The 55,204-nt window shown below is 42.2% G+C and carries 66 protein-coding genes and 4 tRNA genes (1 of these 70 only partly in view); 46 read left to right on the forward strand and 24 right to left on the reverse strand.

All coding sequences use genetic code 11. From position 1 onward, the window contains the following. Positions 1 to 5: 5 nt before the first annotated feature. The 6 genes from FTU12_RS08680 to FTU12_RS08705 form a co-directional block, all read right to left on the reverse strand. A complete protein-coding gene (locus FTU12_RS08680; protein ID WP_180021608.1) occupies positions 6 to 950 on the reverse strand; it encodes a metal-dependent hydrolase in 945 nt (314 codons plus the stop codon). A 157-nt stretch (positions 951 to 1,107) separates the two neighbouring features. Beyond that, entirely contained in the window at positions 1,108 to 1,968 is an 861-nt protein-coding gene (gene yihA / locus FTU12_RS08685) for a ribosome biogenesis GTP-binding protein YihA/YsxC (RefSeq protein ID WP_180114186.1), read from the reverse strand. Positions 1,969 to 2,053: 85 nt separating this feature from the next. Further along, positions 2,054 to 2,497 (reverse strand): Rrf2 family transcriptional regulator, encoded by a 444-nt coding sequence (locus FTU12_RS08690; protein WP_078192461.1) that lies wholly within the window; start codon positions 2,495 to 2,497, stop codon positions 2,054 to 2,056. 86 nt (positions 2,498 to 2,583) lie between these two features. Beyond that, entirely contained in the window at positions 2,584 to 3,792 is a 1,209-nt protein-coding gene (hmpA, locus tag FTU12_RS08695; RefSeq protein ID WP_078192460.1) for an NO-inducible flavohemoprotein, read from the reverse strand. A gap of 150 nt (positions 3,793 to 3,942) precedes the next feature. Further along, on the reverse strand, positions 3,943 to 5,526 hold the full coding sequence (locus FTU12_RS08700; protein WP_180114187.1) for a helicase HerA-like domain-containing protein: 1,584 nt from the start codon (positions 5,524 to 5,526) through the stop codon (positions 3,943 to 3,945). Between the two features lie 14 nt (positions 5,527 to 5,540). Then, the gene (locus FTU12_RS08705) at positions 5,541 to 6,743 is read right to left on the reverse strand and encodes a PLP-dependent transferase (protein WP_180049263.1); all 1,203 of its coding nucleotides are present in this window, start codon (positions 6,741 to 6,743) and stop codon (positions 5,541 to 5,543) included. A gap of 158 nt (positions 6,744 to 6,901) precedes the next feature. Between FTU12_RS08705 and FTU12_RS08710 the strand changes: the two genes are divergently transcribed. The 31 genes from FTU12_RS08710 to FTU12_RS08860 all read left to right on the forward strand — a co-directional run bounded on the left by FTU12_RS08710 (position 6,902) and on the right by FTU12_RS08860 (position 24,098). Continuing rightward, positions 6,902 to 7,669: a type 1 glutamine amidotransferase gene (locus FTU12_RS08710; protein WP_180114188.1), complete on the forward strand. Its 768-nt coding sequence runs from the start codon at positions 6,902 to 6,904 to the stop codon at positions 7,667 to 7,669. A 238-nt stretch (positions 7,670 to 7,907) separates the two neighbouring features. Next, complete coding sequence (rpsJ, locus tag FTU12_RS08715; RefSeq protein ID WP_000070912.1) at positions 7,908 to 8,219, forward strand: 30S ribosomal protein S10; 312 nt, start codon at positions 7,908 to 7,910, stop codon at positions 8,217 to 8,219. 59 nt (positions 8,220 to 8,278) lie between these two features. Next, positions 8,279 to 8,917 carry a 50S ribosomal protein L3 gene (gene rplC, locus FTU12_RS08720; protein ID WP_078189280.1) on the forward strand — a complete coding sequence of 213 codons (639 nt, stop codon included), beginning with the start codon at positions 8,279 to 8,281 and terminating at the stop codon, positions 8,915 to 8,917. A gap of 11 nt (positions 8,918 to 8,928) precedes the next feature. Then, a complete protein-coding gene (gene rplD / locus FTU12_RS08725) occupies positions 8,929 to 9,531 on the forward strand; it encodes a 50S ribosomal protein L4 (protein WP_078189279.1) in 603 nt (200 codons plus the stop codon). Beyond that, positions 9,528 to 9,848, forward strand: a complete 321-nt coding sequence (gene rplW, locus FTU12_RS08730) for a 50S ribosomal protein L23 (protein WP_005012992.1) — start codon at positions 9,528 to 9,530, stop codon at positions 9,846 to 9,848. The genes rplD and rplW overlap by 4 nt, the downstream gene beginning before the upstream one ends. Positions 9,849 to 9,859: 11 nt before the next feature. Then, positions 9,860 to 10,684 carry a 50S ribosomal protein L2 gene (gene rplB / locus FTU12_RS08735; protein WP_078189278.1) on the forward strand — a complete coding sequence of 275 codons (825 nt, stop codon included), beginning with the start codon at positions 9,860 to 9,862 and terminating at the stop codon, positions 10,682 to 10,684. A 19-nt stretch (positions 10,685 to 10,703) separates the two neighbouring features. Continuing rightward, the gene (gene rpsS / locus FTU12_RS08740) at positions 10,704 to 10,979 is read left to right on the forward strand and encodes a 30S ribosomal protein S19 (RefSeq protein WP_004281508.1); all 276 of its coding nucleotides are present in this window, start codon (positions 10,704 to 10,706) and stop codon (positions 10,977 to 10,979) included. Positions 10,980 to 10,990: 11 nt separating this feature from the next. Further along, positions 10,991 to 11,320, forward strand: coding sequence for a 50S ribosomal protein L22 (gene rplV / locus FTU12_RS08745; protein WP_035265103.1), 330 nt, complete (start codon positions 10,991 to 10,993; stop codon positions 11,318 to 11,320). Between the two features lies 1 nt (position 11,321). Next, complete coding sequence (rpsC, locus tag FTU12_RS08750) at positions 11,322 to 12,074, forward strand: 30S ribosomal protein S3 (protein WP_078189277.1); 753 nt, start codon at positions 11,322 to 11,324, stop codon at positions 12,072 to 12,074. 3 nt (positions 12,075 to 12,077) lie between these two features. Further along, positions 12,078 to 12,491 (forward strand): 50S ribosomal protein L16, encoded by a 414-nt coding sequence (gene rplP / locus FTU12_RS08755; RefSeq protein ID WP_068909575.1) that lies wholly within the window; start codon positions 12,078 to 12,080, stop codon positions 12,489 to 12,491. Beyond that, positions 12,491 to 12,688 carry a 50S ribosomal protein L29 gene (gene rpmC / locus FTU12_RS08760; RefSeq protein ID WP_005012982.1) on the forward strand — a complete coding sequence of 66 codons (198 nt, stop codon included), beginning with the start codon at positions 12,491 to 12,493 and terminating at the stop codon, positions 12,686 to 12,688. The genes rplP and rpmC overlap by 1 nt, the downstream gene beginning before the upstream one ends. Beyond that, a complete protein-coding gene (gene rpsQ / locus FTU12_RS08765) occupies positions 12,685 to 12,942 on the forward strand; it encodes a 30S ribosomal protein S17 (protein ID WP_078189275.1) in 258 nt (85 codons plus the stop codon). The genes rpmC and rpsQ overlap by 4 nt, the downstream gene beginning before the upstream one ends. An 89-nt stretch (positions 12,943 to 13,031) precedes the next feature. After that, complete coding sequence (gene rplN / locus FTU12_RS08770; protein ID WP_005012978.1) at positions 13,032 to 13,400, forward strand: 50S ribosomal protein L14; 369 nt, start codon at positions 13,032 to 13,034, stop codon at positions 13,398 to 13,400. Positions 13,401 to 13,409: 9 nt separating this feature from the next. Next, positions 13,410 to 13,727 carry a 50S ribosomal protein L24 gene (rplX, locus tag FTU12_RS08775; protein ID WP_078189274.1) on the forward strand — a complete coding sequence of 106 codons (318 nt, stop codon included), beginning with the start codon at positions 13,410 to 13,412 and terminating at the stop codon, positions 13,725 to 13,727. 15 nt (positions 13,728 to 13,742) lie between these two features. Further along, on the forward strand, positions 13,743 to 14,279 hold the full coding sequence (rplE, locus tag FTU12_RS08780) for a 50S ribosomal protein L5 (protein WP_067762907.1): 537 nt from the start codon (positions 13,743 to 13,745) through the stop codon (positions 14,277 to 14,279). Between the two features lie 9 nt (positions 14,280 to 14,288). Further along, entirely contained in the window at positions 14,289 to 14,594 is a 306-nt protein-coding gene (gene rpsN / locus FTU12_RS08785; RefSeq protein ID WP_067762906.1) for a 30S ribosomal protein S14, read from the forward strand. Positions 14,595 to 14,606: 12 nt separating this feature from the next. Then, the gene (gene rpsH / locus FTU12_RS08790; protein WP_078189273.1) at positions 14,607 to 15,002 is read left to right on the forward strand and encodes a 30S ribosomal protein S8; all 396 of its coding nucleotides are present in this window, start codon (positions 14,607 to 14,609) and stop codon (positions 15,000 to 15,002) included. 13 nt (positions 15,003 to 15,015) lie between these two features. After that, complete coding sequence (rplF, locus tag FTU12_RS08795) at positions 15,016 to 15,549, forward strand: 50S ribosomal protein L6 (RefSeq protein WP_078189272.1); 534 nt, start codon at positions 15,016 to 15,018, stop codon at positions 15,547 to 15,549. A 14-nt stretch (positions 15,550 to 15,563) separates the two neighbouring features. Then, complete coding sequence (gene rplR, locus FTU12_RS08800; RefSeq protein ID WP_067762903.1) at positions 15,564 to 15,914, forward strand: 50S ribosomal protein L18; 351 nt, start codon at positions 15,564 to 15,566, stop codon at positions 15,912 to 15,914. Positions 15,915 to 15,916: 2 nt separating this feature from the next. Beyond that, the gene (rpsE, locus tag FTU12_RS08805; RefSeq protein WP_067762902.1) at positions 15,917 to 16,414 is read left to right on the forward strand and encodes a 30S ribosomal protein S5; all 498 of its coding nucleotides are present in this window, start codon (positions 15,917 to 15,919) and stop codon (positions 16,412 to 16,414) included. A gap of 6 nt (positions 16,415 to 16,420) precedes the next feature. Then, positions 16,421 to 16,597 carry a 50S ribosomal protein L30 gene (gene rpmD / locus FTU12_RS08810; protein ID WP_005012961.1) on the forward strand — a complete coding sequence of 59 codons (177 nt, stop codon included), beginning with the start codon at positions 16,421 to 16,423 and terminating at the stop codon, positions 16,595 to 16,597. Between the two features lie 3 nt (positions 16,598 to 16,600). Beyond that, the gene (rplO, locus tag FTU12_RS08815) at positions 16,601 to 17,041 is read left to right on the forward strand and encodes a 50S ribosomal protein L15 (protein WP_078189271.1); all 441 of its coding nucleotides are present in this window, start codon (positions 16,601 to 16,603) and stop codon (positions 17,039 to 17,041) included. Positions 17,042 to 17,086: 45 nt separating this feature from the next. Then, positions 17,087 to 18,406 carry a preprotein translocase subunit SecY gene (secY, locus tag FTU12_RS08820; protein WP_171263746.1) on the forward strand — a complete coding sequence of 440 codons (1,320 nt, stop codon included), beginning with the start codon at positions 17,087 to 17,089 and terminating at the stop codon, positions 18,404 to 18,406. Between the two features lie 20 nt (positions 18,407 to 18,426). Then, positions 18,427 to 18,543 (forward strand): 50S ribosomal protein L36, encoded by a 117-nt coding sequence (gene rpmJ, locus FTU12_RS08825; RefSeq protein WP_000867907.1) that lies wholly within the window; start codon positions 18,427 to 18,429, stop codon positions 18,541 to 18,543. Positions 18,544 to 18,650: 107 nt separating this feature from the next. Then, the gene (rpsM, locus tag FTU12_RS08830) at positions 18,651 to 19,007 is read left to right on the forward strand and encodes a 30S ribosomal protein S13 (protein ID WP_078189269.1); all 357 of its coding nucleotides are present in this window, start codon (positions 18,651 to 18,653) and stop codon (positions 19,005 to 19,007) included. 19 nt (positions 19,008 to 19,026) lie between these two features. Continuing rightward, complete coding sequence (gene rpsK, locus FTU12_RS08835; protein ID WP_001040166.1) at positions 19,027 to 19,413, forward strand: 30S ribosomal protein S11; 387 nt, start codon at positions 19,027 to 19,029, stop codon at positions 19,411 to 19,413. Between the two features lie 12 nt (positions 19,414 to 19,425). Beyond that, positions 19,426 to 20,052: a 30S ribosomal protein S4 gene (gene rpsD / locus FTU12_RS08840; protein ID WP_078192454.1), complete on the forward strand. Its 627-nt coding sequence runs from the start codon at positions 19,426 to 19,428 to the stop codon at positions 20,050 to 20,052. A 17-nt stretch (positions 20,053 to 20,069) separates the two neighbouring features. After that, the gene (locus FTU12_RS08845; protein WP_004650465.1) at positions 20,070 to 21,077 is read left to right on the forward strand and encodes a DNA-directed RNA polymerase subunit alpha; all 1,008 of its coding nucleotides are present in this window, start codon (positions 20,070 to 20,072) and stop codon (positions 21,075 to 21,077) included. An 18-nt stretch (positions 21,078 to 21,095) separates the two neighbouring features. Continuing rightward, the gene (gene rplQ / locus FTU12_RS08850) at positions 21,096 to 21,461 is read left to right on the forward strand and encodes a 50S ribosomal protein L17 (RefSeq protein ID WP_005012953.1); all 366 of its coding nucleotides are present in this window, start codon (positions 21,096 to 21,098) and stop codon (positions 21,459 to 21,461) included. A 216-nt stretch (positions 21,462 to 21,677) separates the two neighbouring features. Then, positions 21,678 to 23,168: an NAD(P)/FAD-dependent oxidoreductase gene (locus FTU12_RS08855; protein WP_180114189.1), complete on the forward strand. Its 1,491-nt coding sequence runs from the start codon at positions 21,678 to 21,680 to the stop codon at positions 23,166 to 23,168. A 132-nt stretch (positions 23,169 to 23,300) separates the two neighbouring features. Next, complete coding sequence (locus tag FTU12_RS08860) at positions 23,301 to 24,098, forward strand: alpha/beta fold hydrolase (protein ID WP_373683914.1); 798 nt, start codon at positions 23,301 to 23,303, stop codon at positions 24,096 to 24,098. 43 nt (positions 24,099 to 24,141) lie between these two features. Here the strand turns inward: FTU12_RS08860 and FTU12_RS08865 are convergent, their stop codons facing one another. After that, positions 24,142 to 25,314, reverse strand: a complete 1,173-nt coding sequence (locus FTU12_RS08865) for an acyl-CoA dehydrogenase family protein (RefSeq protein WP_180089578.1) — start codon at positions 25,312 to 25,314, stop codon at positions 24,142 to 24,144. 182 nt (positions 25,315 to 25,496) lie between these two features. On the opposite strand from FTU12_RS08865, the gene FTU12_RS08870 reads away from it, so the two are divergent. From FTU12_RS08870 to FTU12_RS08890, 5 genes are all read left to right on the forward strand, one after another. After that, positions 25,497 to 25,754, forward strand: a complete 258-nt coding sequence (locus tag FTU12_RS08870) for a succinate dehydrogenase assembly factor 2 (protein ID WP_078189264.1) — start codon at positions 25,497 to 25,499, stop codon at positions 25,752 to 25,754. Further along, positions 25,747 to 26,133: a hypothetical protein gene (locus tag FTU12_RS08875; protein WP_078189263.1), complete on the forward strand. Its 387-nt coding sequence runs from the start codon at positions 25,747 to 25,749 to the stop codon at positions 26,131 to 26,133. Before FTU12_RS08870 ends, FTU12_RS08875 begins: the two co-directional genes overlap by 8 nt. Before the next feature lie 520 nt (positions 26,134 to 26,653). After that, positions 26,654 to 27,718: a hypothetical protein gene (locus FTU12_RS08880; RefSeq protein WP_180021620.1), complete on the forward strand. Its 1,065-nt coding sequence runs from the start codon at positions 26,654 to 26,656 to the stop codon at positions 27,716 to 27,718. Positions 27,719 to 27,761: 43 nt separating this feature from the next. Next, on the forward strand, positions 27,762 to 28,334 hold the full coding sequence (gene rrtA / locus FTU12_RS08885) for a rhombosortase (RefSeq protein ID WP_180114190.1): 573 nt from the start codon (positions 27,762 to 27,764) through the stop codon (positions 28,332 to 28,334). A 190-nt stretch (positions 28,335 to 28,524) separates the two neighbouring features. Then, positions 28,525 to 30,810, forward strand: a complete 2,286-nt coding sequence (locus FTU12_RS08890) for a TRAP transporter large permease subunit (protein ID WP_180114191.1) — start codon at positions 28,525 to 28,527, stop codon at positions 30,808 to 30,810. Between the two features lie 87 nt (positions 30,811 to 30,897). On the opposite strand, the gene FTU12_RS08895 is transcribed toward FTU12_RS08890, so the two are convergent. From FTU12_RS08895 to rnr, 5 genes are all read right to left on the reverse strand, one after another. Continuing rightward, complete coding sequence (locus tag FTU12_RS08895; RefSeq protein ID WP_180114192.1) at positions 30,898 to 31,773, reverse strand: DMT family transporter; 876 nt, start codon at positions 31,771 to 31,773, stop codon at positions 30,898 to 30,900. Positions 31,774 to 31,839: 66 nt separating this feature from the next. Continuing rightward, positions 31,840 to 32,277 (reverse strand): hypothetical protein, encoded by a 438-nt coding sequence (locus FTU12_RS08900; RefSeq protein WP_180010531.1) that lies wholly within the window; start codon positions 32,275 to 32,277, stop codon positions 31,840 to 31,842. Between the two features lie 16 nt (positions 32,278 to 32,293). After that, positions 32,294 to 32,503, reverse strand: coding sequence for a YheV family putative zinc ribbon protein (locus FTU12_RS08905; RefSeq protein WP_171256675.1), 210 nt, complete (start codon positions 32,501 to 32,503; stop codon positions 32,294 to 32,296). 40 nt (positions 32,504 to 32,543) lie between these two features. Then, on the reverse strand, positions 32,544 to 34,583 hold the full coding sequence (locus FTU12_RS08910; RefSeq protein WP_180114193.1) for a M3 family metallopeptidase: 2,040 nt from the start codon (positions 34,581 to 34,583) through the stop codon (positions 32,544 to 32,546). Positions 34,584 to 34,744: 161 nt separating this feature from the next. Beyond that, the gene (rnr, locus tag FTU12_RS08915) at positions 34,745 to 37,162 is read right to left on the reverse strand and encodes a ribonuclease R (RefSeq protein WP_180114194.1); all 2,418 of its coding nucleotides are present in this window, start codon (positions 37,160 to 37,162) and stop codon (positions 34,745 to 34,747) included. A 268-nt stretch (positions 37,163 to 37,430) separates the two neighbouring features. Here rnr and FTU12_RS08920 point away from each other — a divergent pair. The 4 genes from FTU12_RS08920 (at position 37,431) to FTU12_RS08935 (ending at position 38,300) form a co-directional block, all read left to right on the forward strand. After that, positions 37,431 to 37,520, forward strand: a tRNA-Ser gene (locus FTU12_RS08920). A 15-nt stretch (positions 37,521 to 37,535) separates the two neighbouring features. Continuing rightward, positions 37,536 to 37,612 (forward strand) — tRNA-Arg (locus FTU12_RS08925). 45 nt (positions 37,613 to 37,657) lie between these two features. Further along, positions 37,658 to 37,734, forward strand: a tRNA-Arg gene (locus FTU12_RS08930). A 489-nt stretch (positions 37,735 to 38,223) separates the two neighbouring features. Then, positions 38,224 to 38,300 (forward strand) — tRNA-Arg (locus tag FTU12_RS08935). A 93-nt stretch (positions 38,301 to 38,393) separates the two neighbouring features. On the opposite strand, the gene FTU12_RS08940 is transcribed toward FTU12_RS08935, so the two are convergent. Then, positions 38,394 to 39,677 carry an SRPBCC family protein gene (locus FTU12_RS08940; protein WP_373684145.1) on the reverse strand — a complete coding sequence of 428 codons (1,284 nt, stop codon included), beginning with the start codon at positions 39,675 to 39,677 and terminating at the stop codon, positions 38,394 to 38,396. 184 nt (positions 39,678 to 39,861) lie between these two features. Between FTU12_RS08940 and FTU12_RS08945 the strand changes: the two genes are divergently transcribed. Continuing rightward, on the forward strand, positions 39,862 to 40,359 hold the full coding sequence (locus FTU12_RS08945) for a YcxB family protein (protein ID WP_180003471.1): 498 nt from the start codon (positions 39,862 to 39,864) through the stop codon (positions 40,357 to 40,359). 8 nt (positions 40,360 to 40,367) lie between these two features. Beyond that, entirely contained in the window at positions 40,368 to 41,033 is a 666-nt protein-coding gene (locus FTU12_RS08950) for a fumarylacetoacetate hydrolase family protein (RefSeq protein WP_313044169.1), read from the forward strand. Positions 41,034 to 41,085: 52 nt separating this feature from the next. On the opposite strand, the gene FTU12_RS08955 is transcribed toward FTU12_RS08950, so the two are convergent. Both FTU12_RS08955 and FTU12_RS08960 read right to left on the reverse strand, forming a co-directional pair. Then, a complete protein-coding gene (locus FTU12_RS08955; protein WP_180114196.1) occupies positions 41,086 to 41,859 on the reverse strand; it encodes a tetratricopeptide repeat protein in 774 nt (257 codons plus the stop codon). A gap of 96 nt (positions 41,860 to 41,955) precedes the next feature. Next, positions 41,956 to 42,771, reverse strand: coding sequence for a helix-turn-helix domain-containing protein (locus tag FTU12_RS08960; protein WP_180114197.1), 816 nt, complete (start codon positions 42,769 to 42,771; stop codon positions 41,956 to 41,958). 103 nt (positions 42,772 to 42,874) lie between these two features. On the opposite strand from FTU12_RS08960, the gene FTU12_RS08965 reads away from it, so the two are divergent. Then, positions 42,875 to 43,804 carry a DMT family transporter gene (locus FTU12_RS08965; protein WP_313044141.1) on the forward strand — a complete coding sequence of 310 codons (930 nt, stop codon included), beginning with the start codon at positions 42,875 to 42,877 and terminating at the stop codon, positions 43,802 to 43,804. Between the two features lie 400 nt (positions 43,805 to 44,204). Here the strand turns inward: FTU12_RS08965 and FTU12_RS08970 are convergent, their stop codons facing one another. Next, positions 44,205 to 45,452 (reverse strand): YihY family inner membrane protein, encoded by a 1,248-nt coding sequence (locus FTU12_RS08970; protein WP_168379130.1) that lies wholly within the window; start codon positions 45,450 to 45,452, stop codon positions 44,205 to 44,207. Positions 45,453 to 45,564: 112 nt separating this feature from the next. Here FTU12_RS08970 and wrbA point away from each other — a divergent pair, with 112 nt between their 5' ends. Beyond that, positions 45,565 to 46,158: an NAD(P)H:quinone oxidoreductase gene (gene wrbA, locus FTU12_RS08975; RefSeq protein ID WP_078192437.1), complete on the forward strand. Its 594-nt coding sequence runs from the start codon at positions 45,565 to 45,567 to the stop codon at positions 46,156 to 46,158. A 624-nt stretch (positions 46,159 to 46,782) separates the two neighbouring features. Here the strand turns inward: wrbA and FTU12_RS08980 are convergent. The 4 genes from FTU12_RS08980 to FTU12_RS08995 form a co-directional block, all read right to left on the reverse strand. Further along, the gene (locus FTU12_RS08980; RefSeq protein ID WP_180021684.1) at positions 46,783 to 47,181 is read right to left on the reverse strand and encodes a hypothetical protein; all 399 of its coding nucleotides are present in this window, start codon (positions 47,179 to 47,181) and stop codon (positions 46,783 to 46,785) included. Positions 47,182 to 47,451: 270 nt separating this feature from the next. Continuing rightward, complete coding sequence (locus FTU12_RS08985; RefSeq protein ID WP_078189246.1) at positions 47,452 to 48,027, reverse strand: xanthine phosphoribosyltransferase; 576 nt, start codon at positions 48,025 to 48,027, stop codon at positions 47,452 to 47,454. 90 nt (positions 48,028 to 48,117) lie between these two features. Further along, positions 48,118 to 48,831 (reverse strand): DUF3108 domain-containing protein, encoded by a 714-nt coding sequence (locus tag FTU12_RS08990; protein ID WP_180008408.1) that lies wholly within the window; start codon positions 48,829 to 48,831, stop codon positions 48,118 to 48,120. Positions 48,832 to 48,989: 158 nt separating this feature from the next. Beyond that, entirely contained in the window at positions 48,990 to 49,673 is a 684-nt protein-coding gene (locus FTU12_RS08995) for a hypothetical protein (RefSeq protein WP_111885941.1), read from the reverse strand. A gap of 258 nt (positions 49,674 to 49,931) precedes the next feature. On the opposite strand from FTU12_RS08995, the gene FTU12_RS09000 reads away from it, so the two are divergent. Next, positions 49,932 to 50,789 (forward strand): energy transducer TonB, encoded by an 858-nt coding sequence (locus FTU12_RS09000; protein WP_218954614.1) that lies wholly within the window; start codon positions 49,932 to 49,934, stop codon positions 50,787 to 50,789. On the opposite strand, the gene FTU12_RS09005 is transcribed toward FTU12_RS09000, so the two are convergent. The 4 genes from FTU12_RS09005 to miaB all read right to left on the reverse strand — a co-directional run bounded on the left by FTU12_RS09005 (position 50,790) and on the right by miaB (position 54,222). Continuing rightward, positions 50,790 to 51,080, reverse strand: coding sequence for an antibiotic biosynthesis monooxygenase (locus FTU12_RS09005; RefSeq protein WP_078189242.1), 291 nt, complete (start codon positions 51,078 to 51,080; stop codon positions 50,790 to 50,792). Positions 51,081 to 51,142: 62 nt separating this feature from the next. Continuing rightward, positions 51,143 to 51,625: an rRNA maturation RNase YbeY gene (ybeY, locus tag FTU12_RS09010; RefSeq protein ID WP_078192431.1), complete on the reverse strand. Its 483-nt coding sequence runs from the start codon at positions 51,623 to 51,625 to the stop codon at positions 51,143 to 51,145. Between the two features lie 9 nt (positions 51,626 to 51,634). Beyond that, positions 51,635 to 52,726: a PhoH family protein gene (locus FTU12_RS09015; RefSeq protein WP_111885944.1), complete on the reverse strand. Its 1,092-nt coding sequence runs from the start codon at positions 52,724 to 52,726 to the stop codon at positions 51,635 to 51,637. A gap of 38 nt (positions 52,727 to 52,764) precedes the next feature. Then, positions 52,765 to 54,222 (reverse strand): tRNA (N6-isopentenyl adenosine(37)-C2)-methylthiotransferase MiaB, encoded by a 1,458-nt coding sequence (gene miaB / locus FTU12_RS09020; RefSeq protein ID WP_180026040.1) that lies wholly within the window; start codon positions 54,220 to 54,222, stop codon positions 52,765 to 52,767. Between the two features lie 308 nt (positions 54,223 to 54,530). On the opposite strand from miaB, the gene FTU12_RS09025 reads away from it, so the two are divergent. Beyond that, positions 54,531 to 55,204, forward strand: the 5' end (the start) of a protein-coding gene (locus FTU12_RS09025) for a lytic transglycosylase domain-containing protein (protein WP_180008400.1). The gene runs 1,303 nt beyond the window's last position; only the first 674 of its 1,977 coding nucleotides appear in the window; the start codon lies at positions 54,531 to 54,533; the stop codon falls past the right edge of the window.

The following is a 55,204-nucleotide window of genomic DNA, read 5'->3' on the forward strand; positions in this document are numbered from 1 at the left end:
GGTGTTTAAGCAACTTTCAGTGCGGCACGTTTTGCAGCAGGAGAGTTGTCGAGATAGGCAATCGCATCTTCAGTTTTTGCTTCATGCACAGGATCGTACCAAGGCATTAAATACCCCAATTGCTGCGACACCAACCAAAGCGGATGTGGCAATAAGCGATTGTCTTTTTGCGCGATACGCGCCCATTCACGCCAAATCCACGGTTTATATACGGCAGGTTTAATCGATGCATAGCGCGAGTCTTGCTGCATGATATGTGCTGCACCATCGACCCATAGACCAAGTACGGCTGCAATTACGATCACACTTTGATAATAGCGAGAAATATAGCCCCCACCGAGATGACGATACAAATCAAAAGCCACGGTACGATGTTCTATTTCCTCTGCACCATGCCATTTTACTAGATCGAGCATATTCGGATCAGCACCTAGTCGTTCCCACTCTTTGTTGTATAAAGCATATTTGCCTAGTACACAGGTCATGTGCTCAACTGTTGCAATCACCCCTAAACGAAAGAGATCCCATTGATGATCTAAAGCTTTGGGTACGTTGAGCCCTAAAGGTTGGTCCGCAAGCAGTTTGCCAAAGAGAAAGTCCATGATTTCAAGGTTGCGTTGAATACTGATATTGCGCTGAGATAGATATTCTTTATTGGCAGAGTTATGCGCCTGAGCATGCATGGCTTCTTGGCGGATAAATGCTTTAACGTCCTCTGCTAGTTTTTCATCTCTAATTTGTGGCAATACTTTGTTATACAGACGGCAAAACCAAAACTCACCAGCCGGTAAGATCATGTTAATTTCATTAATAAAATAGCTGACAAAAGGTTGGTTGGGCACCCAGTCAACTTGGGTATCTTGCCACTCAAATTTCACTTTACGTGGTTTAATTTTATATTCGATTGATGATCCAAGTTTTGTGTTTTTCAAGCGGGAGAGTAATTTCATGACCTATCCTTGTTTTTATGTGATCGAGTGCACATCTGATGTATTCAGTATCCAAAAAAAATCCTGCATTGTGATTAGCAATACAGGACATTTCATTATCTTCAGAAGATACTTTTTGTCAGACAATCATTCTTGCGCTGACTTTAAAAATACTGGATTAGTGGTCTGAATTTTTGCCTTCAGCTTGGGGTAAATCTTCAGATGTTGTATCGACGTCATCGAATGCTTCAGTGTCTGCATCGATTTCAATATCATCTTCGGATGCTTCAGGGATGCTATCAAGATCAAACTCTGTTGATTGTTCTAAGGTGAAGTTAAGACGACCCGCCATGACACTCGCTAACTCTTCTAAACCTTGTTTATTCAATGATGAGAACAATTGGATAGAGAAGTTCAGCTTCATTTTTTTCAATGCTGCTTTCACTTCTTGTAGTGCTTTAGAGGCTGGGCCACGGTTTAATTTATCTGATTTGGTGAGCAGTACATGCACGAACAATTTACGTGAATGTGCCCATTCCAACATCATGACATCAAAGTGTTGTAGTGGATGACGGATATCCATCAATAGCACAAGACCTTGTAAACTTTCACGGTGTATCAGATAGTTTTCTAACTCTTTTTGCCACACGATTTTCATTGCTTCAGGTACAGCTGCATAGCCATAACCCGGTAAGTCGACCAAACGCTGATCAGGATTTCCTAAACTGAAAAAGTTGATCATTTGGGTACGACCCGGTTTTTTCGACGCACGAGCCAATTGCTTTTGGTTGGTGAGCGCATTAATGGCACTCGACTTACCCGCATTTGAGCGGCCAGCAAAGGCAATTTCATAGCCGGTATCTTCAACGCAGAGGTTGAGTTTAGGCGCACTCATTAAGAACTCAGCTTTGCGTAGCCAGTTGAGCGAGCGCACAGCATATTCAGTAATCGCAGAGTCTACTTTTTTCTCATAAGTAATCTTTTGCTTCGGCGCATTGGCCGCCTTACTGTTTCGTGATTTTCCTCTGTGCTGATGCATAACCCAACTTCAATAACTGATTTAACAACACGCATTATAAAGGAAGTCGGGCAGGCAAGCGAATTTTGTCGCAGGCAAAGTGAAATTAGAGATTGATCATTTGAATTGGAGATTGTGTTGTAAATTTAGATGCGCTGCTTGGTTGCAAGACATCGGCAAGTTTGTACTGATCGAGACTTTGATAAAACTGTTCTAAAGCTTGGTCTAAGATGCTTTTTAAACCACACTGACTGCGCAGTACGCAGGGTGGGTCATTGCATTCAACAATCTGGTGATTACCTTGCAAAATCCGTACGATTTGACCGAGCTGAGCCTCAAGTGCTTCAGGGTTAAGGCGGATGCCGCCACCTTTGCCGCGGCTGGTGATTAACCAGTTTTGCTTTGCCATAAAATGCACAATTTTCACCAAGTGATTACGCGAAACGTGCAGGTCTTCTGCAATTTCAGCAATGTTATAAGGCACATCACGAGGACGTGCGATATAGAGCAAAATGCGTAATGCATAATCGGTGAATTTATTGAGTTGCATGATAATACTGTGAGTCTGAGAGAAATAAATAAGGGCTAGTCTAGCATAACTAAACTAACCCTTTGTATTTCAGGTGAATAGCTTAGTTAGTGTTTTACACCACCAGTGCCGAAAGCTTCGCTGTGAATATTGCTAGCAGGAATACCACGAGCAATTAAAGCTTTCTGTTGTTCAGCCATAAATGGCATTGGACCGCAAAGGTAATAATCCGCATTGATCGGTAACAGTGCAGTATCCATGCTGCCTAAGTCTAGACGACCAGCAGCATCATAATCTTCACCTAATTTATCATTAGCATGAGGGAACTCATACGCTGTAAAAGTGCTAAGACGTGGGTATTTTGCTTCCAAATCCTGAATGTGTTTATGCATTGCATGCACTTGTTTGCTACGGCAGGCATGGATAAAGGTTACAGGTTGTGGCATGTCTAAAGTCACCAACTGATTCAGCATCGCAATCATTGGTGTTAGACCTACACCACCACTGATAAAGACATTGCGTTTTTGTGAATCAATCAGGAAGAAATTACCTGTTGGTGCAGACACTTCGATTTCTGAACCGATCTCCAAGCCATGCAGTGTATTCGATACCCAACCTGGAACCAAGTCACCTTTCTGATCTTCACGTTTTACAGAGATACGTAAGTAGTTGTCTTGTGGGCTGGTAGACAGTGTATATTGACGTGGTTGTTTTAGACCCAGCTCATCGACCAATACACGTACAGAGATGTACTGACCTGCTTCATATTTTGGTAAATCACCACCATCAGAAGGCTCAAGGTAGAATGAGGTGATTTCATCACTTTCAGCCACTTTTTTCGCGATTTTGAAATTACGCCAACCTAACCAACTGCCTTTAGTTTGCTGATGTTGCTCATAAATCGCTTTTTCAGTGCTGATAAACAAGTCTGCCAATTGTCCATATGCTGCTGCCCAAGCTGCAATCAGTGGATCTTCCATTGAAATGCTTAATACTTCACTGATCGAGTGCAGCAAATTTTCGCCGACAATATTATAGTCTGGCGCTTGAATGTTAAGACTCACATGTTTATGCGCAATTAATTCTACAACTGGTAAAAGTACAGATGGGTCCTCAATATTTTCAGCATAAGCCAATACAGCACCCGCCAAGGCTTGTGCCTGAGCACCGCTGCGCTGATGTCCCATGTTAAAGGTTTCTTTGAGGTCAGGGTTATTGCCCAACATACGATTATAGAAGTAACCAGTCAGCGCGACACCATTTTCACGTAGAACAGGAACAGTAGCTTTTACTAGGTCAATTTGCTGCGGAGTCATAGCTGATCTCTCATGGCTGTTATTTATAAGATGTATTTAAAATACATTTTTAAATACATCCGCGCAATACATGTTTTAGTAAAAACCATAAAAAAATTATGGAATATAAAAAGATTCCATAAATTTGTACTTTTTAATTGGGCTTTTAGATTATTTCTTGCCGAAGAGAGAACCTAAGAGGCCACGGATAATTTTCTGACCTGTCGACCCACCCAAGCTGCGTGCTGCACTTTTTGCAAAAGTTCCTACAGTGTCTTGAATCAGTTTTTCACGTTGTTTGGCTGAGCGCTCAGCGTCTTTTTGTTGTTCGCGTGCAAGGCGTTCTTGTTCACGCGCTTGCTGTTTAGCGAGTGCATCCGCTTCCTTGGCTTTTTGTTTGGCCAAGGCTTCTTGCTCTTTGGCTTCTATTTTATCTTGTTCCGCTTGGACGGCTTGTTGTTGGCGCTCCGCCACTTTATTTTGTAAAAGTTCATAGGCACTTTCACGATCTGCTTCGGTGTCATACACACCTGCGACAACGCTATTTGCCATCAGAGCTTTGCGTTCTTCTACAGCAATTGGGCTAAATGAAGAGTAGGGTGGCATCACCCAAGCACGTTCAACAATTTGAGGTGTGCCTTGTTCATCTAGACAGCTGATCAGTGCTTCACCTACAGCCAGTTCCGTAATCACTTGATCGACTTTAAACGCAGGATTGGCTCGGAAAGTATCTGCTGCCGTCTTAACAGCTTTCTGATCTTTGGGGGTAAATGCACGTAGCGCATGTTGAACACGGTTACCCAGTTGTCCTAAAACACTCTCGGGTAGGTCAAGTGGATTTTGCGTTACAAAGTAAATGCCGACCCCTTTAGAGCGAATCAGACGAACCACTTGTTCAATCTTTTCTTGTAAAGCAGGGCTGGCATTATCAAACAATAAATGCGCTTCATCAAAGAAGAACACCAGTTTGGGTTTATCCATATCTCCAACTTCGGGCAATTGTTCAAACAGTTCTGACAGCATCCAAAGTAAAAAAGTCGCATAGAGCTTAGGGGTATTCATTAACTTGTCGGCGGCGAGCAGGTTGATGTTGCCACGACCTTGTGCATCCGTTTGAATGAAATCCATGATATTGAGCGCAGGCTCACCAAAGAACTTGTCACCACCTTGATCGGCCAATGCGAGCAAATTACGTTGAATTGCACCTAAGCTTGCAGGTGATAAATTGCCATATTCATTTTTAAATTCAGCTGCATGTTCACTGACGTAGCTAATCATGGCTTTTAAGTCTTTAAAGTCGATGAGCAATAAGCCCTGATCATCGGCAATACGAAAGACCGCAGATAACACGCCTTCTTGCGTGTCGTTTAAATTCAGAATTCGGGCAAGGAGAAGTGGACCAATTTCAGAAATGGTGGTGCGAATGGGATGTCCTTGTTCACCAAACAAATCCCAAAACACCACAGGGGAGGCAGCAAAAGGAATGCTCTCGATATTTAAACTTTTAATTCGTTCGTCAAACTTAGGATTGCTTTCACCTGCTTTGGCAAGGCTGGAAACATCGCCTTTGGCATCGGCTAAAAATACGGGTACACCCAGCCGAGAAAAACTTTCTGCCAACACCTTCAACGTCACCGTCTTACCAGTACCTGTAGCCCCAGCAATCAAACCATGGCGGTTTGCAAATTGTGAATGAAGCACCACATCTTGTGTGGTGTCTTGTGTCTTTTTGCCAATAATAATTGGTGTACCCATAGATGTTCCTGTATTTATTCGAGTTGTTGTTTATTTAAATGTTGTAGTGCGTTTTCTATATCTTGTATTAAATCTGCAGGATGTTCTAGTCCTATACAAAAGCGAACCAGTAAGCCGGTTTGAATATGTGAATGTTCGAGTACACGCATATCTTTTAAGTTATATAGCATGACTAAACTGACTGGGCCACCCCAGCTAAAACCGAGCTTAAAGAGTTTCAGCGCATCGCAAAAGCGGCGTACATCTTGCAAACTATATTTTTCATTAAATATCACGCTGACCAAACCGGCACTGTGTTGTTCTGTACAAATTTCTTTCCAATACTGATGTCCTGCGGAAGCTTCATCAGCAGGATGTAAAACCTGTACAAAGGCTGGCTGTTGTTTTAGCCAATTTAATAAAGTTAAAGCACTTTGTGACTGGTGTTCATAACGCAGGCGCATAGAAGCCAGACTGCGTTGTATTTGCGCGGCATCATCACCAGAGATGCTAATGCCTTGAATGGCGTGCGCACGAAACAGTTTGTGATGAAGCTTTTTATCTCGTGTAATTACCGAACCCATCAAAATATCCCCGCCGCCACTTGGGTATTTGGTCAAGGCATGCACACTGATATCGACACCCAGGTGCTCAGCACTAAAATCAAAAGCATTAAAGGCAAGTCCTGCGCCCCACGTATTGTCTAGTGCAGTGAGAATGTTCTGCGCTTGAGCTTTTTTGACCAAGCCGACTAAATCTGGAAACTCTAAAGTGACAGAACCCGCCGCTTCTAACCAGATAAGCTTGGCTTGCGCTGAAGGGCTAAATGAATCGACATCAATAGGGTTATAAACCTTGACCACGATGCTATAGCGGGTTTCTAAATTGCGTAAATGGTCCATATTTGGGCCATAGATATTATCTGCGACCCACACTTCATCCCCTTGACTTAAAAAACATGAATTGACCAAATTAATTGCAGATAAACCGCTTGGTGCGAGTAAGTGATACAAGCCACCTTCAATCTGAGCAATCTGATCGCCTAGGGTAAATGTAGTGGGTGTGCCATGTGTTCCATAGCTATAGTCATAATCATCAGTCCAATGGCGATTAAATAGCGCATCTGTATTTTCGAAAATTATAGTGGATGCACGAAACAGGGGAGGTTGAACACTATTGATGTATTGCGGTGCCTTTCTTGGTGCATGAATGAGTTCGGTTTGAGGATTCTTTTTCACGTGGCGCTCTGAAATGATCAAAATAATAATGAATGTTCAAAAGAATACGACTAAAACGCATGGATTTACGATGCTTTTGTATAGAAAATTAAGTGAAAAGCAAAGTTGGCTTCATTCTTGCAAAACCGATAACAGAGCAACAACAATAGGTTTAGCGCATGAAGTCGCATTTAAAAGTACATTATTTTCAGCATATTGCTGGTGAAGGGTTCGGCAGTTGTTATGAATTTTTAAAACAGCATCAGGCCAAAATTACGGCCACAGAATTCTTTGCATTACCTGTCGATCAAGCCTTAGATCTCGAGGCTTTGCCGCATGTTGAAGATGTCGATTTACTTATCATTATGGGTGGAACCATGAGCGTAAATGATGAGGCAAATTTCCCATGGTTAAAAATAGAAAAGCGTTGGCTGCGACGCTATTTAGCCCTCGGTAAACCCGCAATCGGGCTTTGTTTAGGTGGGCAATTGATTGCCAATGCTTTGGGGGCGGCGGTCAGGCGTAATGAACAGCAGGAGTTGGGTTTGACCGAGGTACGCAAGGTGAAGCATGTACCTGAACAGTGCTTTGAATTGCCAGAACAATTTAAGGTGATGCAATGGCATAGTGAAACCTTTGAAATCCCGAAAGGCGCTATTCATCTGGCTGAAAATGATGTCTGTCGCAATCAAATGTATCAAATTGGAAAAAATGTCTTGGGATTTCAATTTCATCCTGAAATAACCCCCGAAGTGCTACAACTATTTTTAGAAAATGATGAAGAGTTAGAGCATTTTTCCGGTCAATATGTACAAACTGAACGTCAATTAAAAAGTATGCCTAAAAGTGACTTTATTAAAGGAAATCAAATACTAAACCAAGCTATAGAGTACGTTTTGCAAAAAACTCATGCTGACTTATTTTTAAACAAGAGACTCAATAGATAAACGTAAAAAAAGAGGAAAAAGTTAAAAAGAGATTTGCTTAAGCGTTAAACAATCGCTATAATGGGCGACCCTTTGATGAAAGGGGGTTGGCTACGAATAAAGTAGTTAACATCGTGACAGTCGTGGCATCGATCATGACCTTAGTGATATTTCACTGCTCTTGACACTTGCCCTCATTAAAGTGGGGTGAGATGCGTCAAGAGTGATTCTTTATATATTTGGCTTGGAGTTAACTGGTATGTCTAACCAGAGAATTCGTATCCGTCTTAAGTCTTTTGATCACCGTTTAATTGATCAGTCGGCTCAAGAGATCGTAGAAACAGCAAAACGTACTGGCGCACAAGTTTGTGGTCCAATCCCGATGCCTACTCGCATTGAACGTTTCAACGTTTTAACATCACCACACGTTAACAAAGATGCGCGTGACCAATACGAGATCCGCACTTACAAACGTTTGATCGACATCGTTCAACCTACAGATAAAACTGTTGATGCATTGATGAAGTTAGATCTTGCAGCTGGTGTTGATGTTCAGATCGCTTTGGGTTAAGGCTTTCGGTTAATTAACGCTCTAAGTTAATTAGGCCGCTTTTTTAGAGGTTTATGCACATGGCTATTGGTTTAGTCGGTCGCAAGTGCGGTATGACACGTATCTTTACAGATGCTGGTGTTTCTGTACCTGTAACAGTGATTGAGGTTGATCCTAACCGCATCACACAAATCAAAACGCTTGAAACTGATGGTTATCAAGCGATTCAAATCACTACTGGTGAACGTCGCGAATCTCGCGTAACTAACGCTCAGAAAGGTCACTTTGCGAAAGCTGGTGTAGCTGCTGGTCGTCTAGTTCAAGAATTCCGCGCTACAGAAGCTGATCTTGAAGGTCGTGAAGTTGGCGGAACTATCGGTGTAGATGTGTTCACAGTGGGTCAAATTGTTGACGTTACTGGTACATCTAAAGGTAAAGGTTTCCAAGGTGGTGTTAAGCGTTGGAACTTCCGTACTCAAGACGCTACACATGGTAACTCTGTATCTCACCGTGTTATCGGTTCTACAGGTCAAAACCAGACTCCTGGTCGCGTGTTCAAAGGCAAAAAAATGCCTGGTCACTTAGGTGCTGAACGTGTAACTACACAGGGTCTTGAAATCGTTGCTATCGACGCAGAACGTTCAGTTCTAGTTGTTAAAGGTGCGGTTCCTGGTGCTACTGGTGGCGACGTTACTGTTCGTCCTACTATCAAGGCCTGAGGGGAAATAACGTGAATTTAAATACTGTTTCCGGCTCTGCTGTTGAGTTATCTGAAGTTGCGTTTGGTCGTGATTTTAACGAAGCTCTTGTACACCAAGTTGTTACAGCTTACTTAGCTGGTGGTCGTCAAGGTTCTAAAGCGCAAAAATCACGTGCTGACGTTTCTGGCGGTGGTAAAAAACCTTTCCGTCAAAAAGGTACTGGCCGCGCTCGTGCTGGTTCTATTCGTAGCCCAATCTGGGTTGGCGGTGGTAAAACTTTTGCTGCTCGTCCACAAGACTGGTCTCAAAAAGTAAACCGTAAAATGTATCGCGGTGCTATGCAATGCATCCTGGCTGAGCTTGTTCGTCAAGATCGCCTTGTTTTAGTTGAAGAGATTGCTGTTGCAGCTCCAAAAACTAAAGAATTGCTTGCAAAACTTAACGACTTGAATGCACCTCGTGCATTAATCGTTACAGATGCTGTTGATGAGAACTTGTATCTTGCTGCTCGCAACATTCCACACGTTGATGTGGTTGATGCTGCTGCAATCGATCCTGTTAGCTTGATCGCGTTCGATAAAGTTGTTATGTCTGTTGCTGCTGCTAAGAAAATTGAGGTAGAACTCGGATGAACAACGAACGTATCTATCAAGTCCTACAAGGACCTGTATTCTCAGAAAAAGCACAAGTTTTAGGCGAAACTGCTGGTGTTCAAGTGTTCAAAGTTGCACTAGATGCAAACAAACTTGAAATCAAAAAAGCTGTTGAGCAACTATTTGGTGTTCAAGTTGTTAAAGTTAACACAACGATCACTAAAGGTAAGACTAAACGCTTTGGTAAAACATTAGGACGTCGTTCTGATGTTAAAAAAGCATACGTCACCCTGAAAGCTGGCCAAGATGTTGAAATGGCTGACTTGGGCGATACCGCTGAAAACGCAGCGGAATAAGGACGAAAATTATGCCGATTCAAAAATGTAAGCCAACGTCTCCAGGACGTCGCTTTGTAGAGAAAGTGGTTCATAACCACCTTCACAAAGGCGCGCCATATGCTCCGTTGGTTGAAGCTAAAAAACGTACTGGCGGTCGTAATAACAACGGTCACATTACAACTCGTCACGTTGGTGGTGGTCATAAACAGCACTACCGTATCGTAGACTTCAAACGTAACAAAGACAGCATCCCTGCTGTAGTTGAGCGTATTGAATACGATCCAAACCGTACAGCTCATATTGCTTTATTGAAATATGCTGACGGTGAACGTCGCTATATTATTGCACCTAAAGGCCTTCGCGCTGGTGATCAAGTTCAATCTGGTAACGATGCTCCAATCCGTCCAGGTAACTGCTTGCCACTTCGCAACATGCCTATCGGTTCTACTCTTCACAACATCGAGCTTAAAATCGGTAAAGGCGCACAATTAGTACGTTCTGCTGGTACATCTGCTCAATTGTTGGGTCGTGACGGTTCTTACGCTATCATTCGTCTTCGTTCAGGCGAAATGCGTAAAGTACACGTTGAATGCCGTGCTGTGTTAGGTGAAGTTTCTAACTCAGAAAGCAACCTTCGTTCACTTGGTAAAGCAGGTGCATCACGCTGGCGTGGCGTTCGTCCTACCGTACGTGGTATGGCGATGAACCCAGTAGACCATCCACATGGTGGTGGTGAAGGACGTAACAAAGGTATTCAACCTGTAAGTCCATGGGGTCAAAAAGCTAAAGGGTACAAAACACGTACCAACAAGCGTACGACTAAGATGATCATTCGCGACCGTCGCGTTAAGTAACAAGTAAAGGAATCTGACAATGCCTCGTTCTCTGAAAAAAGGCCCATTCGTCGATGCGCACTTGTTCGCTAAGGTTGAAGCGGCTATCGCGGCTAATAACCGTAAGCCGATCAAAACTTGGTCGCGTCGTTCGATGATCTTACCGGATTTTGTTGGTCTAACAATTTCTGTACACAATGGCCGTAACCATGTTCCAGTGATCGTATCTGAGCATATGGTTGGTCATAAATTAGGTGAATTCGCGCCAACTCGTACCTATCGTGGTCACGGTGTTGACAAGAAGTCTAAACGTTAATAGGTGCTATGATGGAAGTAACTGCTAAATTACGCGGTGCCGCTATCTCGGCACAAAAAGCACGTTTGGTTGCAGACCTAATTCGCGGCAAATCTGTTGCGCATGCTTTAAATATCTTAAACTTCAGCAACAAAAAAGCTGCAGTTTTAGTTAAAAAAGCATTGGAATCTGCGATTGCAAACGCTGAACACAATAACAGTTTAGATGTAGACGACCTTAAAGTTTCTACGATCTACGTTGATGAAGGCATGAGCCTGAAACGTATTTTGCCACGTGCTAAAGGCCGTGCAGATCGTATTACTAAGCGTACTTGTCACATTACCGTTAAGGTAGGGGTTTGATATGGGTCAGAAGGTTCATCCAATCGGTATCCGCCTAGGTGTTGTGAAACGTCATAACGCTAACTGGTATGCGAATCCGAAACAATATGCTGAATATTTGCTAAAAGATCTTCAAGTTCGTGAGTTTTTAACTAAAAAACTTAAGAATGCGATGGTAAGCAATATTCTTATCGAACGCCCTACAGGCGCAGCTAAAGTAACTATTAGCACTGCACGTCCTGGTATCGTGATCGGTAAAAAAGGCGAAGACATTGAGAAATTACAACGCGAATTAACAGCCATTATGGGTGTTCCTGCGCAAGTAAGTATCAACGAAATCGATCGCCCAGATTTAGACGCTCGTTTAGTTGCTGAAGCAATCGCTTCTCAATTAGAAAAACGTGTAATGTTCCGTCGTGCTATGAAGCGTGCGGTTCAAAACTCTATGCGTGCTGGTGCTAAAGGTATCAAAGTAGAAGTTTCAGGCCGTCTAGGTGGTGCTGAGATTGCTCGTACTGAATGGTATCGTGAAGGTCGTGTACCTCTTCATACTCTTCGTGCTGACATCGACTATGCTACTATGCGTGCTGAGACTACTTACGGTACGATCGGCGTTAAAGTATGGATCTTCCGTGGTGAGATCTTGGGCGGCATGAAACAAGTCATGAACCCAGCTCCAGCTGAAGAACGTCCAGCTAAACGTGGCCGTGGTCGTGGTGAAGGTCAAGAGCGTCGTGGTCGTCGCAATGATCGTTCTGCTGAAAAAGGAGAATAATCCATGTTACAACCTAAACGTACTAAATTCCGTAAAGTGCAAAAAGGCCGTAACACTGGTCTAGCACATCGCGGTAGCTCAGTATCTTTTGGTACTATTGCACTTAAATCAGTTGAACGTGGTCAAATGACCGCACGTCAAATTGAAGCAGCGCGTCGTACAATCAGCCGTCGTATTAAACGTGGTGGTAAGATCTTTATCCGTGTTTTCCCAGACAAACCAATTACTGAAAAACCATTAGAAGTTCGTATGGGTAAAGGTAAAGGTTCTGTGGAATACTGGGTTTGCCAAATCAAACCAGGTAAAGTCTTGTACGAAATTGATGGTGTTAACGAAGAACTTGCTCGCGAAGCGTTTACGCTTGCTGCTGCAAAACTTCCGTTTAAAACCACTATCGTGACTCGGACGGTAATGTAATGAAAACTAATGATCTACGTGAAAAGTCGGTAGAAGAGTTGACAGCTTTGCTTGATGAGCAACAGCTTAACCAATTCCGTCTTCGTATGGCGAAAGCAACTGGTCAATTGGGTAAATCGCACGAAGTTGCGCTTACTCGTAAGACAATTGCTCGTATTAAGACCCTCCTTACCGAAAAACAGGGGAACGGACAATGAGTGAACAAACAGTTCGCACGTTAACCGGTAAAGTAGTTAGCGACAAGATGGACAAGTCTATCGTTGTTCTTATCGAACGCCGCGTTCAACACCCGTTGTATGGCAAATCAATCCGCCGTTCAACTAAATTACACGCTCATGATGAAAACAATGTTGCTAAAGTTGGTGACGTAGTAAGCATCAAAGAAAGCCGCCCAATTTCTAAAACTAAGTCTTGGACTTTAGTTGAAGTTGTTGAAGCTGCTGCTGAGTAATTAAACGTTCTTGCATCATCGGTCAATTTCGAGTACTCTTTGAGCCTTTCGAAATTGCGACCGGTGATGCTCGGTTTTGGAGTAGGGCAATGATTCAAACCGAAAGTATGCTAGACGTAGCAGACAACAGTGGTGCTCGCCGCGTACAATGTATTAAAGTACTTGGTGGTTCACATCGTCGTTATGCTTCTGTTGGCGACATTATTAAAGTTACTGTAAAAGAAGCTATTCCACGCGCACGTGTTAAAAAAGGTGACGTGATGAATGCTGTAGTTGTACGTACAAAATTCGGCATCCGTCGTGCAGATGGTTCAGTTATTCGTTTCGACGATAACGCAGCTGTTATTTTGAACAACAACAAAGCGCCGATTGCAACTCGTATTTTCGGACCAGTGACTCGTGAACTTCGTACTGAACAGTTCATGAAAATTATTTCATTGGCTCCTGAAGTTCTATAAGAGGCACTCATGGCTAAGATTAAAAAGGGCGATCAAGTAATTGTGATCGCAGGTAAAGAAAAAGGCAAACAAGGTACTGTTTTGTCTGTTTCAAATGACCGTGTTAAGGTTGAAGGCCTTAACTTGGTAACGAAGCATCAAAAGCCTAACCGAGCTACTGGCGCTGAAGGCGGCATCGTAACTCAAGAAGCTGAGCTTCATATCTCTAACGTGGCAATTTTTAATGCTACAACCCAAAAGGCTGACCGTGTTGGTTACCAAGTGATTGAAGGCGTGAAAACTCGCGTATTCAAATCTAATGGTGAATCAGTGGCGGTAGCGAAGTAATAGGTTGACTAGGCAATGGCCAGACTTAAAACGCGTTACAACGACGAACTTAAGGCTCAATTAAAAGAAACATTGGGCGTTAAGAATGTGATGGATATTCCTCGCATTACAAAAATCACCATCAACATGGGTGTTGGTGCTGCATCAGCTGACAAGAAATTGTTAGATGGCGCTCTTTCTGATATGCAAGCAATTGCTGGTCAAAAACCAGTACTTACTTTAGCTCGTAAATCTATCGCTGGTTTCAAAATCCGTGATGGTTGGCCGATCGGCTGTAAAGTTACTTTACGCGGCGAACGTATGTACGAATTCTTAGACCGTTTGATCTCTATCGCGATCCCTCGTATCCGTGACTTCCGTGGTTTCTCTGCGAAATCATTCGATGGTCGTGGTAACTACTCAATGGGTCTTAAGGAACAAATCATGTTCCCTGAAATCGATTTTGATAAGATTGATCGTATTCGTGGTATGGACATTACCATCACTACGACTGCTCGCACCGATGACGAAGGCCGTGCGCTTATGCGTGCATTCGGCTTCCCGTTCAAATAAGAGGTCGATATGGCTAAGAAAGGTATGATTAATCGCGAATTGAAACGCGAAGCTACTGTTGCTAAATACGCTGCGAAACGTGCTGAATTAAAAGCAATTATCGCAAACGTTAATGCATCAGACGAAGAACGTTTCGAAGCGATGATGAAATTTCAAGCATTACCACGTAATGCGTCTCCAGTACGTCTACGTAACCGTTGTGGTTTAACTGGTCGTCCTCATGGTTACTTCCGTAAGTTCGGCTTAAGCCGTAACAAATTACGTGAAACAGTAATGCAAGGTGATGTACCGGGCGTTGTTAAGGCAAGCTGGTAAGGAGCACTATAAATGAGTATGCAAGATACCGTTGCCGACATGCTAACACGTGTTCGTAACGCACAAATGGCAAAGAAACAAACTGTTTCTATGCCAAACTCAAAGTTGAAAGTTGCGATTGCTAACGTACTTCAACAAGAAGGTTATATCGCTGATGTAGCTGTTGCTGACAATGAAGGCAAAGCGACTTTAACGATTACTTTAAAATATTTCGAAGGCAAACCAGTTATCGATACTGTGAAACGCGTAAGCCGTCCTGGTCTACGTCAATATCGCGGTAAAGATGCACTTCCTAGCGTTAAGCAAGGTTTAGGTATTGCAATTGTTTCTACAAGCAAAGGCATCATGACTGATCGCGCTGCACGTGCTGCAGGTATCGGTGGTGAAGTTATTGCTTTTGTTTCTTAATAGGTGATTCCTCATGTCTCGTGTGGCTAAAGCCCCAGTAACTGTACCTAACGGTGTTACAGTTACTCAGAACGGCCGGCAGGTCGAAGTGAAAGGCAGCAAAGGTACATTGTCTTTCAACCTGCATGCGCTGGTCGAGCTAAAACAGGAAGACGGTACTCTAGTTATTGCTCCTAAAGCTGAATCTAAAGATGCTTGGATGCAAGCTGGTACTGCTCGCGCTGTGCTTAACAACCTTGTAAAAGGTGTTAACGAAGGTTTCGAACGTAAGTTACAGCTTATCGGTGTTGGTTATAAAGCTGCGGTTAAAGGTAACATTGTTAACCTTAACCTTGGTTTCTCTCACCCGATCGACTACAACCTTCCTGAAGGTGTAACTGCAGAAACTCCTACTGCAACTGAAATTGTACTTAAATCTGCTGATAAAGCTAAATTAGGTCAAGTTGCTGCAGAAATCCGTGGTTACCGTCCGCCAGAGCCTTATAAAGGTAAAGGTGTTCGTTATTCTGACGAAGTTGTACTTCGTAAAGAAGCTAAGAAGAAATAAGGCGCGAGGTTCTTATGAACGAAAAGAAACAATCCCGTTTGCGTCGTGCGAAAAGCACACGCTTGCACATCCGTGCATTGGGTGCGACTCGTTTGTGTGTAAACCGCACTCCGCGTCACATCTATGCTCAAGTTATCTCTGCAGATGGTGGCAAAGTATTAGCGCAAGCTTCTACTTTAGACGCTACTCTACGTGCTGGTACTACTGGTAACGTTGAATCGGCTCAGAAAGTTGGTGCTTTAATTGCAGAACGTGCTAAAGCGGCTGGTGTAACTAAAGTTGCATTTGACCGTTCTGGTTTCAAATATCATGGTCGTATCAAAGCCTTGGCTGATGCTGCTCGTGAAAACGGCTTGGAGTTCTAATCATGGCTAAAGTTGAACAAAACGAAGGTCTTGTTGAAAAGCTGGTTGCCGTTGATCGTGTAGCCAAAGTTGTTAAGGGTGGTCGTATCTTCTCTTTCACAGCATTAACTGTTGTGGGTGATGGTAATGGTCGCGTAGGTTTTGGTCGTGGTAAAGCACGTGAAGTTCCAGCTGCTATTTCTAAAGCACTTGAAGCTGCTCGTCGCAACATGATTACTGTTGACCTTGTTGACGGTACTGTTCAGCACCCTATCAATGCTCGTCACGGTGCAAGCCGCGTTTACATGCAACCTGCTTCTGAAGGTACTGGTGTAATTGCTGGTGGCGCTATGCGTGCAGTTTTAGAAGCTGTAGGTGTACGTAACGTATTAACTAAGTGTTATGGTTCTACTAACGCTGCTAACGTAGTAAACGCAACTTTTAACGGTTTGCGTGATATGACTTCTCCTGAGAAAGTTGCTGCGAAACGTGGTTTATCAGTAGCACAAATTCAAGGGTAATCAATCATGAAAACGATTAAAGTTACCCAGACTAAATCTTCATCGCACCGCTTGAAAAATCACAAGCTTAGCCTTAAAGGTTTAGGTCTGCGTCGTATTGGTCATACAGTTGAAGTGCAAGATACGCCTTCTAACCGTGGTATGATCAACCAAGTTTACTATATGGTTAGTGTAGAGGAATAAGCCATGACTCTGCGTTTAAATACAATTGCACCTGCAGAAGGTGCTAAGCGTGACAACCTTCGTTTAGGCCGTGGTATCGGTTCTGGCGTTGGTAAGACTGGTGGCCGTGGTGTCAAAGGTCAAAACTCACGTAAGAGCGGTGGTACACGTCCTGGTTTCGAAGGTGGTCAAACTGCGTTATACCGTCGTTTACCTAAATTCGGTTTCACTAGCCAAATGGCTTTGAAAACTGCTGAAGTACGTTTATCAGAACTTGCTAAAGTTGAAGGCGACATCGTGTCTCTTGAAACTTTAAAAGCTGCTAACGTTGTACGTAAAGATATGTTGCGTGCACGCATCGTACTTTCTGGTGAAATTACTCGTGCATTCACTGTTCAAGGTGTTGCATTGACTAAAGGCGCTAAAGCTGCTGTTGAAGCTGCTGGCGGTAAAGTCGAGGAGTAATCCCCAGTGTCTATGACTCCTAGTTCGACAGGTCATGTTAACATGATGAAAGGCCAACCTTTTCATGTGAAATATCGTGAAATTATTCGCCGTATGATGTTCCTCATCGGGGCGTTGTTGGTTTTTCGACTGGGAGCACATATTCCAGTACCGGGCATTAACAATGCCGCACTAGAGAATCTGTTTAATGCAAACCAAGGTACGATCCTTGGTTTGTTTAACATGTTCTCAGGTGGTGCATTAGAGCGTATGTCAATTCTTGCTCTTGGGATTATGCCGTATATCTCTGCATCGATTATCGTGCAGTTAATGTCTACGGTTGTTCCTTCGCTGGAAGCTTTAAAGAAAGAAGGCGAACAAGGTAAGCGTAAGATCAATCAATATACGCGACAAGGCACATTGTTTCTTGCACTTGTGCAAGCTGTTGGGATGTGTGCAGGTCTGATTAGTCAAAATATTACTTTGACTAGTGGACTTGCTTTTTACGTTCCTGCTGTAACTTCTTTGGTTGCAGGTACAATGTTCCTGATGTGGTTAGGTGAGCAAATTACTGAGCGTGGAGTAGGGAATGGTATTTCCATGATCATCTTCGCAGGTATCGTTGCTGGTTTGCCGAACTTGGTTCTGCAATCTTTAACCTCAGTAGATAATGGCCAATCTAGTTTAATTGGTCTTGCAATCTTTGCATTGCTATCTGTTGCAGTGTTAGCAGCAATTGTGTTTATTGAGAAGGCGCAGCGTCGTATTCCGGTAAACTATGCTCAAAAACAACAAGGTCGTCGTGTATTTACCGCTCAGCAAACACATTTGCCATTAAAAATTAATATGGCGGGTGTGATTCCTGCAATTTTTGCGAGTTCATTGCTATTGTTCCCAGCGAGCTTAGGGCAATGGGTAGGCAGTGCAGATCCAAATGCTGGCGTGATTAAACGTGGCCTACAAGATTTGGCACTCGTATTGTCGCCGGGTCAACCGATGTATTTGGTGCTATTTGGTGCATTAATTATCTTCTTCTGTTACTTCTATACTGCGCTAGTATTTAGCCCTAAAGAAGTGTCAGAGAATTTAAAACGTAGTGGTGCTTATGTACCGGGTATTCGTCCTGGTGAGCAAACTGCACGCTATTTAGATCATATTTTGAATCGTTTGACTTTTATTGGCGCGGTTTATATCACAATCATCTGTTTAATGCCGATGATTCTACAAAGCTCATTTGGTATTCCATTTAGCTTAGGTGGTACGTCTTTACTGATCGTAGTGGTGGTGGTGATGGACTTTATGGCTCAGCTCCAAGCTCATCTCACATCGCATCAATATGACAATCAATCGTTAATGCGTAAAACGACTGCTCATCCGAAAGGATAAGCGCACTTAGAGGTTTCATTATGAAAGTTCAAGCTTCTGTAAAGAAAATTTGTGGTAGCTGTAAAGTTATCCGTCGTAATGGGGTTATTCGCGTAATTTGCAGCGCAGAACCTCGTCATAAGCAGCGTCAAGGTTAATCTGATCAAGACCTGTTGATTTCAGTAGGCTAATTAGGTTATTATCCGCCCCTCAAAGATTTTGTCGGGCGGTTGATTATCTTAACTGCCTTTTTGGAGAAAATTGAATGGCTCGTATTGCCGGTGTAAACATTCCGGATAACAAGCATGCTGTTATCTCTCTAACGTACATTTTTGGTATTGGTCGCCACACTGCAAAAGCTATCTTAGCTGCTGCTGGTATTGCACCAACAACTAAAATTCGTGAATTAGATGACGCTCAGCTTGATGCGATTCGTGCAGAAGTTACTAAGGTTCCTACCGAAGGTGATTTACGTCGCGAAATTTCCATGAACATTAAACGTTTAATGGATTTAGGCTGCTACCGCGGTCTTCGTCATCGTCGCAGCTTGCCTGTCCGTGGTCAACGCACCAAAACTAACGCACGTACCCGTAAAGGTCCGCGCAAACCTATTAAGAAATAAGATTTCTGGAAGCTAAAAGATGGCTAAAGATACTCGCACACGCAAGAAGGTCACTCGTACCGTCTCTGAAGGTGTTGCACACATTCACGCTTCTTTTAATAACACCATTGTGACTATTACCGATCGTCAAGGTAATGCACTGGCTTGGGCTACCTCTGGTGGACAAGGCTTCCGTGGATCACGTAAATCAACTCCGTTTGCTGCTCAGGTAGCTGCTGAAGTTGCTGGTAAAGCTGCTTTAGATTACGGTTTGAAAAACTTGGACGTCCTTGTAAAAGGTCCTGGTCCAGGTCGTGAATCTGCGGTTCGTGCTTTAGGTGCAGTGGGTTATAAAATTAACAGCATTACCGATGTGACGCCAATCCCGCACAACGGTTGCCGTCCACCTAAAAAACGTCGCGTGTAAGGAGAAACATTCATGGCTCGTTATATTGGTCCAAAATGCAAACTCTCTCGCCGCGAAGGGACAGACCTGCAATTAAAATCTGGCGTTAAACCATTTGACGTCAAAACAAAAAAAGCTGCTAAAGCACCTGGCCAACATGGTGGCGCTCGTGGCGGCAAACAATCTGAGTACTCACTACAATTACGTGAAAAACAAAAAGTACGTCGTATGTACGGTGTTTTAGAGCGTCAATTTAGTAACTACTACAAAGAAGCTGCTCGTGTTAAAGGCGCAACAGGTGAAAACTTGTTGAAACTTCTTGAAAGCCGTCTAGATAACGTTGTTTATCGCATGGGTTTTGGTTCTACACGTGCAGAAGCTCGTCAGCTTGTATCTCACCGTTCAATCACTTTAAATGGTCGTCGTGTTAATATCGCGTCTATCCAAGTTAAAGCTGGTGACGTTGTTGCAGTTCACGAAGGTGCTAAACAACAATTGCGTATCAAAAACGCAGTTGAGTTAGCGACTCAACGTGGCATTCCATCTTGGATTGAAATTGATCATTCTAAATTGGAAGGTACGTTCAAAGCTGCACCAGATCGCTCTGATTTACCTGCTGAAATCAACGAAAGCTTGATTGTAGAATTGTATTCTAAATAATCCTTGAGGTAGCAATAATGACGCGTACTGCAAATGAGTTTCTAACTCCGCAAGCGATCAAGGTCGAAGCGGCAAGCGGGACCTCGGCAAAAGTTATTCTAGAACCATTAGAGCGTGGCTTTGGTCATACTCTTGGTAATGCTTTACGTCGTATCCTTTTGTCTTCTTTACCTGGCGCAGCCGTGGTTGAAGTAGAGATTGAAGGTGTCGAGCACGAGTACAGTACTTTGGAAGGCTTGCAGCAGGACATCGTCGAGCTCTTGCTGAACCTAAAAGGATTGTCTATTAAGCTGTTCGATCAAAATGAAGCTTATCTGACATTGGAAAAACAAGGTCCTGGCGACGTTACAGCCGCTGACCTTCGTTTACCACACAATGTTGAAGTGGTTAACCCTGAACACTTGATCGGTACTTTAAGTGCTTCTGGCTCATTAAAAATGCGCCTGAAAGTTTCTCAAGGTCGTGGTTATGAGACTTCTGATTCACGCTTCCCTGAAGGCGAAACTCGCCCAGTGGGTCGTTTACAATTAGATGCTTCTTATAGCCCAATCAAACGTGTGTCTTACACAGTGGAAAACGCTCGTGTAGAACAACGTACTGACCTTGATAAATTGATCATTGATCTTGAAACCAACGGTACTGTTGATCCTGAAGAAGCAATCCGCAAAGCGGCAACAATCTTGCAACAACAAATTGCAATTTTTGTTGATCTTCAGAAAGATCAAGCACCAGTTGCTCAAGAACCTCGTGAAGAAGTTGATCCGATTTTGCTTCGTCCAGTAGATGATCTAGAGCTTACTGTTCGTTCTGCTAACTGTTTGAAAGCAGAAAATATTTACTACATTGGCGATCTTGTTCAACGTACTGAAGTTGAGTTGCTTAAAACTCCTAACTTAGGTAAAAAATCGTTGACTGAGATTAAAGATGTTCTGGCATCGAAAGGCTTGCAATTGGGCATGCGTTTAGAGAACTGGCCACCGGCTAGCCTCCGCATGGACGATCGCTTTGCTTATCGTAGCCGTTAATTAAGTAGGACTATCACCATGCGTCATCGTAATAGTGGTGTGAAATTAGGCCGTACAAGCAGTCATCGTAAAGCGATGTTCCAAAACATGGCTAATTCTTTGTTCGAACACGAGTTAATTAAAACTACTGTTCCTAAAGCAAAAGAATTACGTCGTGTTGCTGAGCCTTTAATCACTTTAGCTAAAGTCGATTCTGTAGCAAACCGTCGTTTAGCGTTTGCTCGTACTCGTTCAGCTGCAACTGTTGGTAAATTATTTACCGTTCTTGGCCCTCGTTACAAAGAACGTAACGGCGGTTATCTACGTGTTCTTAAAGCGGGCTTCCGTGCAGGTGATGCTGCACCGATGGCTTACGTTGAGCTAGTAGATCGCGAAGTTAACTAATTTCGTGAAGAGCAGCGTACGTTGTTCTAAAAAAGGTCGGTTTTTAACCGACCTTTTTTAATGCCTGCAGTTTTGTATTGGCTGTATATTGTTAGACAATAATTCAATTTGTCCTTAAAAGATAAAAATAAATCGCCTTTTGCTTAAACTTGACATTGTGCATTGTCAAAAATGTGATTTAATAAATATAAATCTAAGATAGGTTAAAAGAACAACATGGAAAAACAAGTTGATATTCTCATTGTAGGTGCAGGGATCTCTGGTGTAGGTTTGGCTGCTCATCTTTCAAAAAATTGTCCAAATCGTTCATTTGAAATTATTGAACGACGTGAAAGTTTCGGTGGAACATGGGATCTTTTTAAATATCCGGGTATTCGTTCTGATTCGGATATGTCAACTTTTGGCTTCAATTTTAAGCCGTGGAAAAAATCTAGTGTGCTTGCTGATGGGTCTTCGATTAAAGGCTATCTTTCTGAAGTGATTGATGAATATAAGATCAAAGAAAAAATTCATTTTCAGCACCGTGTTGTGAGTGCGAACTACGATTCACAAACTCGTAAATGGTCTGTTGTTATTGAAGATGCGAAGAAGAAACAACAAACCTGGGTTGCAAATTTCGTCTTTGGCTGTACGGGTTATTATAATTATGACCAAGGTTTCCAACCTGAGTTTAAAGGGCAGGAAAACTTTAAAGGTACCTTCATTCATCCACAACATTGGCCTGAAAATTTTAATTATGCAGGCAAAAAAGTTGTGATTATTGGTAGTGGCGCAACAGCAATTACCCTTGTGCCAGCAATGGCAAAAGGCGGTGCAGGGCATGTAACTATGCTACAGCGCTCTCCGACCTATATTGCCTCAGTACCTTCTATTGACATCATTTACGACAAAATGCGTAAAGTATTACCTGAAGATGTTGCTTATAAACTTACCCGTGCACGAAATATCGGTGTCCAACGGGCTGTTTATGCTATTGCACAAAAGCAACCTAAATTACTCCGTAAATTTTTATTAAAATCAATTGAGTTGCAGTTGAAAGGTAAAGTGGATATGAAGCACTTTACCCCAGATTACAATCCTTGGGATCAGCGCCTTTGTGTGGTGCCAGATGGTGATTTGTTTAAAATTTTACGCGAAGGCCGTGCATCTGTTGAAACCGATCAAATTGAAAGTTTTACTGAAAATGGCATTCAATTAAAATCAGGTAAACATCTTGATGCAGATGTAGTAATTTCTGCTACAGGACTCAACATTCAAATTCTAGGCGGGATCAGTGCCACAATCGATGGACAGCCATTAAATACCTCTAAGCATATGTTGTACCGTGGCGTGATGGTCAGTGATGTACCAAATATGGCGATGATTATTGGCTATATTAATGCTTCATGGACATTAAAAGTCGATATTGCTTCTGAATACATCTGTAAATTGATTAACTATATGGATCAAAATGGTTATAACCAAGTGATTCCACAAGGCGATGCGACCGAGTTGTTAGAAGATACCGTAATGGGAAGTTTGACTTCAGGCTATATTGCACGTGCAGCAGATGTGATGCCAAAACAGGGTAAACATGCACCGTGGAAAGTCAGTAACAACTATTTGGCAGATCGTAAAGAATTAAAGCATGCTTCATTTGAAGATGGAGTGCTGAAATTTGAAAAAAAGTCAGATCAAGTGGCGGCTAAACCCAGATTAGTTTCTTAAGTCAGTTATAGAAAAAGGAGCATCATGCTCCTTTTTTTTGCTTTAGATGAGTGACTTTAGGGTTTTATTTGATGCGCTTTATTTGTTGAAAAATATATCATGTTGAAATAAGGAAAAGCACACAGGGTTAATGTGAATATTCAAGAACATTCAGAATTTATAAAATTAAATGCTTATGAGCTATATACCAAAGCTTGGCAGCCTGAAACTACAGATAAAGATGCAACTTTGGCTCCGATTATATTGATGCATGATTCACTAGGCAGTGTTGATTTGTGGCGTGATTTTCCTGCGCAATTGGCTGCTGAGTCTTGCAGAACGGTGATTGCCTATGATCGGTTGGGCTTCGGGAAATCATCAGCGAACCCTGATCCATTAAGTACTGATTTTGTCTATGCCGAAGCACAGCGGAGCTTTAGGGCGCTTCTTCAACATTATTCCATTCAACAGTTTATTGTTATGGGGCATAGTGTCGGCGGGGGAATGGCAGTCGTCATTGCCACTACATACCCTGAACAATGTCGAGCTCTGATCTCCATAGCTGCGCAGTATGAAGTGGAAGAACTGACATTATCGGGTATACGTGAAGCCAAAACAGGTTTTGCGCAGCCGGGACAGCTTGAACGCTTGGCTAAATACCATGGGGATAAAGCCCAATGGGTTTTGGATGCTTGGACTGAAACTTGGCTCTCACCGAGTTTTCGTCAATGGAACCTCGAGCAATATGTTGGAAAAGTACAGTGTCCAAGCTTGATCATCCATGGAGAACTGGATGAATACGGGACGACAGCACAAGCTCAGAAACTTTTTTCGGGTATACAAGGTGATGCTGAGCTAGAGATTTTGGAAGGGCTTCATCACATGCCGCACAAAGAGCAACCCGCATTGGTCGCTGCACTCATCTGTGATTTTGTGAATGATTTAAGTTGATATCGAAAGAATATAAAAGCCCATCCGATGATGGGCTTTGTTGTTATAAAGAGCGGGAAATCAGCTCTTTCATAATTTCATTGGTACCGGCATAGATACGGTTGGCACGGTTGTCGATATAAGCCCGTGCAATTGGATATTCAAGCATATAGCCATAGCCGCCATGCAACTGCAGACATTCATCCACGACTTTGGAGAACATTTCTGAAATTTTGTATTTAGCAGCTGCGGCTGCGTCAATACCGAGCTGTTCCTCAAGTTGCAGCTCCATACATCGGTCTAGATAAGTTCGACAAAAATCGATTTCAGTGCGTAGCTCTGCCAATTTAAAACGGGTGTTTTGGAAACTAGATACGGTCTTGCCAAATGCCTTACGCTCTTTGGTGTATTGAACAGTGTGCGCAAAGGCTGCTTCTGCACCGGCTTGGCAAATAATCGCGACCAACATACGTTCCCAAGCCAATTCCTTCATCAGCATCATAAAGCCCATACCTTGCATGCCAAGTAAGTTGCTTTTAGGGACGCGGACATTGTCAAAGAACAGTTCACAGGTATCCTGACCTTTCATGCCAATTTTATTTAAAGGTTTGCCTTTGCTAAAACCGACGCGATCTGCCTCGACGATAATTAGCGATAAATTAGCTGAACCTTTTTCACTATTACCTGTCTTGCAGACCACAATTGCCATGTCACATAAATAGCCATTGGTGATAAAGATTTTTGACCCATTAATAATATAGTCATCGCCATCTTCTGTAGCGGTTGTGCGTACCGCTTGTAGGTCTGAACCTGTGCCCGGTTCGGTCATTGCAATGGCAGTCACGGTTTCGCCAGAAGCCATTTTCGGCAGCCAATGCAGCTTTTGTTCTTCATTGCCAAAGTTATGAATATAATTGGCCACAATGTCGGAATGCAGTGAAAAGCCAGTAGAGGAGTCCATAGCATAGGCCTGCTCTTCAATCAGAATCATGCTATAGAGTCGGTCTACACCATAGCCACCGTAAGCTTCGGGCATGGTCGGGCAAAGTAAGCCCATGGCACCGGCTTTATTCCATAAGTCACGGTCAACGTGTTGCTGATTTTCGTATTTTTCGATATTAGGTATGACTTCTTTTTCATAAAATTTTCGTACTGTTTCACGAAATGCATCATGTTCTGCATTAAATAATTGACGTGGCAGCATGTTGTTGAGTGGGCGAATCGCTCCAGATTGCATTTTGAATATCCTATTCATTTTTATGGCTTTGTCTTCAACTTATAAGATGCAGCGTGTGACTGCAATGTGCAGAACATTCAAAAGCAAGAATTGCGATGAAGCATTCGATCAATCTTTGAAAACACTCCACTTCAATGGGGTGGATGAGTTACACTAGACGGGTTCAACGATTGGGGAAGACAATGACTGATGAAATCAGCTTAGAAGAGCGTAAAGTGATCTACCGCGCACGTCGTGGTTTAAAAGAGATTGATGTTTATTTTGATCCCTACGTCAAAAATTACTATTTACAAGCCGATGCAGCTGAAAAAGACATGTTTGCAGAACTCGTTGCTGCAGAAGATCCAGATTTGTTGGATTGGTTTATGGAAGTTAGTGAACCGCCACGTCCTGAATTAAAAACGTTTATTCAAAAATTAAAACATTACGTTCATGGATAATCGGCAATTCAAACTGAAACGCAGTTTTTTATCGCATGCGTTTCAGTTTTTTATTTTTGCGGTATTGATGACGCTGCTTTATCAGTTACTAACACCCATGCTTTGGGGGATATTTTTCCTCATCGGGCTAGTGGTTTATGTTCTGTTTTTCCGTAAGCATTTACACGTCACCAGTCTAGATTATTTGGATGGAACTGATTGGTCTTTGCAACGACTGAACCGCCCGGTGCAACGCGTTCAAATTAGCCATATTTTGGATCATCAAATGTATATCGTGGTGTATTTTATGCATGCGCGTGCAAAACCGGTGATTATTTGGCGCGATCAATTGTCATTGAAACAGTGGAAATCACTCAAAGTATTGGCCAAAATGATCTAATTGTTAGACAGCCTGTATTTTTAAAATTCTATAAAATGAAAATATTTCATTATCTTATATTGCAGGTAAAATAATCTTGTCTGACAGGATTGAATTTTATTGGCAAAATATTTAAATTGTCTGACAATTTTAAGCTGTGCGGTGATTCTCTGCCTATATATTAGCCTTACCAACAGCCGTTAAAGGAAATCATCATGATGATGCCAACTTGGATGTTTCTGGTAATAGCGATTGTGTTAGCAATTGTTATAGGACGACTAGGAACAGTGCTGAAGGAACAGTTAACTCAAAAATAAGCAGTCAAACGCTTTCACAGTTAATAAGTAGCATGTGCCGAACCGTCGCTATGCTACTTTTTTTTTGCCTAAAATTTAGTCTTTCTAAAAAATCAGTCAATTGCATTCAGCGTGATTCATGGCACAGTGTGTCGTTCAAATTAGAGCAAATACTCTTTTATTCATTTTTTGCTTCTGATATGTTTGTCGTGATGGACATAAACACAATTATAGAGGACAGGAAAATGTCGAGCGTCCAAAAAATATGCCAGGGTGTGGCAGTTGTAGCAATAACAAGTACATTATTCGCGGGTTGTTCACAGGTTGTAAAAACCGGTGCTAATGTTGCACTCGGATTTACCGAAAAACATATTGTGCCACCAATTTTAGCCATGGAAGATGCTGAAATGGTGTGTAATTCAGGTAATTCATTAACCCCAGCCATTATGGCCACCAAAGATATGGGCGCAGACCCAACACGTGTGGCTGTGTTGATGTATTCAGCAGCAGGGATTTGTGCAGAACAAAAAGCCTTGGATGCAGAGTTACGCTATTTACGTGCATCTAAAGCTAACCAAGTATCCGAAGCACAGGATGCTCGTGTTGAGCAAAAGCGTTGGGCGGCACTTGCTGCACAGCGTCAATATACCGGCTATCAATTATTTCAAGATCGTTTTGAAAAGAAGTATAAGAAAAGTCTAGGTGAAGGCTGTCCAAAAATGAACAGCGACATTGACCAAACAGTGTATATGTTGGGGATGTTGAGTGGCTTACAGGCCATGACCAATGATATTAACTCGGGTGGGGCGGTAAACGTTCCTAAAGACATTGCTGCGATTGTTGAACGCGGTATGGTGTGTCTGAATAATGAAAAATTTTGGGGTGCACCAAATGCAACCCGCGCTGTGATCTGGACCTTATTGCCAGGCGCTGGAGATGGAAAACCTGATCCATACCAAACATTGAAACAATCTACGCAAATTGGTGAGCAAAAGGGTGTGAGACTGTCACATGCTTTATATGCGGTTGCTGCACAAGCCAGTGGCGATGATGCGAAAATCCGTGATGCCTTACGTACCTTTGCACAAGCGCGTAGCGATGAGAAACCTGTTAATCCACAATTTAAGCTCATCGATAGCATGGCTGAAACCATGGTGAAAGGGATTTCAGATCGTTATTGGACTGAACATACAGGCGTTCGTACGGCTGATGATGGTATGGAACATTTCTGGGATGAAAGTGCCAATAGTTCTGAACTCGATGATTTGTTTAGTGGTGATATTGAAACCAGTGGCACAGCTGCAAATTAATCTTTGCAATAGCGTTTAAAAGTGAGGTACAGGAGGAGCGAAAATGAAACTACAATTTTTAATACCGAAAATTGTCTTTCTTGCCGTATTCGTTTCGATCTGTGCCTCGCTACAGGTATTTAAAGATTATTTTATCTACTGGCAAGATGACTTATTTCATGACTTTTGGCGCTTATGGACCGCACATTGGGTTCACGTCGGTTGGATTCATTTTGTTTTAAATATGTTGGCCTTTATTTGCTTACCGTTTATTTTCCCACGAGTTTCGACATGGCATTTTGTTGCCATTTTATTGATTTTATCTCCTTTAATCAGTCTAAGTTTCTATTTTTTCTTACCCGATATTGAAGCCTATGCAGGATTATCTGGTGTCTTACATGGTGCCTATGTCGCGGTCGCTTGTGTGCATTTGATGTATCGACGGGAGCGAAATTTTGCAGCCTTTGTATTGTTGCTGATTTTGGCAAAATTGGTGTGGGAAAATACCGTGGGTAATATGGGAACGGCTGAATTAATTGGAAGCCCCGTTTTAGTCGAAGCACATTTATTGGGGGTGATTTGGGGCATTATCATCGCCTTGTTCTATCTTGTCGGCAATTATTTCTGGGATCGTTAGCGCACTTTAGGTGATTGGGTTGACAAAAAAAACCGAAAAGAAAATACATATTGTCATTTTAATGTTTTGAGTATTGATGCAAATTTAAACGTAATAATAAAACAGTTAGGTCAGGGAAAGGAACTTCTCGAACCGATAAGGAAGAGGATGCTTAGTCTAGCTAGGCTCCAAAATAAAAATAGGAAGACTCATGCAAAATGATGCACAAAACAGATCCAGCATCGTTGGTCTGTTAAGGTATGTCTGGACAGAATGGATTTCGACTCTAGTCGTGTTGATCTTGCTTCTGCTTACATTAATTATCGGTACAGGGGAGATGATCCATGGGCAGTTGCTCCGTATGGGAGAGCGACTGTATGGTGACCCTGCAACAGGTATGCAGTACTCTTTTTTAAGGGCTGAGCCTGCCAAGCCTGAATGTGACCGTAACCCAAATGTCGATGCGTTGGTGAAAACTCAAATGCAAGCCAATGCAGCAGATGAGTTTGCTGATTTTTTTGGTACGGCATCTGAAAATGACGTTCGTTCGTCTATTTTAGCGGGTGTGCAGCAGTGTGAAGAAAAGTATCAATTTTATGATAAAGCCATGCAACATATGGAGCAGCATCCGAGTATTCGCGCCTATCGTAATTTTGAAACAAGCTTCTTCGGTATCTTTAAATTTGGTACTGAAAATCGCGCCATTTTGTTGATTTTTATGGTGGTTATAGCTGCGATTAGTGCGACATTGAAAATTCATCATATTGGTCTACGCGGTCCTGCAACCAAGAAGGATTATCGTGTTTATAGCCTGATGATGAGCTTCGGTAATGGACTGTTAACCTACTCAAGTATCAGCCAATTCAATTCAGTGAAAAATTCGGGAGTTCCAATGACCACCGAAACTGAACTGATTTATTGGATGTGGATGACGCTGTTCTCAATCCTGACATTGATCAGTGTTTTGCAATTGTTTAGTCCGCCAAAAGATGCCAAAGAGGGCGGTAGTCTTAGTTTCGCGTTCCTAAGCGTGCCTTTATATGCGTATATGGCGTTGATTACAGGTATCGCCTTTATCTTCTTTATGGACTACCCGATGGGGCAAGGCATCTATTTAGGGCAATTGGTCGAGTTTTCAAGTATTTTCCTGAATCTAGCGTTATTCATTTGGGCGGGTATGTTGTTGAAGCAAACCCGTGTCGTAGATTTATTCTTGAATATTTTACGCCCATGGAACTTAGCTCCTGAGACTTTAACATGGCTGATTTTAATCGCAGCAGCATTGCCTACAGCCTATACTGGAGCATCGGGGATCTTTGTCATTGCGGCAGGCGCGATTATTTATAAGGAAGTGTGGAACGCTGGCGGACGCCGTCAATTTGCCTTGGCTGCAACAGCAATGTCCGGTTCGCTTGGGGTGGTTTTACGTCCATGCTTATTGATTGTGGTTGTTGCATCGCTAAATAAAGAAGTGACCACGGATCTGCTTTATCAATATGGTATTTATACGTTCTTGCTGACATCTACGATGTTTTTAATTGTGTCGTTATTTTTTGCAGAACATAAGTTCCGTATTGCTCAAGCCAATGTGGCAGCGCCGCAGTCAGGACGTGCCTTCTTAGCCGTTATTCCTTATATTGTGATTTTCGTGCTGATCTGGATGTTCTATAAATATTTATTGAATACAGATTTAAATGAATTTACTGCACCAGTCATGATGCCTGTTATTCTGCTGATGATCGTTTTAGTGGATAAATTACGTCATCAGCCAGCACCATTGTCAGCAGTTGGGCATTGGGATGAAACACTAACAGCAAATTATAGTGCGAATGCTGAACCTGCTTTAGCCGGCGCACAGGTTGCACATGCAGAATACCGTGAAGGATTACATGGTAATAGCACAGATGATGGGCAGGCTGCGAATCATACAGTGGCTCAATCCAGCTCTATGCAGATTCTACGTCAAGTTGGTTTTTGGAAGTCGATGCATATTTCGACCAGTGAAACCGTTGGACATATCGGTGCTTTGGTTATTTTGATGGCGCTTTCGGTAAGCGTTGGTGGATTGCTAGAGCGTACTGAAGTCATGAGTTTATTCCCAACTGATATCAGCAGTACTTTTTTGGTTATCACATTGATTGTCGGATTGATGGTCTTTGTGGGTATGATTATGGATCCGTTTGGCGCAGTCATTTTAATTTCTGCAACTATTGCTCCTGTAGCCTATCAATACGGTATTCATCCTGTGCATTTTTGGATGATTACACTCATTGGTTTTGAGCTAGGTTATGTTACGCCTCCAGTTGCATTGAACCACCTCTTGGCCCGACAGTCGATAGGGGATGCTGAAGTCAATGAAGCGGATGCTGAAGTTCGTCACTTGTCGTTTTATTACCGTTATGAACGTTGGATTTTGCCGCTGATTGTGCTGTTCCCTGCAATGTTGATTATTGCGTATCTGCCGTATTTCTTTAAGCTGTTTGGTTGGTATCAATAAATTAATTTTGAAGCATTAAAAAAGCACCTTCGGGTGCTTTTTTATTGAATAAGGGGCTGTGCATTTGATGGTAAATGGTTTGAATCTTTATGACTTTTTAAACTTATTTTGTAGGATTGGACTACATAGCAAAATCGCTAAAAATATAAAAGCAAAACCGAATAGGCTGTAAATATCTGGCAATTCTTGCCACAGTGCAAAGCCCCAAATACCCGCAAAAATAATCGTGATATAGTTCACGGGGCCAATTTGACCTGCGGGTGCGAGCTTATAGGCATTGGACATAAAAATTTGACTGATATTGGCCAAAAGTCCCGCTGTAATCAGAAAAGCTAACTCTTTTAAACTATAGGGACGCCAGAGCCAAAACATTGGGATCATGGAAATCAGTGTGCCAAAAAAGCAGAAATAAAACACAATGCGTTCAGGCGGTTCTGTTGCTGTAAGCGCACGGACAGTGACAAATGCCATGGCTGCCAAGAAGCTTGCGCTCAGTCCGATGAGTGATAACTGATTGAACATTCCTGCATCGGGCTTTGCGACGAAGAGCACGCCGATTAAACCAATGACTGCGGCAATGAGCATACTCAGGGTCATTTTTTCTTTTAAAAATAACCATGCAATTAAGGGGATAAAGATCGGTGAGGAATAGGTGAAGACCATGGCATTGGAGAGTTTTAAGTGTGCAATGGCATAAAAAAAGCCATACATTGCCACCAAGCCTACGATTGAACGCCATGTATGCATCCACAGTTTTTCAGTTCTAAAAAATGTGCTCCCTTTTTGCAGGATCAAAGGGAGAAAGATCAATAAGCCAACCGCATTTCGAAAAAATACGATGGTGGCATTATCTACTGTGTGGGATGCGTAGCGTATACAAACCCCCATAATGGAAAAAAGCAGCGCTGATAGCATGAGAAAGCCAATTGCTTTGGGGATATTTTGTGGTGTAGTAGTGGACATAACAAAAAGGCTAGAAAATCTGATGATATTCTAGCCTATAAGTACGCATGGTGTAGCAGAAGTCGGTTATTTTGCTTGTTGTGCTAACTGTGCTTCGAGTAATTTAATTTGTTCTTCTTTCAGTTTAATCAGCTCATCTGCATCTGAATGTTGCTGTTTTAAGCTTTGCTCCTGATCATTCAATTGTTGTTGAATGTCATCTAATTTGGCAATTTCCTCTTTGGCTAAAGAGGCATTTTCAGGCACAGCTGCATCTAAAATGTCTTCTTCGACCAATTTAATGGTTTCAGTCTCTGCGGTAGGGACTGATGCTTCAGTCTCAGATTGGACAGGGGTTGCAACAGGCGGTTTAGCCGGTGCAGCGACCAGTTCTTCTTGAAGTGCAGATTTATCTGCTGTACTGCTGCTTAACCATTGATATGCAAAAAAGATAGCAATCAATAACGTTAAGCCCCCAATGATTCCAACTAACAATTTTGGATTATGTCTTTGATCTTCTGTCATTGCTTGACCTTAATTTTTATTTAGGCTGACGTGGCTTAAATTGGATCACACCGATATCGTCTGGCACGGCAGGTTGTTCAGGTTGATCGACATGAGTCGGTCGATTTTCACTGTAACCACAATCAATGCATTCGATCCATTCGTCTTCGCCAGAGGTCAGCATGACAACCCGGTCCATCGCTTGGCATTTTGGACATTTTGCACCTGCAATGAAGCGTCGTTTAATGGTCATCATACTTACCTTGAATCTAACTAAGGTCCCTAGTTTAAGCGTTTTTAGATGCGTTCGTCCAACCTTGATGACGCAGCAAAGCATCTATTTTTGGCTCGCGTCCGCGGAAATTGATAAATGCGTCAAGTGCCGTATCTTTTCCGCCAACTGCTAGAATAAATTGTCTAAACGACTTGCCAGTCGAAGTATTAAAAATTCCTTCATTTTCGAATCGGTCGAAGGCATCACTTGCCAAAACCTCTGCCCATTTGTATGAATAATAACCAGCAGCGTAACCACCTGCAAAGATATGACTGAAACCATGTTGGAAACGGTTGTACGAAGTAGTGGGTGCAACTGCATATTTTTGACGAATATCATCTAAGGTTTGTTGGATGCCTGCAGCGTCCAAAGCAGGGTTGGCTTTATGGATATTTAAGTCAAACATGGCAAATTCAATTTGACGTAAAGTTTGCATCCCAGACTGGAAGAAACGTGCATCTTGCAGTGCTTTTAGCAGATCGGCTGGTAAAGTTTGTTTTGATTCGATATGTTCACTGAGTAAATCTAAACTTTCTTGATCCCAAGTCCAAAATTCCATGAATTGACTTGGTAGCTCTACTGCATCCCACGCCACGCCATGGGTACCAGCCACAGCAATATTATCGACTTCAGTGAGCATGTGATGTAAGCCATGACCAAATTCGTGGAACAACGTCGTTACTTCATCATGAGTGAGTAAAGCAGCTTGCTCACCGACAGGTGGGGTAAAGTTGCAGACCATGTAGCAAATTGGTTTTTGCAGACCATTTTCAGTTTGCATGCGTGAACGGAAGCCGCTCATCCATGCGCCGCCACGTTTACCGCTTCGTGCATACAGGTCAAAGTAAAAACCGCCAATCACGCTGCCTTGATCTTCAAGTTCAAAATAACGTGCATCAGGATGCCAAACAGGCGCTTCACGCTCGATTACATTGATGCCATAGAGACGATTTACAATGCTGAACAAGCCTTGAATAATTTTAGGTGCAGGGAAATAGGGCTTCAGGTCTTCTTGTGACAAATTAAACTGTTGAACTTTGAGTTTTTCTGAATAGAAAGTGGCATCCCACGGTTGTAACTCAGTGATACCGTCTTGCGCTGCAATGGCTTTCAGTTCAGCGATTTCTTTCTCTGCTGGTGCACGCGCATGTTCTGCCAGTTCAATCAGGAACTGATCTACAGTTGCTACATCGGGTGCCATTTTGCTTGCCAAGGACAATTCGGCGTAGTTGTTAAAACCAAGCAGGCTTGCCATTTCCTGACGTAGCTTCAAGATTTCTTCCATGACTGCTGTATTGTCAAATTCAGCAGAGTCTGCCTGATCAGAAGCACGTGTGGTATAGGCTTTATAGAGCGCTTCACGCACTTCGCGGTCTTCTGCATAGGTCATAATGGCAATATAAGACGGGAAGTCGAGTGTGGCTACAGCCTGTTCGAGTTCGCGTTGCTGACCATATTGTTTCAGAAGTTCAATACTGCCTTGAGGTAGTCCTTTGAGCTGCGCTTCAGTTAAAGGTTTGAAGTAGGCTTGGGTGGCATCCAATACGTGATTGGAAAAGTCTGATGATAACTGTGAAAGTCGTGCAGATATTTCTGCATAGCGTTTTTTCGGTTCACCTTCTAAGGCTACGCCTGAAAGTTTAAAATCTCGTAACGCAAGTTTAATTGCGCTTTGCTGTGCCGCAGGAAGGGTGTCAAATACACTGTTGTCATGCACATGCTGATAGGTTTGATACAACGCTGTGTGTTGACCTAGCTGCGTATAGTACTCACTCAGGCCGGGTAATAAAGATTGGTAAAGTTCACGAGTTTCAGCATTATTCATCACGGCATTTAGGTGCGAGAGCACACCCCATGCTTCACTCATATTGTTTTCAAGATCATCGACCTGTTCTAAAGTATTCAGTTGTTTTTGTACCGAATCTGGAACAACCGTCAGTTCATTTAGAAATTGTTGACCGTGTTGAATCGCATTTTGAATTTTTTCTTTGAGTTGATCTAAGGTAATTTGATCAAATTGAGGAACGGGCAAAGTTGCCTTTTCTAAAGTCATATTTTCTACTTCATATAAATCCTGAGTTATTTATAGATGTAGGGTTTGTTGCGGGTTAAATCAAGACTAAATCAGGAATTATTCATCTTCTGCAGAGGGCGCGAAGTCTTCACTGATCTTAAGAATCAAAAAGAGCGCCGAAGCGCTCTTTTCTTTCAACCTTAATCCGCAGCTGATTTAGCATTGGATTTTTTCTTTTTCGGTTTAGATTTTTTCTTCACTTTATCTTTAGCCTTCGCTTCAGATTTGCTTGCAGATTTTTTAGCAGGCTTTTTACCGAATGAACTGGGCTTAGATTTCGATTTTTTGCGTCGTATGGGCTGTTCTCCATCTTCAGCAACGTTGGTTTTACGCTCTGAAAAGACTTCTTCTTTGGCTGTGGGTTTTGCAACACGAGGGGCACGCGCGCGAATAGCACGGCCTGCATGGCTCAATTGTTGAATCAATTCAAAGTCGATTTTGCGCTCTTCTAGATTTACACCAGCAACTTTAATTTTCACTTCATCGCCGAGACTGAAAACTTGACCGCGAGATTGACCAATTAAGCTCTGACTCGGTTGGTCATAGACGAAGAAGTCATCACCCAATTGGCTGACGTGGATCATGCCATCAACATATAAGTCTTTGAGCGTTACAAACAGGCCAAATTCAGCAGTTGCACTGATGGTACCGACAAACTCTTCACCCAAATGTTGCTGCATGTAATGGCACTTCAACCATGTAGTAACAGAACGTGATGCTTCATCTGCACGGCGCTCAGTCGCAGAGAAGTGTTCACCAGCATCATCCAGCGAAGCGCCAGAAATTGGGTAAGGTTTTTTCTTTAATTGTGCTTTGATGGCACGGTGAAGTAACAAGTCTGGATAACGACGGATTGGAGATGTGAAATGCGTATACGCTTCATAAGCCAAGCCAAAGTGACCTGCATTGTTCGCGCCATAATAAGCTTGCATCATTGAACGGAGTAAAACGGCATGAATGCTTGGAGCATCAATACGGTCTTTGGTGGCATCAATCACGGCTTGATAGTCAGCTTGAGTCGGCTGTTCAGGGAATGGCAGGCCCAATAACTTCACAAAATCACGAACCTTTTGAATACGTGAGAATTCAGGTGGTTCATGCACACGGTACAGCATAGGAATTTCATTTTTTAATGCATATTCTGCCGCTGCGACGTTTGCCAGCAACATACATTCTTCAATCAGTTTGTGTGCATCATTACGGCTACGCGGTAGGATTTCGTTAATACCGCCTAGCTCATCAAAGGTCATATAAGTTTCAACGGTTTCAAATTCCATCGCGTGGCGTTCAGCACGTAAGCCTTTCAACACTTGATACAATTGGAATAAGGTATTGACCGATTTACGTACATCACGGTCTTCAGGAATGGCTTGACTATTACCCTCAAAATATTCGGCCACTTGAGTATAGGTCAAACGAGCTTTGGAATGCATCACACCCGGATAGAATTCAAACTTAGTAACACGACCCGCGCGAGATAAGTTTAAATCACAGACCATACATAAACGGTCTACGTGTGGGTTCAAAGAACATAAACCATTCGACAGCGCCTCAGGCAACATCGGCAATACAAAATGAGGGAAGTACACCGATGTACCGCGCTCTTGAGCTTCGTCATCGAGCGGTTTACCCGGACGTACATAATGGCTGACATCGGCAATTGCCACCACAACACGATAACCACCACCCGGACGTTTTTCCGCATACACGGCATCATCGAAGTCGCGGGCATCTTCACCATCAATGGTGACAAGCGCTAAATCACGTAAGTCGACACGATCTTCACGATCTTGTTCTGATGGCTCTTTAAAGCTGTTGGCTTCTTGTTGTACCGCTTCAGGGAATTCGTAAGGTAAACCAAATTCTAAAATGGTTTGTGGAATAATAATTTCAGTGTCTGCTTTATCTGCCATCGACTGAACAATATGACCTGTCGCAAATTCTTCTTTGGTTGGGTAGCTGTCAATCGCAATACGCACAGAGTCGCCGAGTTTGACTTTGGCATGCTCGATTAATTCTTTTTCTAAAGTAATCGGTTGGTGTGCATTAGGATTTGCCGGCTGAATAAAATATTCACCTTCATATTCAGACACTTTACCAATAATTTCTTTGACACGATGCTGTAGAACTTCAGTAATAAAGCCCCATGCCTTGCCTTTACGGTCTACCGATGTTTGGCGGACTTTAACACGGTCACCATTAAACACCTGACGTAACTCACGTTCAGGAAGTAAAAGGTCATCTTCACCGCTAATATTGGCTGTGCCTAAACCTTTTGAGTTGATATAAACCGTTGCTTCATGAGTCGGTTGCTCAGCTGCAAGCTGGAACTTAAATCCATCTTTCATCAACTGACCATCTCGAACCATCGCAATCAGACGATGACTCAGTGCATCAATACTTTTTTGATCGGCAATTTCAAAATGTTCTACAAGATCGGCATGCGACATTGCAGTTTTCAGTTGTTCAATCGTCTCTTGAATCAGAGTACGGCTTGGAATTGGATTGTCATAACGTTCGGCTTCAGCTTTTGCTTCAGGGTCGACCCAGTTTTTCATATGTATTTGGCTTCAAATCAGAAGATTAGGATTAGCATAAGTCATGCAAGCAGATACTGCACGCAATTGATTGCAATAAAGTGTTTTATGCCGATATTTTATAATGTTTAAAGCTGAAGAGTAGGGGACAGCAGTGTGTGCTGAACTAATTTTGCACTAATTTTTTGAAAATCGTTTAAAAAATATCTAATTGAGTAAAAAAATGAAAAAAATATAACGACTGTGCTTGCAGTCGTATCATGATCTTTGTATTATGGCGGCACGTTACGGTGAGATGGGTGAGTGGCTGAAACCACATCCCTGCTAAGGATGCATACGGGCAACTGTATCGAGGGTTCGAATCCCTCTCTCACCGCCACGATTTACTTATGTCGCGCTCATAGCTCAGCTGGATAGAGCACTTGGCTACGAACTAAGGGGTCGGGAGTTCGAATCTCTCTGAGCGCACCAATAAGTAAATCTGAAAACGTAGTCTTTTAAGACGACACAAGTTACGCGCTCATAGCTCAGCTGGATAGAGCACTTGGCTACGAACTAAGGGGTCGGGAGTTCGAATCTCTCTGAGCGCACCAACTTGAACAAATTACCGCACATGTTGCGGTTTTTTTGTGCTTGTGATTTATCGCTTTGATATAGCTGTCTTTTGTCTTTTGTCTTTTGTCTTTTGTCTTTTGTCTTTTGCTTGGATTGTATAAAGCGTTCTTTTTCATAAGACGACCCATCAGTAAATTTGATTTTGCTTTCTTCCATAGATAACCTTTTTTTTCAGATGTTCATGGTGATGCAATTTTTTAAATCTAAGGCAAGGAAAAGTTGACTCATTTAAAGCCGTGATTCAATGATGGCGATATACTTGTTATCTATCTTGAGCATTTATAAGTGAGTACAGCTAACTTTAGATTCCAAACTTGTGATGCAAAAGCCCTTTAAAAAGTAAATTTGGATGATTTTTAGCGTGTTTAAAGGGTAATTGTTTATTTGATGTGCGTTTGGTTAAATTTATATGAAAAAGCTCTTAACAAAAAATAAAAATCACGTATAATGAGCCTCATCAAGACGTCGCGCTCATAGCTCAGCTGGATAGAGCACTTGGCTACGAACTAAGGGGTCGGGAGTTCGAATCTCTCTGAGCGCACCAACTTGATCAAGATTGAAAAACCGCACATGTTGCGGTTTTTTTTGTGTCTGAAATATAGCTAAAAACAATAAATTCAGTTCATCAATCAAGGTTCTAACTTAGCTTTTGTTTAACTTTGAGTGCAAAGACCGTATTTCCGCCTAAAGCCGGTAACATGTCGTGATACGGCATACTGCGCATAGCACGAAGTAAAAACGGTGCTTTGTCATCAATCTTCACCGCACTGGTCAATTGTAATAACGACCCTTGTTGTAAGGGGCGAATATGCATTGCACCTCGGACAAACTTTAAGTCCCCACCTGTTGCGGTATATTGATTTTGCAGTAAGTCGGGATAGTTAAAACGCATCTTAAAATCAAAGGGAATATTGATCACACCTAAACCCACCGAAATTTTATAGTCGGCATCCATCAGGTGCGGATTAATTTTCTGCACTTGCATATGTTTAACTTGTCTTGGAAATAAGTGCTTGAACGAAGACACATTAATCCAGCGCTGTAAGCTCGAAGGCTCTTGTGCATAATATTGAAAACTGGTGCTAAAGCGCATCAATTCATAATTTTGCCCAAAGGGAACGCGCTGCGCTGTCACAATAAAGGACACAGGTTCTTTTGAGCTTTGACTTAATTGGGTGACTTTGTCGAGTTGAGAGGCATTTAATTTGAGTTCAGGTAATTGATTTGCAGCGAGAGTTTCGCTGCTAAAGGCTTTAAATCGGCGCTGTAATGATTCGAGTAAAAAACCATTGGTTCCCGCAGGAATCCCTAATTTGGCATCGGGTAAGGCATTTAATATTTTGCTAAACAAAAAACCTTTGGGCTGATTTAAATCGCCCCATTGGGTCACACTAATCAAGGTGTGTTGTGCATCTATCTCAAACCATTCAATTTTCCCTGCACCAAAGGGCACCGGTGCTTGTAGAACCAAACTATTAATACTGTTGTGATCAATTTGGTGCTGTATCACCACGGTTTCTTTAAAGTTTAAAACCGGAATTGGTGTCGGGATATGGATGCGATATTCAACTTGGCTGGTTGAACCTTGTTGTTGCAAAACCTCAGCAGATTTTAGCGTGGGAAATAAGCCTGCATAGTTTGGATAATTACTGAGTAATCTCGCCACATTTTTGCTGTTGGTTGGGACAACCACGGCGGCACTCTGAAATTTACCAACGACTTTTTGGCCTGCTTTCATCGAGGGTAGACTAATTTGCTGTGAAGGATGTGCGAAAATCACGATGTGATCACCGGCAAGATTTGCCAAGGCTTTGGCATTGCCATTAAACAAGTCCAAACTACTAGGGATCTGGGGTTGCCATTGAACGAATTTGGCCCAACTGGTCGATATGCTCAGTCCAGTCAGAAACACCAGCATCATGATTATTTTTGTTATCTGCATGTCACATCCTGCGTATGCAATCTTTTATTTGTTGCTGTTTTTAACGTATTTCTAGGTGTAAGGGAAGTAGTCAAGTGTTACAACCGACCATTAAAAAGCATGAAGCAAGTTTGAATTGTGGTGTAGTATTTAGCGCAATTCATTTTTAAATATTCATACGCTTATGTCTGAAAATCTACCTGCATTATCGCTGCGCTATTTTTTAAATCTAGAAGAATCACAGGATGGTTTTGCACTAGCTACTTTTGGTAAAAAGCAATTTACGCGTTTTTTAACGCCAGCCATTAGCCTTGGGATTATCATCTGGGGTTTTTACTTGGGTGTAGATGGCGTCGGTGCATACTATGTTGGTCTGGGTGCTTTCTTTTTACTCCTTCAAGGCATCATGCGTTATTGGTTTTTACCGATGATGTTTAAACGCCAGTTTGTAAAATACCAATTAGGCAAAAGTGAACAAGGTATTGATTTATTTCAAGACTATGCAGAAATTCATGCCAATGGTCGTAAGAATGTCTTTCATTATGCTGAAGTGACAAATTTTGCTGAAGGCAAATTGACTTATATGCTTGAGCTGAAAAATAAAACCGTGATTATTGTGCCGAAAAGTGCATTTAAAGATACTGCGGACCAAGCGATTTTTAGCAATACTTTTCAGCACTAAGACAATCTATTCATAACAAAAGAGGGAGTAGTATGCAGTCACGTCCATCTAAAATTGTTTGCGTCGGTCGTAGTTATGCAGATCATGCCAAAGAATTAGGCAATGCAATTCCTGACCGTCCTGTGCTTTTTATGAAGCCGCCAAGTGCATTAACCGCATTAGAGCAAGGCATCTCATGGAATCCTGCATGGGGCAGTTGCCACTATGAATGCGAATTAAGTTTACGTATTGATCGTCCTTTATCGGCTGAAACTGATCCACGCAAAGCCTTAGAAGCAGTCGGAGCTGTGACTTTGGGGCTAGACCTGACCTTGCGTGATCTACAAGATGACTTAAAGAAAAAAGGTCAGCCGTGGGAACGTGCCAAAGCTTATGATGGTTCTTGCATCCTTGCAGATTGGGTCGATGTTCAAGAGGTGGTTCAAGATTGGAAAGATGTGCATTACACCTTGCATGTCAATGATGAGCTGCGTCAGAACGGTGATACTGCATTGCTGATTTTTGATGTGGGTACATTACTGGCCGATATTAGCCAAGTATTTAGTCTTGAAGCTGGTGATGTGGTCATGACGGGTACGCCTGCGGGTGTCGCGGCACTACAGTCAGGTGAGCAGTTGAAAATGACCCTGAAAGGCAAAAATCAGGATTTTGTTTGGACAACTTTTGTCAAATAATCTGTGAAAAAAATACAAAAAAGGCTGCTTAATGCAGCCTTTTTTGATTGATCTATTCGGTACTGCTTGATGGCGGTGGCTCATTCGGTTGTAAAGGACCAGTATCTTTCCATGCTTCATAGGTCTCGGCCATATGCTGTGAGTCGGTGTCTCCCAATGCACCTGCTTTGGCATACCATTGTCGCGCTTTTTCACCATCTCGAATATCATAATGATAATAATGTGCCATTTTCATCGCCGCGTCAGCATCTTGCCCTTGTTCTGCGGCATAGCTTAAATATTCAGCTGCTTTGTCGGGTGTAGACGAAGGATGTTCAGAAAAATAATGTTGATTTCCCAAGACTTTGATCGCTTCGACATTCTTTTGTTTGGCAGCTTTTTCATACCAAATTTGCGCTTGGTGCTTATCTTGAATTAAGCCTTTTCCCGTGTCGTACATCCAACCAATGGTATATTCAGCAGCAGGATCATGAGTCTTTTTTGCAAGGTCTAGCACCCAGTGTGCAAGGAAAATATTGCCATCTTGCTGCATCTTTCGAATCACTTGATCTGCATGCGGGTTTCCTTGGTAGGCTTGAGTCATCAACCATGCGAATGCGTCCGTAGTGCCTTGATCCGCAGCAGCTTTGTACCAATGTACACTTTGTTCGATATTTTGTTCTGTGCCCGTTCCACTGAGGTATAAATCACCCACTTTCATTTGTGCAGTCGCATCGCCCGTTTGAGCGGTTTTGAGTGCAGAATTAAATTCACGCTGTTCTTTGGAACTACAAGCCGTTAAAAATACGGCAGATAAACACAGCGCTAAAATGGTTTTTTTATTCATTCGAAATGGAGTCTTTATCATTCTTCGTGGATTTTTTGATCTTAACGGATTGTTGAATCACTTTATAGAGATACTTATAGCTAAATTTAAACACATTTAGGGCTTTAAAACGGATTTCCTAAACTGATCTGGGGTGCAAAGCATCCATTTTTTAAACATATTTATAAACGCCGAGGCATTGGCATAACCGAGTTCTAAAGCAATATTTTCGACAGTTTGGCCTGCGTTGAGCATCGACATGGCTTTCATGACTTTGAGGCGTTGTCGCCATTCATGCAGGGACATCCCAAGTTCTTTTTGACAATAGCGCGCCAGAGTACGTTCCGTCATGTTTATCCGCTGTGCCAATTGCTCAAGCGAGCTTTGATCCGCAGAATGTTGGTGTAAATAATCAAGCAATTGTTTGAGGGCAGGATGTTCCGAATGCGGTAAATAGCTACTGACCAGTTTAGCTTGATGTAGTTGATCTAAGATCACATGGAGTAAGCGTTGATATTCGGCGGTATTTTCCAAGAGGTCGGCTTGTTGGTGCAACAGACGCAAATGGCTGAAGATCGCGGTGACTAAGGGCGAGCTGAGTAAAATCCCCGGTTGTTTCGGTAAGTGAGTACATAGCGATTCATGTACATATAAGGTTCCATGTGAAACCGCAGTACGATTTAAACCACTGTGTTCTAAATGTGGAGGAAGCCAAATGCCATAAGGCGGTGGAGTAATATAGTCTATCTGATTGATGTTCACTTCCATCACGCCATTAAAGGCATAGACAAACTCGCCCCAAGCATGCCCATGGACGGGATAAACAGACAGTGCAGGATCGTCACGAAAACTGATCCATAGCGCTGCTTGAATTTCATCGTTGGTGGGAAGTTGTTGGAACTGCGTATGATCTACACGAGCTTTATGACGCATGAGAAATTTTGCCTGAATAAGAAGATCACTTGTCTATTTTGAAGTATATATTTTATTTCTGACAGTTCTATAGTGTTGCTTGTCGTATTGTTGAGTAAATAGTGTGGAACAGCGTAAGGCGCTAGATGCGAAAGCTTCTGGTCTGATGATTATTTTGTGCATGATTTTAGGGATTCAACAGGTCATTTTGAAATTGGCCGCGGTTGATATTGCGCCGATCATGCAAATTGCCATTCGATCGGGTTTGGCTGCGCTGTTGGTTTTTCCACTGATTCGTCTCAAACCAGGGACACATTTATATACACGCGAATACTTGCTGCCGGGTATTTGGTTGGCGTTTTTATTTTCAGCCGAATTTATATTAGTGGCAGAATCCCTGCGCTATACCTCTGCATCACATACCGTTGTCTTGCTCTATACCGCACCGATATTCGTGGCACTAGGTTTACATTGGAAGTTGCCTGAAGAAAAACTCACAGCGATCCAATGGGTCGGTATTTTTATTGCCTTTTCAGGTATTGTCCTGTCGTTTATGGGACGTGAAAGTAGCACTACAGTCAACACTCAAGCCCTGTTGGGTGATGCGATGGCATTACTTGCAGGGGTGATGTGGGCCTTGACCACCATTTCATTAAGACTCACCAAACTCTCTGATGCACCTCCGACTCAGACCTTGTTTTATCAGTTGGTTGGTGGTTGCGTGTTTTTATTACCTGTGGCGTGGCTGACAGGACAAATGACTGTACATTGGACGGTACTGTCCATCAGCAGCATGATTTTTCATGTGCTCATTATTTCATTTTTCAGCCTCATGTTGTGGTTTTGGCTGTTAAGTAAATATCTGGCCAATGGTCTGGGTGTTTTTTCATTCCTTACCCCAATCTTTGGTCTGGTCTTTGGCGTATTGATCTTAAACGAAACGATTGAACTGAACTTTATTTTGGGGACGGCCTTAGTGATGGGCGGGGTGATGACGGTAACTTTGCATCAGTGGTTGGCTAAACTGATGGGGCGTCAGCGTACTGCTATCTAACGCCGTGTATAAATAACTGATGTTACGCAGTAACATTAGAAGCGCAATTTGCTTCAAATAAAAGAACGATACGCGGCAACGTCATCCGCAAGTATTTGAGACAGGATTACATCTATTCAAAAATGTTTTTTGCGATACTTTGAATGCGTAGACGCTAGTGAACGAGTTTTGTCGGTGAGGTGCATTGCACCGCAAGATGGTTTCCTTGCGAAGCTTCGCTTCTCATTTTGCCAAAACAAAAGTACCTCCAGCCGAAGGCTAATCCCTTTATTCAATTCCTAGATGTAAGACTCCGTCGAATAGACTTAAAAAGCATTTTAAAAATGCGAAATTACTTTTACGTGAGTAACATCAGTAAATAAAAAAGGAGGGCTACAGCTCTCCATTTTCTTATGCACAGTTATTTTTCTTCAAAAATAGTCGCAAGCGGAATCGAGAGTTTGGCCGCAAGATAATCATCCGATTCGACCAGTTGCGGTCCAATTTTTTCCATCCAGACATCATCTGGATCGACGCGACCTAAATCTTGGCGTTTAGGGAGGGGATAGGGAAGTTTACTGTAAAAACTCCAGAAATCCACTTGGGTCAAATTACGGACCAATACATAATGATCATCGTCAGTACGTTTAATCAGGTGCTGCTTTTCAAATAATAAAATATAGCTCGGCAGGCGACCAATTTCATCACGCCCTAAAACCTCAAGCGCTTCTTTTTCTGTCACGCTCTGACCAAGTTTTTGCTTTTTATAAAATAATTCCAGCAAATCCATCAACATAATCACAGGATGACGTTTTTGATCTTTGCCTGAATTAAAGGCGGTCAGTGCATAACTAATTTCTACCCCAATCAGCACGATATTCCATGAAAGGAATATCCAAAGTAGGAAAATTGGCACCGCAGCAAAAGCACCGTAAACGATTTGATAACTGGTGAAATTTGACATGACAAAACCAAAAAGGTTTTTGAGTAATTCAAATACCACGGCACTAAAGACACCCGCGATCAGCGCCGCCTTGATCGGCACACTACGGTTGGGAATCGTCCAATACAGAATGAAAAAACCTAAAATGGTCAATGAAAAAGACAAGATCCACAGCAGAAAAGCCCCATCCAGTTCATAGCCGGCAAAATTATTGCTGAGGACATTCATTGAGGCCAAGGTAGATGACACAACAAATGCGCTACCCAGTAAGATCGGGCCTAATGAGATAATAGTCCAATAGCGCATGAAGCCAATTATGCCGCCACGTGTCTCACGCACCCGCCAAATTCGGTTAAATACCGTCTCAATACTGGTCAGCATCATGACTGTGGTAATGAATAAAAACAGCACACCTATCACGGTCAAGTTACTGGATTTATCGGTGAAGGCATTCAGTGCTTTATCGAAAGCAATCGTCGTTTTCGGTAGAAAATTACTATAAATCAATTGTTGAAGCTGTTGACGAGCAGGTTCTAAAGCTTTAATTGAGGAGATGATGACCAAGAATACGGTCAACATGGGTACCACTGCAAACAAGGTGGTATAGGTTAATGATCCTGCTTGTTCACGGCAGCGATCGGCTTCAAAACGTCGAATGACAAATAAAACAAACTGAAACCATTTCTTGTCGTAAAAGGGAAGTTTTTTTAAAAATGCTTCGATCATTCGTTCAAGTCTCGAGTTATTTTAGTCATGTTTATGCAATTTTCATCACTTAGCTTAACCAAAAAATAGGAAAAATACCGTATAGTTTTCTTTTTTCATTGAATTTATAAAAATGACGCAAGCTTATGTACTGGTGTTGTATTACAGCAAATATGGTTCAACACGTGAGATGGCACATTTAATTGCCAATGGAATTGAAGCGTCTGGAATGGCAGTAAAAATACGAACCGTTCCAAATTTATCTACTGTGGTGACTGATGTGCAGCCCAGTATTCCTGCCGAAGGCGATATTTACTGTAGCTTAGATGACTTAGCGCATTGCTCAGGTTTAGCCCTTGGTTCGCCAACACGTTTTGGTAATATGGCGTCGGAAATGAAATATTTCTGGGATCAAACCACAGCGCTTTGGCTCAATGGCGCATTACATGGCAAACCTGCCTGTGTGTTTACCAGTTCAGGTTCAATGCATGGGGGACAGGAAAGTACTTTGCTGACCATGCTGCCGCCTTTGTTTCATCACGGAATGATGGTTATGGGTTTAAGTAATGCCCATCCTGCATTATCGAATACCAAAACGGGTGGTACGCCTTATGGTGCAAGTCATGTCAGTGGTCCACGCCATGATCAGTCATTGAGTCAAGATGAGCGTAATTTGTGTGAAGAGCAGGGTAAACGCCTGGGCGAAGTGGTCAAAAAGTTGATTTGATACTTACTTGCTCTAGGAAGTTGCGCTAACTTTGTAGCGAACGGGCAAGAAAAGGTTTAAATATTGCACTTTTCTTGCTTTATTTACGTGTGACGTCTTTTTATTTATGACGTTGTAAAACGCCCAAAATATAAAAATAAATCTGTCGAACTATTCCTGAAATATTAAAAATAAATAATATCAACAATATATTGAAATTTTTTAAATACAGCCTGCTCAGTGATGGTTTCGAGTCGAATATTGCTCTCTCTTTGGGCGCGTTTTTTTTATTTTTTGATTACATGATTTGTATTTAAATTTCTTCTTCTTTGGGGTGTGTGATGTCTATTATTAATTTTCTAATGACTTTCCTATGTTCCGTATTGGCTGCATCTTCCTTGTGTACGGCAATGCCAGTTTATACAGTATGGATTTCCCGCAAGAGAAAAAGACGAAGAAAAAGAATTTTTAGCGAAACAAGATCAAGTTAATGTGGACTCAAAATCTTTAACTGATGTTTCAAAATAATTGATTCGCCATGGTTTCGAATAGCATTTCAATAGACTAGAAATACATATTAGAAAAACAATAACCTATTAAAAAAGAGCGTAGAAACGCTCTTATTTAATTTAGCAGCAATCAAAATTAGTCTTGATCTTCAGTTTTTGCTGCATCTTCAGGTTGAGATTCAACTTCAAAGCGTTGTTTGCAGGCCTTGCATTGGTAATCTAAAAATATATTTTGATCTACAATCACACCTGCTTTTTTACCAAAGCGATGGCCTAAAAAGCCGCCTGTGATGCCAACGCTAATCGCCCCGACAAAAGTCCCAATGGTTCCGCCCATAATCACGCCAAGTGGGCCAGCAGTCACGCCACCAATCGCAGCACCAATAGATGCGCCAGATGCCGCACCACCGACAGTCCCTGCAGCAGTTCCTGCACCACTGAGTAAGACACCACCAATTTTTTGTAAGTTTTGTTCATGGTTACGCTTTTCAATATGGGTTGATCCACATTTTGGACATTTAACTGTCGTTTCCATGTTTTGCTCTTCTGTATTCATAACTTTCCATAGCCTTAAAAAATAAAGTGGCCGAATTTATGGTGCAGCATAATGTAATTTGACAGATGAGTAGTTGACCCATTCGATCAAATGCAACGATTTTCCTGAATTTTATCGATTTTTGCACACAAATGTTTTGTCTGCTTGTAACTAAGGCGTTAAAAAGTGCGCTGTATGTCACCTTAATCGCAAATTTTTAGCAAAAAAAAAAGAACACCCGATGTGTTCTTTTTTCTTTTGAACGCAAACTTAGTCACGAACAAATTCAACTGTACCATTCGCCAGTGATTTCACACGTGCCAATGATTCAACGCGATAGCCTTTTTCAAGCAAAATATCACGACCAGGTTGGAATGATTTTTCAATCACGATACCGATACCCAATACTTCAGCACTTGCTTGATGAATAAGATCTGCAAGACCTAAAGCCGCTTGACCATTGGCCAAAAAGTCATCAATCACTAAAACTTTATCTTCAGCATTGATGTGCTTTTTAGAAATCGCGATCGTGCTTTCAGTTTGTTTGGTGAAAGAAAACACTTTTGAGCGATACAAATCATCTTTTAAGGTCAAAGATTGATATTTACGTGCAAAAATCACAGGAACACCAAGTTCAAGACCCGCCATAACTGCAGGTGCAATACCTGAAGCTTCAATGGTGATGATTTTGGTAATGCCAGCATCTTTAAATAGACGGGCAAATTCTTGACCAATTTGCTGCATCATTACAGGGTCAATTTGGTGGTTCAGGAAAGAATCGACTTTCAGAACTTCTTCAGAGAGAACGATACCTTCAGCTAAGATTTTCTGTTCCAGAGCGTGCACGGGAGAATCCTCGAGGGGCAGGTGCTTTTTAAAGCAAAAGCGTATTTTAAAAAGCACCGTGAAAAATGCAAGCGAAATTGATCAAATCAATTAATTTGTTGCACCTTTATAGCCCGTTAACAATAAACCGTAAGAGGTTTTATTGTCTTGGTGGGAAACTTTGACAGGTAGATAATCTAGTTTTGGTGCTAACCAGAAAGTCGTTTGACGGCCTGGTTTGTCATGACGCATCACGACTTTAACGGTGTCAAAAGTTCCATAAGTGGTTTTCACTTTTTCAGTGCCTTGTTTCACGAACTTACGAGCTTCAACCTCTTTGGCATCGGCAATGTAGTAATTCGATTTCAAACCACCATTTTTTAAATCTTCACGAATTTGCAATTCAGCATTGAGTTCATCTAACACACCTGATTTCCACGCAAATGAACGCGCTTTATCATCTTTTTTGGTATTAATGGTTTTTGCGCCAGCATTAAAATTAATATTCATGGTGTTGTTGTGCACCAAAATTTTGCTGCTGCGGCTAAAGCTGTTCGAGTGAATTTGGCTGCCATTTAAACTAAAACGACTGGTTTCAGTTGCAGAGGCCATTGCACCAGCTTTTGCTGCGAAAACATACGTCCAGTTATTCCCAGATTGTTTTAGGGTACGTGTTGCAGAACCCAAGTTTTTGCCGTTGTAGTTAAATTGGTAGTTGGCTTGGAATGGACTCATGGCAAATGACTGACTTGAGAAACCAGTCAAAAGCAGTGTAGTCGATACCCCAGCAACAAGACCTAAATTTTTCAAAAGTGAATGTGCCATAAGTATGGTTTTCCTATTCAATAGAAGTGTGGTGGGCTAAACCACCTGATATATTTATTATGCGGCTGGATTGTGGAGAATCTCGTCGCAAATCCGTGCCTAATGTATATATTGTGTAGCGTTTTTATAGGTTCAAGATGCCTAAGTGCAGGATAAGTCTAGCTTTCCTTTTGCTTTATAGGCGTGACTTCATCGTCTTTTAAATTTGAATCATCCCAGTCTTCCATCCGCTCTTGCGACATTTTGGTGAACAATGCGGTTAAATTAACATTACCAATCACCACCAATTCGGCCTCACGTAAAACAGCATGGTTGACATGGACTTTGCCCAGTGTGTCGATAATCGATCGACTTTTACCGAGCCAGCGATTCAGGTCTAAATACAGTAAATCATCTTTAACTTTGATCACATTGAGCTTTTCCAAAATCATACCCAATGGATCTTGGTTGAGTACTTTTTGATAGAACCATAACGCCATGCGCACGCCCATCTTATACAGAACATTTGGATACTTTGCTTCAATCACTTGTGTATCACTAATTTGTTCAAATACGATCAATTGGGTTTGTTTGTTGAGTTCCATCTGTACCAGTTTTAAATCAACAGAGAGTGTTATGATCAGCCCGTTATAATCCAATGTGGCATACAGTCGAAGCCAGTCATCATGCAGGTCAGCATGCAAGTCTTTGAGCATTTTCACATTATCGGTGACAAAGCGCTGAAATGTCGCATTTAAAAACACTTGAGACATTGGGAATTCACGCTCATCTTCAATAAATCCTTCAGCTTTTTGGTACACTTGGCGTATACGTTTAGCGATATTGGAAACTAGCGTTTGCATAAGAAGTGCATCCTGACAAATTATGTTTTTTGACGATGTTTATCTTGTCGATTTCTATAAAAACACAAGGTTTTGATCTTGCAGTTTAGCAAAATAAATTGCACCATTTTCATGATTTTAATTGTGCATTATCGATGTGTTGATGGATTTCTCGTTTTCATCAAAAAATGAATACGAGTTTTATTTTATACTGTTTTAAGCAGTTTGGGGAATGCGGCAAATAGTCGGTTTAATGTGATGCTGAAAAAAATAACGTTCATGCCCTTGATGAAAGAGTGGTGGAAAGATCCCATATTTGCAACTGCATTGGCGTTTGCTGCTGTGTTGCATTTGGCTTTTTTAACCATGCAATTTTCCATGCCCCAAGAGGCGGATTATAACACCAAAGAAATTGCAGTTTCTTTACGTTCTACGACGGAAAAAATTGAACATGCAGACTTTTTAGCACAAGCCGATCAGCAGGGCTCAGGGACATTCCGTGAGTCACATCGTATGTCGAGTGACATGCCTGCACCGATGATCGAACAAAAAGCCGGGGAGCAAAAAAGCGAAGCTTTAGAACAACTGCAACAAAAGAAAGAGCTGAGCTTTGAAGACAAAGTGTTGATGACAACCTTGAGTTGGCAAAAACAAGCTGAAGAAAACAGTCGCAAAAAAGCCGTTGAGGAGTTGAATAGTCAGTTTCAGGCCAAGGCTGCGATGGTGGCGAGTATCGAAGCCCAATATTTACAACGTCAGCAAAACTTTAGCCGTCAGCAAAAAATTAAAACCATTGATGGTATTCAAGCCAAGCAAGATGTTTCTGCGGCCTATATGGAAAAATTCCGCGAAAAAGTCGAGTTTTATGGCAACCGTTATTATCCTGAAGCGGCAAAACAGCAACAGCTACGCGGTGAAGTACGTTTAATGGTTATTTTGAACAGTAATGGCGGGATTCGTGCCATTCGTTTGATCGAAAGTTCAGGTTCAAGTTTATTGGATGAAGCTGCAAAAACCTCTGTGCGTAAGGCGGCACCTTTTGGTTTGTTTGATGCCAAAATGAAAGAAATCTCAGAACTTCGTATTGTGCGTACTTGGCGCTTTGATCCTGCAGAAGCAGAGTTTGAGGTGCGTTAATCAGTTGTGATAGCGTCGCAAAACTTCGCAGATTTCGACGCTAAAACTCGCATACCATTGGTTTTTCCCCAATTGTTGCGCGACCAGATGTTGTGCATCTTGTTGCCAAGCTCGAATGTCTTCTAACGTATTCCAGTAGGAAAGGGCGATTTCATGCTCACCCTCTGTCAGCGCTTCAAAATGTTGACAGTTAAAGTGTGTCAAGGCTTTGTCTCTAAGCTGCTGTGCAGTCGAAAAATACAGCTCATCAAGCGTACGAATGCGTGCTTTAAAAATAACGACATATTGCATATCTTTCCTTCCTTGGTTTTTATAATGTTAAAAAAGCGAGCCGTAGCTCGCTTTTTGGGTTTTTAATCTCTTTCCAGATAAGGGTTATCAAAACCCAATTTGGCTAAAATCTCGATCTCCAAAGCTTCCATTTCTTCAGCATCTTCATCAGAGGTTTCATGGTCATAGCCCATCAGGTGCAACGTACCGTGTACCAGCATATGCGTAAAGTGGGTCAGGGGTGCTTTGCTTTGTTCTTGTGCTTCACGAAGAACCACAGGAATACAAATCACCAAGTCGCCAATCGGAAATGAGTCTAAAACTGCTGCCATTTCATCGGGGAGATCGCTCGGAAAAGACAGCACATTAGTCGGTTTGTCTTTACCACGATATTCCAAGTTCAATTTGTGGCTTTCGTCATTGTCCACACATGCAATACCGATCTCACAATCACTTTGTGTATCGATATGACGTAAAGCCGTTTCCACGACTTTTTTGATATGCGCACGTTTCACCACCAATTCAGGTGACTGAAAATTTTGCTGCAAGGAGAGATTAAGTTTCAAAATGAATCCTTAAATGTTTTCGTCTTGATGCTGCCCATCAGCTTTAGCATCATTGTCCGCGACCAAGGCTTCCTGACGTGCTTTACGTTCTGCACGTTGTTCAGCCGTGAGGCGATGTTGTTCGCTGTCCCATCCCTCATAGGCTTCAACAATTTTTTGAACCAATTGATGACGTACCACGTCACGAGAGTGGAAGCGAGTAATATGAATTTCTTTGATTTTTTCAATCACACGTAAGGCATGTGCCAAACCAGATTGTTGACCACGAGGTAAATCGACCTGTGTAATGTCGCCAGTGATTACTGCACGAGAACCAAAACCTAAACGGGTGAGGAACATTTTCATTTGTTCAGGGGTAGTGTTCTGTGCTTCATCTAAAATCACAAAAGAATGATTTAAGGTACGACCACGCATGTAGGCGAGTGGTGCAACTTCAATCACTTGACGTTCTATCAGTTTTGCGACTTTTTCAAAACCGAGCATTTCATACAAAGCGTCGTATAGCGGACGTAAGTAAGGGTCAATTTTTTGGCTCAAATCACCGGGTAAAAACCCCAGTTTTTCACCGGCTTCAACCGCAGGGCGAACCAATAAAATGCGTTGAATTTCGTTGCGTTCTAGCATATCTACAGCAGCGGCGACCGCGAGATAAGTTTTACCTGTACCCGCTGGGCCAATACCGAAAGAAATATCACTTTGTAAAATACGTTGCACGTAGCGTTTTTGATTGGCGCCACGTGGGTTGATCCGACCTTTACGAGTTTGTAGATAAACATTATCTAAACCGGTGTGCTCATTTTCAGAAAAATCTTCCTGAATTTCGCGGTCGGTCTGACTGCCTTGAATCATCATGTGTAAGATATCAGCACTAATCTGTGGATTGGTTTCGGACTCTTCATAAAGACGGTGAAGGAGGCTTTCGGCTCTCTCAACCGCATCGATTTCCCCATCGACAAAAAAAGCATCTGCGCGATGAGAAATTTTGACATCTAAACGTTGTTCAATTTGTTTGAGATGACCGTTATAGGCACCGAGCATGCTTTGTAAACGGTCAAGTGGAATACCAGCAAAAGTTACAGTACGTCGAATCGCTGCAGTCAAGAGAATTCCTTTAAATTGGTCTGACGATTAAGCTTACATTACGCCACGTCAGGCTCAAGATTCAAGAGTTCACCATAAACAAACTTCAAAGTTTTAATATCGGTCACTTCAATCTCTGCAAAACGCCCAACCCATGCAGGATCACCAATGAAGCTGACCAAACGTGTATTGTCTGCAGTACCAATCAGCAAGTTCGGATCTTTGTCAGAAACAGACTCAACCAAGACACGTTGAATGGTGCCTAGCATGGCATCAGTTTTATCAATACTCGATTGTTTAATCCATTGTTGAACTTTGGCAAGACGTTCTTTTTTCACATCTTCAGGGGTGGTGTCTTCAAGTTCTGAAGCAGGAGTACCTGGACGTTTTGAGTAGATGAAACTGTATGAATGATCGAAGTCCATATCTTGGATAAATTGATAAGTTTCTTCGAAGTTCTCGTTAGTTTCACCTGGGAAGCCAATAATAAAGTCGCTAGATAAATGCATATCAGGGCGAACTTGACGTAATTTTGCAATCTTATCGATATAAACATCAATCGTGTGGTTACGTTTCATGGCTTGTAGCACGTCGTTTGAACCACTTTGAACTGGTAGATGCAAGTGAGAAACCATTTGCGGTAAGTCACGGTAGCACTGAATCAAGTCATCGTTAAATTCAAGCGGGTGCGATGTGGTGTAACGAATACGGCCAATCCCCGGAATCTCAGCGACTAAACGTAATAAGTCTGCAAAGGTACAGATTTCACCTTCAAAGGTTTCACCACGGTAGCCATTCACGTTTTGACCGAGTAATGAAATTTCTCGTACGCCTTTTTCAGCTAAAGTGGCAATTTCAGCCAATACGTCATCGAGTGGGCGAGAAACTTCTTCACCACGGGTGTAAGGAACCACGCAGAATGAACAGTATTTAGAACAGCCTTCCATGATAGAAACAAAGGCTTTAAAACCTTCCACACGCGGTTCAGGTAAAAAGTCGAATTTTTCAATATCAGGGAATGAAATATCCACCAATTGAATTTTTTCTTTTTTCGGTTTGACCACTTGCTCAGTATGCTGATCTAACATTTGCGGTAAACGGTGCAAGGTTTGTGGACCAAAGACCATATCAACATACGGTGCACGTTTTTGAATGTTGTCACCTTCCTGAGAAGCAACACAGCCACCGACACCAATTACCAAATCTGGATTTTTTTCTTTCAGCTTGCGCCAACGGCCTAACTCAGAAAATACTTTTTCTTGTGCTTTTTCACGAATAGAGCAGGTATTCATCAGGAGAATATCGGCTTCTTTAGGGTCGTTCGTCAGCACATAGCCGTGAGAATCACCTAAAAGGTCGCCCATACGTTGACTGTCATACTCATTCATCTGACACCCTTGCGTTTCGATGTACAGTTTTTTCACTGCTCCATCTTGAGCTGGGGTGTGCTGTGGCTGGGTAACAGTGTTATCTGGGGCAGCTTGGGCACTATTGGGGATGAAGGTTTGAACCGTCATGTAGGCTCCTAAAGGAATTTTATGAAAATCAATAACCATACGTGGCTGACAGACAATTCAATCAGTCGAATTGTGCAGCTGCGGAGGTCAAAAAAGGGGATTTTAAGAATGGGCAATATTTTAGCAGTAATTCACTAGAAACTTACAGCCTAAAATGACAACTCTGCCATATTGATTTATGAAGTAAAAATGTTTGAAAATTAATATTGGCTAATCATAAGGTTACATAACAGAACACAATGCAGAGTTTAGAATTATTAAACTAATTCCTAAACAAAGTTCGATGTGCTGTAACTGAGCAGAATGACATGAAAGAAGGCAAGTGGATGTTAAAACATAATTTTAAACAGAAAAATTACGCTAAATTACTTGCTTTGAGTGTCGGGCTCTCCGGAATTTCTGCGTTTGTCCAAGCCGCAGATGAGCAGTTTAACGATGCTTTACGTGCTGCGAATGCAGGCAATATTAGTTTATTACAACAATACCAATCATCCATGCAAAATGACGTTTTGGGCTATTATCCAGAATATTGGTTACTGAATAACAATTTGGCTTCACAGCCAGCAAGTGCCATTATTAATTTTGCACAGCGCTATCCAAATTCGGCAATGGCAGAAAAATTAGCCGCAGATTATGTTGAAGAAAAAGTCAAACAAGCTGATTTCGCTACAGCACAGCCTGTCTTGCAATATGTGACTAATGCTGACCGTGCTGAAACATGTGCCATGGCTCAAGTCCGCGCAAAGTCGGGCGACCCTCTGGTCTACGCAGAATTTAAAGATGTATGGTTGACCACAAACTCACAACCTGACTCGTGTACGGGCTTGGGCCGTATGATGCTGTCGAGTCCTTTAATGACTCAAGATGACCGCCATCAACGGATGTGGGGACAGTTAAGAGCGGGTCAGTCAGGACAAGCGATTGCGACTGCGCAAACCATTGGCGTAAATATTAATTTGTCACAACTCAACACCATTCAAGC

This window comes from Acinetobacter sp. YH12063 (assembly GCF_013419715.1).
GTDB lineage: Bacteria > Pseudomonadota > Gammaproteobacteria > Pseudomonadales > Moraxellaceae > Acinetobacter > Acinetobacter amyesii.

Excerpts from the sequence above, each read along its gene's own strand:
- FTU12_RS08680 (WP_180021608.1), bottom strand. The coding sequence starts at position 950 with ATGAAATTACTCTCCCGCTTGAAAAACACAAAACTTGGATCATCAATC.
- yihA (WP_180114186.1), bottom strand. The coding sequence starts at position 1,968 with ATGCATCAGCACAGAGGAAAATCACGAAACAGTAAGGCGGCCAATGCG.
- FTU12_RS08690 (WP_078192461.1), bottom strand. The coding sequence starts at position 2,497 with ATGCAACTCAATAAATTCACCGATTATGCATTACGCATTTTGCTCTAT.
- hmpA (WP_078192460.1), bottom strand. The coding sequence starts at position 3,792 with ATGACTCCGCAGCAAATTGACCTAGTAAAAGCTACTGTTCCTGTTCTA.
- FTU12_RS08700 (WP_180114187.1), bottom strand. The coding sequence starts at position 5,526 with ATGGGTACACCAATTATTATTGGCAAAAAGACACAAGACACCACACAA.
- FTU12_RS08710 (WP_180114188.1), top strand. The coding sequence starts at position 6,902 with ATGAAGTCGCATTTAAAAGTACATTATTTTCAGCATATTGCTGGTGAA.
- rpsJ (WP_000070912.1), top strand. The coding sequence starts at position 7,908 with ATGTCTAACCAGAGAATTCGTATCCGTCTTAAGTCTTTTGATCACCGT.
- rplC (WP_078189280.1), top strand. The coding sequence starts at position 8,279 with ATGGCTATTGGTTTAGTCGGTCGCAAGTGCGGTATGACACGTATCTTT.
- rplW (WP_005012992.1), top strand. The coding sequence starts at position 9,528 with ATGAACAACGAACGTATCTATCAAGTCCTACAAGGACCTGTATTCTCA.
- rplB (WP_078189278.1), top strand. The coding sequence starts at position 9,860 with ATGCCGATTCAAAAATGTAAGCCAACGTCTCCAGGACGTCGCTTTGTA.
- rpsS (WP_004281508.1), top strand. The coding sequence starts at position 10,704 with ATGCCTCGTTCTCTGAAAAAAGGCCCATTCGTCGATGCGCACTTGTTC.
- rplV (WP_035265103.1), top strand. The coding sequence starts at position 10,991 with ATGGAAGTAACTGCTAAATTACGCGGTGCCGCTATCTCGGCACAAAAA.
- rpsC (WP_078189277.1), top strand. The coding sequence starts at position 11,322 with ATGGGTCAGAAGGTTCATCCAATCGGTATCCGCCTAGGTGTTGTGAAA.
- rplP (WP_068909575.1), top strand. The coding sequence starts at position 12,078 with ATGTTACAACCTAAACGTACTAAATTCCGTAAAGTGCAAAAAGGCCGT.
- rpmC (WP_005012982.1), top strand. The coding sequence starts at position 12,491 with ATGAAAACTAATGATCTACGTGAAAAGTCGGTAGAAGAGTTGACAGCT.
- rpsQ (WP_078189275.1), top strand. The coding sequence starts at position 12,685 with ATGAGTGAACAAACAGTTCGCACGTTAACCGGTAAAGTAGTTAGCGAC.
- rplN (WP_005012978.1), top strand. The coding sequence starts at position 13,032 with ATGATTCAAACCGAAAGTATGCTAGACGTAGCAGACAACAGTGGTGCT.
- rplX (WP_078189274.1), top strand. The coding sequence starts at position 13,410 with ATGGCTAAGATTAAAAAGGGCGATCAAGTAATTGTGATCGCAGGTAAA.
- rplE (WP_067762907.1), top strand. The coding sequence starts at position 13,743 with ATGGCCAGACTTAAAACGCGTTACAACGACGAACTTAAGGCTCAATTA.
- rpsN (WP_067762906.1), top strand. The coding sequence starts at position 14,289 with ATGGCTAAGAAAGGTATGATTAATCGCGAATTGAAACGCGAAGCTACT.
- rpsH (WP_078189273.1), top strand. The coding sequence starts at position 14,607 with ATGAGTATGCAAGATACCGTTGCCGACATGCTAACACGTGTTCGTAAC.
- rplF (WP_078189272.1), top strand. The coding sequence starts at position 15,016 with ATGTCTCGTGTGGCTAAAGCCCCAGTAACTGTACCTAACGGTGTTACA.
- rplR (WP_067762903.1), top strand. The coding sequence starts at position 15,564 with ATGAACGAAAAGAAACAATCCCGTTTGCGTCGTGCGAAAAGCACACGC.
- rpsE (WP_067762902.1), top strand. The coding sequence starts at position 15,917 with ATGGCTAAAGTTGAACAAAACGAAGGTCTTGTTGAAAAGCTGGTTGCC.
- rpmD (WP_005012961.1), top strand. The coding sequence starts at position 16,421 with ATGAAAACGATTAAAGTTACCCAGACTAAATCTTCATCGCACCGCTTG.
- rplO (WP_078189271.1), top strand. The coding sequence starts at position 16,601 with ATGACTCTGCGTTTAAATACAATTGCACCTGCAGAAGGTGCTAAGCGT.
- secY (WP_171263746.1), top strand. The coding sequence starts at position 17,087 with ATGAAAGGCCAACCTTTTCATGTGAAATATCGTGAAATTATTCGCCGT.
- rpmJ (WP_000867907.1), top strand. The coding sequence starts at position 18,427 with ATGAAAGTTCAAGCTTCTGTAAAGAAAATTTGTGGTAGCTGTAAAGTT.
- rpsM (WP_078189269.1), top strand. The coding sequence starts at position 18,651 with ATGGCTCGTATTGCCGGTGTAAACATTCCGGATAACAAGCATGCTGTT.
- rpsK (WP_001040166.1), top strand. The coding sequence starts at position 19,027 with ATGGCTAAAGATACTCGCACACGCAAGAAGGTCACTCGTACCGTCTCT.
- rpsD (WP_078192454.1), top strand. The coding sequence starts at position 19,426 with ATGGCTCGTTATATTGGTCCAAAATGCAAACTCTCTCGCCGCGAAGGG.
- FTU12_RS08845 (WP_004650465.1), top strand. The coding sequence starts at position 20,070 with ATGACGCGTACTGCAAATGAGTTTCTAACTCCGCAAGCGATCAAGGTC.
- rplQ (WP_005012953.1), top strand. The coding sequence starts at position 21,096 with ATGCGTCATCGTAATAGTGGTGTGAAATTAGGCCGTACAAGCAGTCAT.
- FTU12_RS08855 (WP_180114189.1), top strand. The coding sequence starts at position 21,678 with ATGGAAAAACAAGTTGATATTCTCATTGTAGGTGCAGGGATCTCTGGT.
- FTU12_RS08865 (WP_180089578.1), bottom strand. The coding sequence starts at position 25,314 with ATGCAATCTGGAGCGATTCGCCCACTCAACAACATGCTGCCACGTCAA.
- FTU12_RS08870 (WP_078189264.1), top strand. The coding sequence starts at position 25,497 with ATGACTGATGAAATCAGCTTAGAAGAGCGTAAAGTGATCTACCGCGCA.
- FTU12_RS08875 (WP_078189263.1), top strand. The coding sequence starts at position 25,747 with ATGGATAATCGGCAATTCAAACTGAAACGCAGTTTTTTATCGCATGCG.
- FTU12_RS08880 (WP_180021620.1), top strand. The coding sequence starts at position 26,654 with ATGTCGAGCGTCCAAAAAATATGCCAGGGTGTGGCAGTTGTAGCAATA.
- rrtA (WP_180114190.1), top strand. The coding sequence starts at position 27,762 with ATGAAACTACAATTTTTAATACCGAAAATTGTCTTTCTTGCCGTATTC.
- FTU12_RS08890 (WP_180114191.1), top strand. The coding sequence starts at position 28,525 with ATGCAAAATGATGCACAAAACAGATCCAGCATCGTTGGTCTGTTAAGG.
- FTU12_RS08895 (WP_180114192.1), bottom strand. The coding sequence starts at position 31,773 with ATGTCCACTACTACACCACAAAATATCCCCAAAGCAATTGGCTTTCTC.
- FTU12_RS08900 (WP_180010531.1), bottom strand. The coding sequence starts at position 32,277 with ATGACAGAAGATCAAAGACATAATCCAAAATTGTTAGTTGGAATCATT.
- FTU12_RS08910 (WP_180114193.1), bottom strand. The coding sequence starts at position 34,583 with ATGACTTTAGAAAAGGCAACTTTGCCCGTTCCTCAATTTGATCAAATT.
- rnr (WP_180114194.1), bottom strand. The coding sequence starts at position 37,162 with ATGAAAAACTGGGTCGACCCTGAAGCAAAAGCTGAAGCCGAACGTTAT.
- FTU12_RS08940 (WP_373684145.1), bottom strand. The coding sequence starts at position 39,677 with ATGATGCTGGTGTTTCTGACTGGACTGAGCATATCGACCAGTTGGGCC.
- FTU12_RS08945 (WP_180003471.1), top strand. The coding sequence starts at position 39,862 with ATGTCTGAAAATCTACCTGCATTATCGCTGCGCTATTTTTTAAATCTA.
- FTU12_RS08955 (WP_180114196.1), bottom strand. The coding sequence starts at position 41,859 with ATGAATAAAAAAACCATTTTAGCGCTGTGTTTATCTGCCGTATTTTTA.
- FTU12_RS08960 (WP_180114197.1), bottom strand. The coding sequence starts at position 42,771 with ATGCGTCATAAAGCTCGTGTAGATCATACGCAGTTCCAACAACTTCCC.
- FTU12_RS08970 (WP_168379130.1), bottom strand. The coding sequence starts at position 45,452 with ATGATCGAAGCATTTTTAAAAAAACTTCCCTTTTACGACAAGAAATGG.
- wrbA (WP_078192437.1), top strand. The coding sequence starts at position 45,565 with ATGACGCAAGCTTATGTACTGGTGTTGTATTACAGCAAATATGGTTCA.
- FTU12_RS08980 (WP_180021684.1), bottom strand. The coding sequence starts at position 47,181 with ATGGAAACGACAGTTAAATGTCCAAAATGTGGATCAACCCATATTGAA.
- FTU12_RS08990 (WP_180008408.1), bottom strand. The coding sequence starts at position 48,831 with ATGGCACATTCACTTTTGAAAAATTTAGGTCTTGTTGCTGGGGTATCG.
- FTU12_RS08995 (WP_111885941.1), bottom strand. The coding sequence starts at position 49,673 with ATGCAAACGCTAGTTTCCAATATCGCTAAACGTATACGCCAAGTGTAC.
- FTU12_RS09000 (WP_218954614.1), top strand. The coding sequence starts at position 49,932 with ATGCCCTTGATGAAAGAGTGGTGGAAAGATCCCATATTTGCAACTGCA.
- FTU12_RS09005 (WP_078189242.1), bottom strand. The coding sequence starts at position 51,080 with ATGCAATATGTCGTTATTTTTAAAGCACGCATTCGTACGCTTGATGAG.
- miaB (WP_180026040.1), bottom strand. The coding sequence starts at position 54,222 with ATGACGGTTCAAACCTTCATCCCCAATAGTGCCCAAGCTGCCCCAGAT.